The 55464-nt window shown below is 69.9% G+C and carries 54 protein-coding genes and 4 pseudogenes (2 of these 58 only partly in view); 27 read left to right on the top strand and 31 right to left on the bottom strand.

Annotated elements, in window-relative coordinates; translation table 11 throughout:
• From ACFYYJ_RS16520 to ACFYYJ_RS16530, 3 genes are all read left to right on the top strand, one after another.
• Positions 1-409, top strand: the 3' portion of a protein-coding gene (locus ACFYYJ_RS16520; protein ID WP_389132927.1) for a hypothetical protein. It extends 50 nt beyond the left edge of the window; the window shows 409 of its 459 coding nt (coding positions 51-459); its start codon lies off the left edge, out of view; it ends in the stop codon at positions 407-409.
• A complete protein-coding gene (locus tag ACFYYJ_RS16525; RefSeq protein WP_389132930.1) occupies positions 403-1158 on the top strand; it encodes a hypothetical protein in 756 nt (251 codons plus the stop codon). Before ACFYYJ_RS16520 ends, ACFYYJ_RS16525 begins: the two co-directional genes overlap by 7 nt.
• A gap of 133 nt (positions 1159-1291) precedes the next feature.
• A complete protein-coding gene (locus tag ACFYYJ_RS16530) occupies positions 1292-1909 on the top strand; it encodes a HEAT repeat domain-containing protein (protein WP_389132933.1) in 618 nt (205 codons plus the stop codon).
• Between the two features lie 230 nt (positions 1910-2139).
• Here the strand turns inward: ACFYYJ_RS16530 and ACFYYJ_RS16535 are convergent, their stop codons facing one another.
• On the bottom strand, positions 2140-3594 hold the full coding sequence (locus tag ACFYYJ_RS16535; RefSeq protein ID WP_389132936.1) for a protein kinase: 1455 nt from the start codon (positions 3592-3594) through the stop codon (positions 2140-2142).
• Between the two features lie 1831 nt (positions 3595-5425).
• On the opposite strand from ACFYYJ_RS16535, the gene ACFYYJ_RS16540 reads away from it, so the two are divergent.
• Positions 5426-6022, top strand: a complete 597-nt coding sequence (locus tag ACFYYJ_RS16540; RefSeq protein ID WP_389132939.1) for a hypothetical protein — start codon at positions 5426-5428, stop codon at positions 6020-6022.
• Positions 6023-6941: 919 nt separating this feature from the next.
• Entirely contained in the window at positions 6942-7943 is a 1002-nt protein-coding gene (locus tag ACFYYJ_RS16545) for an alpha/beta hydrolase (RefSeq protein WP_389132942.1), read from the top strand.
• 240 nt (positions 7944-8183) lie between these two features.
• On the opposite strand, the gene ACFYYJ_RS16550 is transcribed toward ACFYYJ_RS16545, so the two are convergent.
• A complete protein-coding gene (locus tag ACFYYJ_RS16550; RefSeq protein WP_389132945.1) occupies positions 8184-8495 on the bottom strand; it encodes a hypothetical protein in 312 nt (103 codons plus the stop codon).
• Between the two features lie 504 nt (positions 8496-8999).
• Here ACFYYJ_RS16550 and ACFYYJ_RS16555 point away from each other — a divergent pair.
• The 3 genes and pseudogenes from ACFYYJ_RS16555 (at position 9000) to ACFYYJ_RS16565 (ending at position 11435) form a co-directional block, all read left to right on the top strand.
• On the top strand, positions 9000-9917 hold the full coding sequence (locus tag ACFYYJ_RS16555; RefSeq protein WP_389132948.1) for a glycoside hydrolase family 25 protein: 918 nt from the start codon (positions 9000-9002) through the stop codon (positions 9915-9917).
• Positions 9918-10103: 186 nt separating this feature from the next.
• A complete protein-coding gene (locus ACFYYJ_RS16560) occupies positions 10104-10367 on the top strand; it encodes a hypothetical protein (protein WP_389132951.1) in 264 nt (87 codons plus the stop codon).
• A 300-nt stretch (positions 10368-10667) separates the two neighbouring features.
• Positions 10668-11435, top strand: a pseudogene (locus ACFYYJ_RS16565) (IS5 family transposase).
• A gap of 224 nt (positions 11436-11659) precedes the next feature.
• Here the strand turns inward: ACFYYJ_RS16565 and ACFYYJ_RS16570 are convergent.
• A complete protein-coding gene (locus ACFYYJ_RS16570; protein WP_389132953.1) occupies positions 11660-12106 on the bottom strand; it encodes a hypothetical protein in 447 nt (148 codons plus the stop codon).
• Positions 12107-12638: 532 nt separating this feature from the next.
• Between ACFYYJ_RS16570 and ACFYYJ_RS16575 the strand changes: the two are divergent.
• Positions 12639-12871 (top strand): annotated as a pseudogene (locus tag ACFYYJ_RS16575) (hypothetical protein); the annotation flags it as partial.
• A gap of 1294 nt (positions 12872-14165) precedes the next feature.
• Here the strand turns inward: ACFYYJ_RS16575 and ACFYYJ_RS16580 are convergent.
• The 4 genes from ACFYYJ_RS16580 to ACFYYJ_RS16595 all read right to left on the bottom strand — a co-directional run bounded on the left by ACFYYJ_RS16580 (position 14166) and on the right by ACFYYJ_RS16595 (position 17185).
• Positions 14166-14393: a hypothetical protein gene (locus tag ACFYYJ_RS16580; RefSeq protein WP_389132956.1), complete on the bottom strand. Its 228-nt coding sequence runs from the start codon at positions 14391-14393 to the stop codon at positions 14166-14168.
• 208 nt (positions 14394-14601) lie between these two features.
• Positions 14602-15516, bottom strand: a complete 915-nt coding sequence (locus ACFYYJ_RS16585; protein WP_389132959.1) for a serine hydrolase — start codon at positions 15514-15516, stop codon at positions 14602-14604.
• 257 nt (positions 15517-15773) lie between these two features.
• Positions 15774-16667 (bottom strand): hypothetical protein, encoded by an 894-nt coding sequence (locus tag ACFYYJ_RS16590; protein ID WP_389132962.1) that lies wholly within the window; start codon positions 16665-16667, stop codon positions 15774-15776.
• Entirely contained in the window at positions 16664-17185 is a 522-nt protein-coding gene (locus ACFYYJ_RS16595; RefSeq protein ID WP_385120554.1) for a SigE family RNA polymerase sigma factor, read from the bottom strand. The genes ACFYYJ_RS16590 and ACFYYJ_RS16595 overlap by 4 nt, the downstream gene beginning before the upstream one ends.
• Positions 17186-17452: 267 nt before the next feature.
• On the opposite strand from ACFYYJ_RS16595, the gene ACFYYJ_RS16600 reads away from it, so the two are divergent.
• Complete coding sequence (locus tag ACFYYJ_RS16600; protein WP_389132965.1) at positions 17453-17665, top strand: hypothetical protein; 213 nt, start codon at positions 17453-17455, stop codon at positions 17663-17665.
• 450 nt (positions 17666-18115) lie between these two features.
• Here the strand turns inward: ACFYYJ_RS16600 and ACFYYJ_RS16605 are convergent, their stop codons facing one another.
• Positions 18116-19531, bottom strand: coding sequence for a hypothetical protein (locus tag ACFYYJ_RS16605; protein WP_389132967.1), 1416 nt, complete (start codon positions 19529-19531; stop codon positions 18116-18118).
• Positions 19532-20253: 722 nt separating this feature from the next.
• Between ACFYYJ_RS16605 and ACFYYJ_RS16610 the strand changes: the two genes are divergently transcribed.
• Both ACFYYJ_RS16610 and ACFYYJ_RS16615 read left to right on the top strand, forming a co-directional pair.
• Complete coding sequence (locus ACFYYJ_RS16610) at positions 20254-20529, top strand: STAS domain-containing protein (RefSeq protein WP_389132970.1); 276 nt, start codon at positions 20254-20256, stop codon at positions 20527-20529.
• Positions 20530-20930: 401 nt separating this feature from the next.
• Positions 20931-21359 carry a protein-tyrosine phosphatase family protein gene (locus tag ACFYYJ_RS16615; RefSeq protein WP_389132973.1) on the top strand — a complete coding sequence of 143 codons (429 nt, stop codon included), beginning with the start codon at positions 20931-20933 and terminating at the stop codon, positions 21357-21359.
• A 1127-nt stretch (positions 21360-22486) separates the two neighbouring features.
• Here the strand turns inward: ACFYYJ_RS16615 and ACFYYJ_RS16620 are convergent.
• Entirely contained in the window at positions 22487-22621 is a 135-nt protein-coding gene (locus ACFYYJ_RS16620) for a hypothetical protein (RefSeq protein WP_389132976.1), read from the bottom strand.
• 316 nt (positions 22622-22937) lie between these two features.
• Positions 22938-24551: a phospholipase gene (locus ACFYYJ_RS16625; RefSeq protein ID WP_389132979.1), complete on the bottom strand. Its 1614-nt coding sequence runs from the start codon at positions 24549-24551 to the stop codon at positions 22938-22940.
• A gap of 500 nt (positions 24552-25051) precedes the next feature.
• Here ACFYYJ_RS16625 and ACFYYJ_RS16630 point away from each other — a divergent pair, with 500 nt between their 5' ends.
• The 3 genes from ACFYYJ_RS16630 (at position 25052) to ACFYYJ_RS16640 (ending at position 27915) form a co-directional block, all read left to right on the top strand.
• Positions 25052-25558, top strand: a complete 507-nt coding sequence (locus ACFYYJ_RS16630) for a CAP domain-containing protein (protein WP_385120522.1) — start codon at positions 25052-25054, stop codon at positions 25556-25558.
• Between the two features lie 282 nt (positions 25559-25840).
• The gene (locus tag ACFYYJ_RS16635) at positions 25841-26053 is read left to right on the top strand and encodes a hypothetical protein (protein ID WP_389132983.1); all 213 of its coding nucleotides are present in this window, start codon (positions 25841-25843) and stop codon (positions 26051-26053) included.
• 608 nt (positions 26054-26661) lie between these two features.
• The gene (locus ACFYYJ_RS16640) at positions 26662-27915 is read left to right on the top strand and encodes an NAD(P)/FAD-dependent oxidoreductase (RefSeq protein ID WP_389132986.1); all 1254 of its coding nucleotides are present in this window, start codon (positions 26662-26664) and stop codon (positions 27913-27915) included.
• Between the two features lie 162 nt (positions 27916-28077).
• Here ACFYYJ_RS16640 and ACFYYJ_RS16645 read toward each other — a convergent pair whose 3' ends face one another.
• Entirely contained in the window at positions 28078-28413 is a 336-nt protein-coding gene (locus ACFYYJ_RS16645; protein WP_389132989.1) for a hypothetical protein, read from the bottom strand.
• A gap of 275 nt (positions 28414-28688) precedes the next feature.
• Here ACFYYJ_RS16645 and ACFYYJ_RS16650 point away from each other — a divergent pair, with 275 nt between their 5' ends.
• Positions 28689-28982, top strand: a complete 294-nt coding sequence (locus ACFYYJ_RS16650; RefSeq protein ID WP_389132992.1) for a hypothetical protein — start codon at positions 28689-28691, stop codon at positions 28980-28982.
• A gap of 41 nt (positions 28983-29023) precedes the next feature.
• Here the strand turns inward: ACFYYJ_RS16650 and ACFYYJ_RS16655 are convergent, their stop codons facing one another.
• The 5 genes from ACFYYJ_RS16655 to ACFYYJ_RS16675 form a co-directional block, all read right to left on the bottom strand.
• A complete protein-coding gene (locus ACFYYJ_RS16655; protein WP_389132993.1) occupies positions 29024-29329 on the bottom strand; it encodes a hypothetical protein in 306 nt (101 codons plus the stop codon).
• A 519-nt stretch (positions 29330-29848) separates the two neighbouring features.
• The gene (locus ACFYYJ_RS16660; protein WP_389132996.1) at positions 29849-30289 is read right to left on the bottom strand and encodes a hypothetical protein; all 441 of its coding nucleotides are present in this window, start codon (positions 30287-30289) and stop codon (positions 29849-29851) included.
• A gap of 695 nt (positions 30290-30984) precedes the next feature.
• Complete coding sequence (locus ACFYYJ_RS16665) at positions 30985-32013, bottom strand: NAD(P)/FAD-dependent oxidoreductase (RefSeq protein ID WP_389132998.1); 1029 nt, start codon at positions 32011-32013, stop codon at positions 30985-30987.
• A complete protein-coding gene (locus tag ACFYYJ_RS16670) occupies positions 32010-32546 on the bottom strand; it encodes an isoprenylcysteine carboxyl methyltransferase family protein (protein WP_385365808.1) in 537 nt (178 codons plus the stop codon). Before ACFYYJ_RS16670 ends, ACFYYJ_RS16665 begins: the two co-directional genes overlap by 4 nt.
• Before the next feature lie 7 nt (positions 32547-32553).
• Positions 32554-33621: a type III polyketide synthase gene (locus ACFYYJ_RS16675; RefSeq protein WP_389133001.1), complete on the bottom strand. Its 1068-nt coding sequence runs from the start codon at positions 33619-33621 to the stop codon at positions 32554-32556.
• 206 nt (positions 33622-33827) lie between these two features.
• Here ACFYYJ_RS16675 and ACFYYJ_RS16680 point away from each other — a divergent pair, with 206 nt between their 5' ends.
• The 3 genes from ACFYYJ_RS16680 (at position 33828) to ACFYYJ_RS16690 (ending at position 36154) form a co-directional block, all read left to right on the top strand.
• A complete protein-coding gene (locus ACFYYJ_RS16680; protein WP_389133511.1) occupies positions 33828-34658 on the top strand; it encodes a UbiA family prenyltransferase in 831 nt (276 codons plus the stop codon).
• A 365-nt stretch (positions 34659-35023) separates the two neighbouring features.
• Complete coding sequence (locus ACFYYJ_RS16685; RefSeq protein ID WP_389133004.1) at positions 35024-35437, top strand: STAS domain-containing protein; 414 nt, start codon at positions 35024-35026, stop codon at positions 35435-35437.
• A 60-nt stretch (positions 35438-35497) separates the two neighbouring features.
• Positions 35498-36154: an ATP-binding protein gene (locus ACFYYJ_RS16690; protein ID WP_389133006.1), complete on the top strand. Its 657-nt coding sequence runs from the start codon at positions 35498-35500 to the stop codon at positions 36152-36154.
• A gap of 59 nt (positions 36155-36213) precedes the next feature.
• Here the strand turns inward: ACFYYJ_RS16690 and ACFYYJ_RS16695 are convergent, their stop codons facing one another.
• Together ACFYYJ_RS16695 and ACFYYJ_RS16700 are read right to left on the bottom strand one after the other, a co-directional pair.
• Positions 36214-37668 (bottom strand): purine-cytosine permease family protein, encoded by a 1455-nt coding sequence (locus ACFYYJ_RS16695; RefSeq protein WP_389133008.1) that lies wholly within the window; start codon positions 37666-37668, stop codon positions 36214-36216.
• A gap of 121 nt (positions 37669-37789) precedes the next feature.
• Positions 37790-38104, bottom strand: coding sequence for a hypothetical protein (locus ACFYYJ_RS16700; RefSeq protein ID WP_389133011.1), 315 nt, complete (start codon positions 38102-38104; stop codon positions 37790-37792).
• A 163-nt stretch (positions 38105-38267) separates the two neighbouring features.
• Between ACFYYJ_RS16700 and ACFYYJ_RS16705 the strand changes: the two genes are divergently transcribed.
• Positions 38268-40250 carry an amino acid transporter gene (locus tag ACFYYJ_RS16705; protein ID WP_389133013.1) on the top strand — a complete coding sequence of 661 codons (1983 nt, stop codon included), beginning with the start codon at positions 38268-38270 and terminating at the stop codon, positions 40248-40250.
• 320 nt (positions 40251-40570) lie between these two features.
• On the opposite strand, the gene ACFYYJ_RS16710 is transcribed toward ACFYYJ_RS16705, so the two are convergent.
• The 3 genes from ACFYYJ_RS16710 to ACFYYJ_RS16720 all read right to left on the bottom strand — a co-directional run bounded on the left by ACFYYJ_RS16710 (position 40571) and on the right by ACFYYJ_RS16720 (position 42364).
• Entirely contained in the window at positions 40571-41353 is a 783-nt protein-coding gene (locus ACFYYJ_RS16710) for an oxidoreductase (protein WP_389133016.1), read from the bottom strand.
• Positions 41354-41473: 120 nt separating this feature from the next.
• Entirely contained in the window at positions 41474-41917 is a 444-nt protein-coding gene (locus tag ACFYYJ_RS16715) for an SRPBCC family protein (RefSeq protein ID WP_385366874.1), read from the bottom strand.
• Between the two features lie 138 nt (positions 41918-42055).
• Positions 42056-42364, bottom strand: coding sequence for a hypothetical protein (locus ACFYYJ_RS16720; protein WP_389133020.1), 309 nt, complete (start codon positions 42362-42364; stop codon positions 42056-42058).
• A gap of 130 nt (positions 42365-42494) precedes the next feature.
• Between ACFYYJ_RS16720 and ACFYYJ_RS16725 the strand changes: the two genes are divergently transcribed.
• A complete protein-coding gene (locus ACFYYJ_RS16725; protein WP_389133022.1) occupies positions 42495-42848 on the top strand; it encodes a hypothetical protein in 354 nt (117 codons plus the stop codon).
• A gap of 75 nt (positions 42849-42923) precedes the next feature.
• Here the strand turns inward: ACFYYJ_RS16725 and ACFYYJ_RS16730 are convergent, their stop codons facing one another.
• From ACFYYJ_RS16730 to ACFYYJ_RS16740, 3 genes are read right to left on the bottom strand one after another with little or no spacing between them, the layout of a single operon-like run.
• Positions 42924-43631 (bottom strand): B3/4 domain-containing protein, encoded by a 708-nt coding sequence (locus tag ACFYYJ_RS16730; RefSeq protein WP_389133024.1) that lies wholly within the window; start codon positions 43629-43631, stop codon positions 42924-42926.
• Between the two features lie 44 nt (positions 43632-43675).
• Entirely contained in the window at positions 43676-43903 is a 228-nt protein-coding gene (locus ACFYYJ_RS16735; RefSeq protein WP_389133026.1) for a hypothetical protein, read from the bottom strand.
• A gap of 26 nt (positions 43904-43929) precedes the next feature.
• Positions 43930-44766, bottom strand: a complete 837-nt coding sequence (locus tag ACFYYJ_RS16740) for an EamA family transporter (RefSeq protein ID WP_389133029.1) — start codon at positions 44764-44766, stop codon at positions 43930-43932.
• A gap of 119 nt (positions 44767-44885) precedes the next feature.
• On the opposite strand from ACFYYJ_RS16740, the gene ACFYYJ_RS16745 reads away from it, so the two are divergent.
• Positions 44886-45461, top strand: coding sequence for a helix-turn-helix domain-containing protein (locus ACFYYJ_RS16745; RefSeq protein WP_385120489.1), 576 nt, complete (start codon positions 44886-44888; stop codon positions 45459-45461).
• 132 nt (positions 45462-45593) lie between these two features.
• On the opposite strand, the pseudogene ACFYYJ_RS16750 reads toward ACFYYJ_RS16745, so the two are convergent.
• Positions 45594-45797: pseudogene (locus ACFYYJ_RS16750) on the bottom strand (transposase); the annotation flags it as partial.
• Between the two features lie 126 nt (positions 45798-45923).
• Here ACFYYJ_RS16750 and ACFYYJ_RS16755 point away from each other — a divergent pair.
• Together ACFYYJ_RS16755 and ACFYYJ_RS16760 are read left to right on the top strand one after the other, a co-directional pair.
• Positions 45924-46907, top strand: coding sequence for a GNAT family N-acetyltransferase (locus tag ACFYYJ_RS16755; protein ID WP_389133033.1), 984 nt, complete (start codon positions 45924-45926; stop codon positions 46905-46907).
• A gap of 416 nt (positions 46908-47323) precedes the next feature.
• The gene (locus tag ACFYYJ_RS16760) at positions 47324-47596 is read left to right on the top strand and encodes a hypothetical protein (protein ID WP_389133036.1); all 273 of its coding nucleotides are present in this window, start codon (positions 47324-47326) and stop codon (positions 47594-47596) included.
• Between the two features lie 263 nt (positions 47597-47859).
• Here the strand turns inward: ACFYYJ_RS16760 and ACFYYJ_RS16765 are convergent, their stop codons facing one another.
• The 5 genes from ACFYYJ_RS16765 to ACFYYJ_RS16785 all read right to left on the bottom strand — a co-directional run bounded on the left by ACFYYJ_RS16765 (position 47860) and on the right by ACFYYJ_RS16785 (position 53012).
• Complete coding sequence (locus tag ACFYYJ_RS16765) at positions 47860-48363, bottom strand: hypothetical protein (protein ID WP_389133039.1); 504 nt, start codon at positions 48361-48363, stop codon at positions 47860-47862.
• Positions 48364-48440: 77 nt separating this feature from the next.
• Entirely contained in the window at positions 48441-48659 is a 219-nt protein-coding gene (locus tag ACFYYJ_RS16770; protein ID WP_389133042.1) for a hypothetical protein, read from the bottom strand.
• Positions 48660-48803: 144 nt separating this feature from the next.
• On the bottom strand, positions 48804-50471 hold the full coding sequence (locus tag ACFYYJ_RS16775; RefSeq protein WP_389133045.1) for a protein kinase: 1668 nt from the start codon (positions 50469-50471) through the stop codon (positions 48804-48806).
• 1226 nt (positions 50472-51697) lie between these two features.
• A complete protein-coding gene (locus ACFYYJ_RS16780; protein ID WP_389133048.1) occupies positions 51698-51886 on the bottom strand; it encodes a hypothetical protein in 189 nt (62 codons plus the stop codon).
• 28 nt (positions 51887-51914) lie between these two features.
• Positions 51915-53012 carry an alpha/beta hydrolase gene (locus ACFYYJ_RS16785; protein WP_389133051.1) on the bottom strand — a complete coding sequence of 366 codons (1098 nt, stop codon included), beginning with the start codon at positions 53010-53012 and terminating at the stop codon, positions 51915-51917.
• 238 nt (positions 53013-53250) lie between these two features.
• Here ACFYYJ_RS16785 and ACFYYJ_RS16790 point away from each other — a divergent pair, with 238 nt between their 5' ends.
• The gene (locus ACFYYJ_RS16790; RefSeq protein WP_389133053.1) at positions 53251-53442 is read left to right on the top strand and encodes a hypothetical protein; all 192 of its coding nucleotides are present in this window, start codon (positions 53251-53253) and stop codon (positions 53440-53442) included.
• Positions 53443-53510: 68 nt separating this feature from the next.
• A pseudogene (locus ACFYYJ_RS16795) lies at positions 53511-54145 on the top strand (transposase).
• 308 nt (positions 54146-54453) lie between these two features.
• Here the strand turns inward: ACFYYJ_RS16795 and ACFYYJ_RS16800 are convergent.
• Positions 54454-54915: a hypothetical protein gene (locus ACFYYJ_RS16800; protein WP_385120476.1), complete on the bottom strand. Its 462-nt coding sequence runs from the start codon at positions 54913-54915 to the stop codon at positions 54454-54456.
• Positions 54916-55091: 176 nt separating this feature from the next.
• On the opposite strand from ACFYYJ_RS16800, the gene ACFYYJ_RS16805 reads away from it, so the two are divergent.
• Positions 55092-55464 carry the 5' portion of a hypothetical protein gene (locus ACFYYJ_RS16805; protein ID WP_389133056.1) on the top strand. It continues 53 nt past the right edge of the window, so 373 of the gene's 426 nt are visible here — the first part of the coding sequence; its start codon is at positions 55092-55094; the stop codon falls past the right edge of the window.

Below are 55464 nucleotides of genomic sequence, written 5' to 3' on the forward strand. Positions count from 1 at the left end.
CTCCCTGCATACGCAGGAGATCGAGCACGCGTGGGCCGACCGACAGCGCGAAGCCTGCCGCCACCTGCCCTTCCCGATGACGGAGTACGTCGCGGGGTGGGCCGGACTGTGCCTCGGCCTGGCGGCGGTGGCGGTGTGCGTGCTGCTCGCACGGCGGCTCCGCGGACGGTACGGCCGCCGGCTCGGGGAGACCTGGCCGGGCCTCGTCGCCGGTACCACGGTCTGGCTCCACGTCCTGGCGATCCCGATGGAGCTCATCCAGCTGTGCGTCGTGTACTCCGCCGCGGCCTCGGGATCAACCTCGGGGACGGGTGCTGACGAGCTCGCGCACGGTGGGCGGTCGGGAAGGCAGGAAGGCGCGGGTGGTGCAGAGCCTGTCAGAGCCGGGTGGCACTCTGACGCGTGCTGATCGATGGATACGAGAACGACCCCCTCGTCGCCGGAGAGGCGCTGCCGGCCCTGCCTGGGTTCTGGGCCGCCTACCTGCTGTGGACGTGCGAGACCGAGGAGAACGAACCGGATCCGCTGTGGTTCGGCGCCGACGAGGCGGACACGGATGCGGCGTACGAAGCCCTGACCGACGAGGAGCGCTGGCCGGTCTTCCGTATCCCCTTCGCCGACGGCCAGAGCGTGGTCATCGTGGGCCGCAACTTCCCGGATGACCCGGGGACCGAGTACTTCGTCTCCCACCCCGAGTGGGACCGGCACGGCTACCTGGCCACCGTCGACGGGCACCAGGCCGGCCCCGGACTGGCCTGGCGGGAGCTCACGCACATCGCCGGCACACCCGACCCCCACGCCTCCGGGGTCCAGGCGCCACACGTCCGCCTGCTGCTCCTGCTCCCGGCCCTCGGCGACAGGAACCTGCCCAGCGACGCAGCCGCACTGATCGGCGACGCCCTCATCCAGGTGGGCATCGCCGAAGACAGCGCGCCCGTACTGGCAGATGCGCTCCTGCGTGACCACCCTCTCTGGGAGCCGGCTGAGTGGGCCCTGGCCTCCTTCTCCCCTCTTTCCGGTACCCAGCAGCACTTTCCCGGCATCCTGCACTGCGACGAACCGGGCAGCCCGCGGTGCGGAGCCCGCCTGGCTCAAGGGATCACCCAGGAGCAGAGCGACCGGCTGGCCCGAGCACTCGGCACCTGGCCCACGACATGACCACGGGCTCCGAGCCGACCAACACACGACAGCCCTCATGGCTGTCTGGGGCCCGCGGTCATTGCCCGCCGGTCAGTGTCAGTCGAAGCACGTAGCGTTGCGCTCGAGTAGATCTCATGGGGAGGGGTACGCGGTGTTGACGTTGGACGAGGCGGTCGTTCAGCTTGACGACAGGTCCTCGGCGAAGCGTCGTGCGGCTGCGAAACGACTGCGCAAACTCGCTGTCGCGGCCGCCGGACCGGCGCTGTTGCGAGCTCTTCAGCGCGAGGTTCTCGACCTGCGGACGTGGGAGACCCAGTACCAGATGGTCATGGCCCTCGGAGCGTGCGATCACCGGCCGGCGGTCCCGTTCCTGAGTGAGCTGGCGCATCGGCCCCTGGAAGCCACGAGTGTGTATGGCGCTCTTGGCGACTCGATCGTGCGGCTGCGCGGTGCGGACGAGGGAGTCTCAGCCCCTTTGCGATGGTGCCTGGACAGCGGAACGCCCACGCTTGCCGACGGAGCCCTCTGCGCTGTCGCCATGCTCCGCGCGGTGCCGGATCCGGAGACCGTCGACTACGTCCTCGACTTTCTGGCACCGCTGCACTCTCACGATGGACTGCGCTTCTGGGCGGCCGCGGCAGCAGCCGGATGGCCAGGTGAGCGGGTCCGAGCATTCTTGGAGGAGTGTGTGGCAGGTCCGCGGACAGACGTGGCTGATGCGGCGGCCACGTCGCTGGAAGGCAAGTACCAGACCTATCGCCCGCTCTAGCGTGGTCCGACGCCGTCACCATCTGCTCCCGCAACGGCCCCTGGTGGCACTACGAGGGCGGAATGGTCCGGCCGCCTAGTCCATGTCGGCGAGGTCTTCGGCCACGGCTGCGCCGGCCTCGTAGCCCGGGCTGCCGTCGAGAGCTCCCCGGCGCCGGCTCGGGGCCTGCGGCGGGGTGTCAGACGCCCAGGTCGCTCCCGCTCTGTTGGTCGTCTCGAGGGGAGTTCGGGTCAGGCACGTCTGACGGTGGGCATGAGTACGGCGGTCAGCGCGGCGGTCGCGAGCCAGGTTCCCACTCCCATAGCCGAGGCTACGAGAACCCTCTCTTGGGAAACAAGCAGGGCGGCCAGCGTCCCGTTCGCCAAGCCCACCCCGGTTGCCATGTCCGCCTGCTGGGCGGTGCTGGCCAGCCGCGTCAGCAGCCGGGCGACGCCGGATGCGCAAGCCATCAGAAGGGGACAGCCTCCCATCGCGGTCAGCAGGGCAACCCACCAGGGCGCCGGGCTCCAGAAGAGCAGTACCGCCGTCAGGATGACGGTAGCGGCCAGCGACAGCAGGATGGTCCCGCCCGATTCCCGCATCTGCTCCGGGCTCCTGCTCGCCAGGGACGCTCCATCGTCGTAGAGCAGACTGACCAGCCCTGTGGCGACCAGCCCAAGTAAGGCCGCCCAGAGCGGCGCCATGCCGGCGAGGACGAGGAGGTCCGTGGCGAATAGCGCACCCAGTAGGAGCGAGGCACGGCCGCGGCCCCACTTCAGTGCACGTTTGTCGACCTCGGGGCGAACTCGGATCGCGGTCCGAGTGTCGGCGAGAGGGTCGGCTGCTTCGTCGCGCGTGGCGGGTGGAGGGATCCTGGTAGCCACCCTGCCGCGTCCGGCATCAAGCAGGGCGTCGCCCACGACGGCCGCACTGACCGGACGCTGCCCCGGGTCTTTCGCGAGGAGTTGCCCTACCAGCCGGTCCAACGCGACCGGAACTTCGGGACGGCGCTCGCGCACCGAAATCGGGGTCCGCTCCAGATGTCTGGACAGGACCGACAACGCCTCTCCGGTGAACGGTGGCAAGCCGGTGAGCAGCTCATACAGCAGGCAGCCCAACGCATAGAGGTCGGTCGCCGGGCCTACCGTGTCGCCACGGATCTGCTCCGGTGCCATGTAACCAGGAGTGCCGATGGCCGCGCCCGTCGCGGTCAGCCCTTGCGTGGCGACGGCGCGGCGGGCGATCCCGAAGTCGCAGAGCTTCATCCGGCCGGTACCCGTGATGAGGACGTTGGAGGGCTTGACGTCGCGGTGGACCACGCCGGCGCGGTGCGCCGCTTCCAGGGCTTGGCAGATCTGCTCGCCCCACCGCACCACATCATCGACCGGGAGCGGCCCTTCGTGCAGCACCTCGCTCAGGGGACGTCCGTCGACCAGCTCCATCACCAAGAACACCGAAGGAAGACCGCCAAGTTGGCCTTCTCCGACGTCGTGAACCGCTACGACGTGCGGGTCGGAAAGGGCTGCGGCAGCGCGTGCTTCGGCGAGGAGCCGGGTTGTCAGCACCCGATCCCCTGGGCGCGCGAGCACTTTGACGGCCACCTGCCGGTGAAGGCGCTGGTCTGTTCCTCGCCACACCTGGCCCATGCCCCCGGCACCCAGCAGCTCCTCCAGCCGGTACCGGCCGGCCAGGACGCTCCCCTGCATCGCCGTCTCCTCCCCGGCCGCGCGGCGGCCTCCAGTTCTGTGGATCAGGGTGCCCGCTGGGCACCGCTTTACGAAATCGGATCCTGGTCCTCCTCACGCAGGTACGCCCACGATTGCCGATCTGGCCTACTCGCTTGAGATCGCCACACGAGGTGTGCGGCCTGTGCGACAGGAACACCCAGCCTTGTCGCACAGGCCGCCCGCCCGCTCAATCCTGGGCCATCCAGGCCCCCGGATCTCCAGGCCTACGATCGGGGTGCCGGGCTCGATCTGTCGGCGTCGACGAGCCACTTCTGCACGGCGGCCGCAACGACACCACCGTCCACGTCGACCAGGGCCTTGAACTCGGCGCCGTCGAAGCCTTCCTCGCCCGAGCCTGGGCCGCCGCGATTGTCGGCGTAGGCCCGCTCCTCGGTCCCATCGCGGCGTTGGACAACGTTGCGGCGGAGGCCAGGGGAGTCCGCCCGGCGCCGGCATCGTGCAGCGCAAGGACAAGGATGGTGAGGTGTTCGACGCCAAAGACGGCTTCGAGCAGCGCGGCTGGCGACTGGTCGCCGAATACCGGGACGGCGTGAAGGGCGCGAGCGGCGCGTCGATCCGTCTGATGGGCATGGATGACGCCTGCATGAAGGCGAACGGATACCAGGCACCAACCACTTCACACAGCAGGGGGAGCGTATTCCCAGGCAGCCGCCCGTTCCAAGGCCGGCACCCCCGCAGCCGCATCTGCGAGCAGTGTCACGGGACGTTCGACCTCAGAGGCAAGGAGGCCGCCATGCGACCCGCACGGTGCTGCTCCTGGACCCGCGCGCCCTCCAGGGAACGCCCACAGCGCACCTGCGACCAGTGCGGCGCGGAGTTCCCTCCCAAGAGTCCCGCTACGGCGGGTGAGGGCTCCGGGAGCGGTCGGTTCTGCTCGAAGGCCTGCTCCGGCCTCGCGCGCCGCAACCGGGTTACATGGACGTGCTTCCACTGCCGGACCGAGTCCGAAGTCAAGGCCTCCCGGCTGACAGCAACCGCGGCCGGTACTGCTCGCAGCCGTGCTACACCGCCGCGTTCACCGTGCCGCGGGTCTGCCAGGATTCCGGACAGGCAGTCCACGACCTCCACGTCGTCCACGAGGAGGAGCCGGGGGCATCGACCCGGACGGCGCGGGTGCGGCTGCGGGCGGTCGATGTGTTCCTCGTCGCAGGCCCACAGAATCCGTCCAGCGCAGCGGGTCTGAAGCCACAGCGGCTGCCGGAAGAAAGGGTCCTCGGTTCCGCCGGGCACCGCGCCGACCAGACCGTTGCCCCTTCGCGCGGCCGTCCAGTCGGCGGCTTTCCCGCAGTTGGTGCAGCTGAGGCGGCGGGGCTGGAAGAGCATGGAACTGAAGTACTTCGGCGCCGCGAGGCCGGGCAGAGGGGCGACGAGCGCACGGCCACCGCACCTCGGGCAGACCACGAGTATTCGGCCGGTGAACTGAACAAGCCACGTGCCGTGATCCTGGTGACGGACCGGTGCGGGGCGTGTGGGCTCAGAGCTCATGGCGGACAGCCTGTCAGGCCCGACAGGCTCAAGGCGATCCTTGGCTGGTTCGGCAATGGAGCGTCTGGGGCTGGCATATCGGTGGCAGGCTCCGACTCAACCGGGCTCCACCCGAGCATGACCTGCGCCGGATCATGAACGCGGTCCTCTACGTCGATCGCACCGGCGACCGCTGGGGTCGGCCCGCACGATCCGGACAGACCACACGACAGACGGAGTGGCAATGAGAAGTGAGCAAGAGCAGCCATCACGCTTCCGGCGGGCCAGGACCGCCTTCGAGCGGTTCGCTCCCATGGCTTGGATCATGTCCATCAGCGAAACAAAAACCACCACTGGACTCGTCCAACTTCCCTTGCTGGGCTGGCGTTTCAGCGAACCGCACCCTGAGCTGCAGGAGATGTTCCACTCCGTGGTGCGGGAGGCACCACGGAACACCGAGTGGTCCTTTACGGAAAGGAGGAACTCGCTGATCTTTCCATCGCGGCTGATCACCGAAGGCGGGCCGGACGGAGATTGGAGGGATCTCCGAAGCGACATCGAACAGAATGATCAGGAGTTCTGTGCTGCCGCGTCGAAAGACGTCGAACGGATCATTGATGCTATTGCCGCCCAGCCCGCATTGCCGACAGCCGCGCGGATCTCGGTGTTCCAGATCGCGAAGAGCTCCACGGACGAGCTGGTGTGCGTAGCACAGGGCTTCACCGGTGAGCCGCAGGTGGGCATGGTGTTCCAGGCCGTCGGCGTGCCCGGTGTCAAGGTGCGGCTGACCGCATTGCGCTGGTACCCACCCCGGCCGGAGACCAAGCGCCACGGCCCCCTCGCCAAGGTGACCCTGGTGGGCACGGGAGCCGGACTGATCGGCCGCAAAGAACTACTGGTCTGCCTCCCGGGCGGCAGCTGACAGACGAGTCCACGCAGCACTGTGATGGCTCAGACCGCCCGCCGCACGGAGCGCGCCCACCGAAAGAGCTGTTCTTGGCGACGGGGAGAACCACGCACCTCCGCCCCACAATCGATGCCGCGCCAGCCAGGTGTCGGCGTACCTCTCTGTGTGATCGCCAAGTACAGAGAGGTGTGCACCAAGGTAGCTCCCGTTCTGTGACCGGGTGCAGTCCCGTAGCGTGTGCTCTCTCAGGTATCTGAGAGGAGGGCGATCTTTTGGAGGAGAGCGAAGCACGGAGACGTGCGGAAGGGTTCGGCCGGACCCTGACCGACCGTTGGGATGAGTGGGCCTTCGAGCTTGGCCTGGTGGCGACCCCGACCAGCAGGGGCGTCTATGGCTTTACTTGGTATCCCACAGCGAAGGACGAGCAGGGGCGCCAGATCCGGGGCGGGGGAAACTGGCCCATCATCGTCGACCCGGACACCGGGGCATGCCGACTCGTGCACGGGACCAAAGAGATGGCCGCGCTCAGGGGTATGTCAGGACTCGGCGTGATCCGCTTCCACGACGCCAGCACTCGTCGTCGGCGCCGCAACAGCCGCTAGCTCATACGAAGGAGCCCCCGGAGGAACCGGCCAGGGACGAGGGCAGAGGGATCGCGGTGCGGTCTAGGGTCAGGAAGGTATCCTCGCCGGCGGCGGTCACCGCTTGGGTGGTCAGGGCGGTGATCCGGGTCAGGTGCCAGCCGAACAGCAGGTGTGCTCAGGGCGCACTACTGCGTTCCGGTATCAAGATCCGGACTTACTCGGTGAGACTGGTCGAGATCGAGCAGGCCCACGCCTGACCCGCGCCGCTGATCCGCCCGGCCCTGCTGCGCGATCGGCAAGGTGCTGAAAACCGGATGATGCGAAAGAAGCAGGGGCGCTAGCGTGCGCGCATGGATCTTGAACCTGGAATGACCGTGCCCGCCGTTCCCGTTCCTCTCGATGCCGAACTTCAGGTCGCTTATGACGCCTACCTGGCGGAACAACCGGACTTGGCGCCGATGAGCCTCGAGAAGCTGTCGGTGATCCGCGCGGAGGTCGACGCCGCAGTGGCGGCGCTCGAGGACCTCAGCCATGGCGGGCGCTTCACCGTCTTCCAGCCTTCGGCGCCCGGCCTGGACGGTGCCCCCGAGATCCCGCTGCTGGTGTGCACACCCTCCGGCGCGCCCGCGTCGCGGCCGGCGCTCTACTTCATACACGGCGGCGGCTTCTACGGTAGCGATCACCGCACCGGGCTCGACCAGATACTCGAGACGGCCGAGCAGTTCGGGGCCACGCTGATCTCGGTCGGCTACCGGCTCGCGCCCGAGCACCCCTACCCCGCCCAAATCAACGACGCATACGCCGGCCTGCTGTGGGTCGCCGACCACGCGGCCGAGCTCGGCATCGACTCGGAACACATCGTCGTCACGGGCTTCAGCGCCGGCGGCACCCTCAGCGCCGCGCTCGCTTTGACCGTGCGCGACAAGGGCGGTCCCCGCCTGCTCGGCCAGCTGCTGATTGCCCCGCTGCTCGACGACCGCAACGACAGCGCCTCGGCCCTGCAGATGGACGACGTCGAACTCTTCGACCGCGACCGCAACAGGTTCGCCTGGAGCTCGCTGCTCGGCGACGCCCAGGGCGGAGCTGACGTGCCGCAGTACGCTGCGCCCGCCCGCGCCACCGACCTGGCCGGTCTGCCGCCCACATTCCTCGACGTCGGCTCCGCCGAGTGCCTGCGCGATGAGGTCCTCGCCTACGCCGATCGGATCTGGCAGGCCGGCGGCGAAGCCGAACTGCACGTGTGGCCCGGCGGAATCCACGGTTTCGACCGGAAAGCCCCCGAGGCGCGGATCAGCAAGGCCGCTGTCGCGGCACGCCGCAACTGGCTCGAGCACCTTCTCGCCACCAACTGACGGTCTCCTCCGGCAGTAGTCGGTCGCGGGATGGACAACGTGCCAAGCGTGCGTCCCTTGGCAACGAGGTCTGGGAACCTTGCGACGGAACTCAGCCGGATAGAACCAGACGGGTCGGGTGCCGCCGTCGGCGCCGGTCGCCGGGCAGCGCGACCGAGTACCCGACAAGGCGCCGTCATCCGCACGGCGTACAGCCAGCGCCCGGCCTCGACATTGCCGGGCATCCGGGCGCCCCCACTCTTAACAGCGGTAGCCATGGGGAACCTGGAGAAGCGCCACGAAGATCCAGATCATGACCGTGGTGCCGACCGCGCCGCAGGCGAGGGCGACGGCGAGGTTCCAACGTCCTACGTACCCGACGCGCAGACCCCACCACACTGCCGCAACGCCGACGAGCACGGCTCCGTAGAAGATCAGCGCAAGTCCATTGGCCGCGCCGTTCACCCCCACGTCGCACGCCCGCCACGCAGCCGCCAGAAGCACCGATCCGAGAACACCCGTGGCCGGCCCGGCCACGGAGGCGACCGCGCAGCCCCATTGGCCGCGCGTCACTTCCGGTTCCTGACCTGCGGAACGCTCTCGCCGCTCCGCTGTGCCCGCTCCATTTGATCCATCGCGTCGTTGATTCATTGCCGGAGCTGTTCCTCGGTCAGGGGCGTGCCGGGCATGCCCAGCACGCCTACTACCGGGCGCTCTCAGGCTCGCACGAACGCGCGACGGAGTTAAGAACGATCAGCGGACCATCCGCCTACCGACAGGGAGCCGAGTGGGCGGCCACCGGCGCCCCGGCCCGTGCACGTCGGCGTTCATGTGACGTGCGGGTCGGTTCATCGAGCTGAATCGATTCGGCAGCTCAGGCACGTATCGACCGACGAGCAGCCGGGGATCATCTTGGGGCATCGACGGCTCCGGATACCTCACCGACGCCGATCCGTCCCGGCACCTCCTCCGGGCTGGTGACGTCACCATCTCCACGTGGAATGCCCGGCCTGCGGCATGGAGCCGCCTGCCGGGCCAGGGCCGAGGTGCCATCCGTGGCAAGAAGGGCAACGCCTGATGGGCATCTACGGACAGGACTGGGCGTCCTACCAGAGCGACGAACCGAGTGTCGCCGGACTCGACTTCGTCTTCACGAAGATCACGGAAGGCCTCGGATACACGAATCCGAAGTGGGTCCGCCAGCGCGACCACGCCAAGCGTCACGGTCTGGTCTGGGGCGCCTACCACTACCCCCACATGGGCAACGACCACGAAAACGAAGCCGACTTCTTCCTCGACCAGGTGGCCTGGCAGCCCGGCGACATCCTGGTCCTCGACTGGGAGGGCTACGACGACGCCAACGCCGGCGTCTCCAAGGCTCGCCAGCGGGCATACAAGGAAGACTGGCTCCGCTACGTCAAAGCCCGAATGCCGGGTCACCGGGTCGGCATGTACTGCAACGCCGACTACTGGAAGAACATCGACACGACCGGCTACTGCGGCGACTTCCTGTGGATCGCCACCGCGGGCCGCAACGCGGGTGACCCCGGGATCAAGGCGAGTTGGCTGTTCCACCAGTACGACGACAATCCCGTCGACCAGGACTACTGTCCCCTGCCCGGCCGCGAGGAGCTTCGCGCCTGGGCTCACGGACCTCTCCGATCCCCGGAGGACGACATGCCCCTGTCCCAGGAAGACCTCGACGCCGTCGCGACCGCAGTCTGGCGTCACACGGAGACCAACGCCGCCACCGGACGCCCCGTCGGCATGGGCGCCGTCATGGCGTGGATGGACAAGATGCACAACGACCAGACCGACGCCGTCGCACAAAAGCTCGCCGCGACACAGGCAGCAGTGACCGCGCTTGCCGCACAACTCGGCCAGCAGCACGGCGTCGACACCGAAACCGTGGTGTCTGCGGTCCGGCAGGCCATCGCCGACGCCGTGATCAACGTGGACGTCCACGTCACCGGTACCCCCGCCCCGACCACCTGAGAGACATCGCTCCCAGTCAGCGCTCCTGGCCGACGGTGTCGGCGGACGCCCGGCGTCCACGGCCGCGACGCGGGCCAAGCCGCTGGCCCCGGTCCACCACCTGAGAGACCCGGCGCCGGCCGTGGCCGCGGTGACGCTGGGCATGCTCGCCGACGGATTGACGCCCCGGCAGGCCGAGCACGTTCTGTGGCTGATGGTGCAACTGCGGCCGGAGAGGGCGGGGACGAAGCCCCTGACTCCTCCAGCCTGTATGCCCGCACCTTCCGGGTGCTGCGGGGCGGGCTCACCCTGATCTACCGGGAGTTCCTCAACAATCCATGGGGCCGGCTGGAGGCGCGTGACCTCTTGGACATCCTGGAGGCCGAGCAGGGAAAGCCCGCCTTCTACGAGGAACTCCTCCAATCGGCCTGCCAACCGGAGGACAGCGAGACACGGAACCTGCAGCGATGAGCGGACACGGCACCTGACAGGGCGACGCAGGCCCGCTCTGAACAGATCGATCGCCGACGGGGAGACAAACACGCGAACTCCCGGCAGCTGGCAGAACCTGGTCGTGGACCCGTCTACCGGAAGCTTCGTCGTTCCCCTCGCTCACGATGCCCCAACCACCCGGCCTCGCCGCCAGGTTGAAAAAGGCTCAGTGAGCTCTTTCCAACCTGTCAGGTTGGAGGGGTAGTTGGGGCGACAGACAGGTGAAGCCCCTGGTAGATGGGTTTCCGACCAAGAAATCCGTCTCCACCAGAGGCTCGTGTGCTTGTCTACCCGTCGGGCGTCGACGTGTCCAGTTCTGCCCTGCGCTTCTTGTCCGCCAAGCTCCGTCAGCGCCGCCAAGAGCTCGGTACCCGCTGGCGGCGCCTGAGTGTCGGCCGTCAGGGCCTGCTCACTCTTGCCCATCTCCGCAACGGCCACCCGTATGCCCAGCTCGCGGCCGGGTTCGGCATCGGGACCACGACCGCGTACCGGTACATCACCGAGGCCGTCGAGGTCCTGGCCGCTCTCGCGCCGACCCTTACGGAAGCGGTCCGGACAGCATCGTCGAAGGCGTTCGTGCTGCTGGACGGGACCCTGCTGCCGATCGACCGGATCGCCGCGGACCGGCCCTACTACTCGGGGAAGCATAAGAGACACGGGATGAACGTGCAGGTCCTCGCCGATCCCTTCGGCCAGCTGCTGTGGGCCTCACCGGCCTAGCCCGGCGCTGTCCACGACGTCCGCGCGGCTCGCGAACACGGCATCGTCGATGCTCTCGCCGAGGCCAACATCACGTGCTGGGCCGACAAGGGGTACCGAGGTGCCAGCGGCACGGTCCGCACCCCGTGCTGGGGGCGGTGGGAGACCCTGTCCACCGGTCAGCAGGCGGTGAACCGGTCCCATGCGAAGATCCGCGCCCTCGTCGAGCAAGCCATGGCCACCCTCAAGTCCTGGCGGCTCCTCCGTAAGCTCCGGTGCTCGACCACCCGGGTCACCAGCCTCGTCCAGGCCATCCTCACCCTTCATCTGACCAGCTCAGACCGATGATGGAAAAGCCTCATTGGCTAGGCGCGCAGGGCCGGCGCCGCGGCCGGCCCCGGCCCCGGGGAGGCTACCTTCCTCCGGTCACCTTCAGCGGCCATGAGACTGCTGCCGCAACGTCGTAGACCGTGAACCTGTCGGGTACGGAGTTGACGTCATCGCAGACGTCGGGGTCGCACTCCCGTTCCACCCTCCGGAAGGGCATGACACGAGGCTGGTGACCTGGACCGTCAATGCTTCTTGCCGTTCCCCAGGTCGGCGATGAGGAGCTCGACGCATTCCGAGGACGTATTGGTGCCGGCGAACACCACGGCCTTGATTCCCTTGCCCAGGTCGGCTGCCCCCCGCACCTCCCAGTCACCCTTGGTCACGACTCTCACGTCCACGTCGCCCTTCCGGTCACTCTTCCCCTCGGTCCAGCCGGCCTCGACCAAGCCGGCGAACGTGTCCGCGAACGACTTCTTCGGATCGGCGGACCTACCGGGGTCGTCCACCACCCAGTCGACCTTGCACTCCTTGAGCTTGGGCCCCACCGCGTCGATCGACGAGTCCTTGGTAAACCCGGCCGCGATCGCGGCCGCGTCGATCTCCTTCGCAACCGTGGCCGCTTCCACCTTCACACCGCCCCCACCGGCGCACCCCGTCACAAGCAGCACAACACCGGCAGCCGCGGCCACCAACCCAACCCCGCGCACAATCTCCCCAAACGACACGACACCCAAAGGGACAGCACACGCCACAGTGGTTGCGCTGGTGTTGAGGCGCTGCCTCCGATGGAACTGAAATCCAGGGCCCAAGCAGTCGGCAAGTGTGTGCGTCGAGTGCCCAGTTCCTGCGCTCTGCGTGCACATACCGAACCTGCAGGCGCGGCTGGAGGGTGTCGCAGAGCGTGCGTATCGGGCAGGTCGGCGTAGTGCTTGACGTTCTGTTTCACCCGGCGGAGATGATGCTGTACACGATGGCGACGGCCTCGACGGAGTGATGGAGGCTGAGATCTCACAGTTTCGTGGCAGTGCACCACCTGCACGAATACCACCCCACGACAGTGGAATCGCCCCGATCTCCCACACCCATGACAACGAGCCCCACCCAGGAAACCAGCGCTGACCTGCCCCAACCCACAGACCTCACTGTCCCTCACTCCACCGTCACGGAACCGAGAGATCGCACCCGGCTCCCGAGGAGGCCGTGAAGCCGTCCACGACGCCGCTGAGCGCCTTCGAGAAGGGCGTGGCGGCCCCTGGAGCAGTACAAGGGGGCTCGGGAAAGGCTGTGTGAAGGTCCCAAGGGCTCACGTAGAGCGCTTGGAGGACGGGTCCGAGGTGAAGCTCGGGGTGTTCCTCAGCAACGGCAAAGGCCGCCGGGCCAAGCCAACCGCCGACAGGCTCGCCGTGCTGGCCCGCCTCGGACTGGAGTGGGCAGCCGAGGAAGGCGCGGCGTGATGACCGCACGCGGCCAGGACGCGGGGCAGCAGCCGGTCAGCGCTGCCCCGCGTCAGCGGATCGCCGACCGACGGCGCAGGCATTGCCCGCGCCCATCTCATTCCTTGTCACGACTCTTGTCATGGCTCTTGAGGTTGCGGCCTGCGCCGCTGGGTGACTTCAGGTAAGCGTTCTCCGCCTCTGCACTCTGCCACTTGGCGTACAGGTACGTGCACGCAGCTCCCAGGACGGCAAGGGTCACGCCCTGAGTTGCTACCAGGCGCTTAGTGAGCTTGCCTCCAACTGGTGGCGACGCGCTCTTGCCGATGCCGACGTGGCCGGTCTCCAGTGAGTGCCGCTGTAGTTCTTCGAGACCGTCAGACTGAAAGGGGCATGCGGTGCATGCGTATTCGGTAATCAGTTGATCCCCCTAACAGAAAGTAGGTTGCCACAGACTGAGTGCGTCCGCGCACCACTTGGTCATCCTCCAGCCCGGAGCCACCCGAAGGACAAGCAATTCCCGCGGACAGACCCCGGGAGTGCTGGGCAATCCGGGGGTGCAGGCGGCGGAGACGGAGCTCGGGCTGGAACTGCGCGCCCGTCTCCGACCCTTCCAGGACCGCCACGACCAGGCCATACGGAAGGCGACGCGGCCCGGCTCACCGAGGTCTGCATGGGCAGCACGGCCGCCGGGGGGGCAGATCTACGCCCTGCCCGACGGGCACGAGACCTCCATGGAGGCAGCGCATTGTGGCCGCAACAGCGAGGGCCGAGGCAGCGCACCTGCCACCTGGTGAGCGGCGACGGTGAGACCGGCGAAAGGACCCCTGGGCGCGCGAGCGGCCCGGGGGGCCTTCTCTGTCCGAGGCCAGCAACACCGCTCCCAGGCCCTGCACGCACTGAGGTGCGTGCAGGGCCTGGGGTTCTGAGCTGCGGTATCGCACTGGCGCGTGTAGGTCCTGGGATCGTCGGGGCGCTCCCCTTTCCGGACTGGGGCCCGCAGCGTGCTGCGGGGTTGATGGGGTCAGTCGAGCAGTCCCGCGAGGAATCGGCCTCACCGGTCAGCCTCACGAGCCACACCCCGTTCGCCTCGGGGGCGCACCACGGCCTGCAGCAGATCGTGTTCTACAGTCAATTCGCCCCCAGGTCCCATCCGCCCGCAGCGGCGCGAAACAGGACCCCTCTCAGACCACGGCCACCGGACCATCCCCCCGATCCGGTAGCCGTCCCTGGGGGCCGGCGCCCCATCCCCCGAGCGCGCCGGCCCCCACCCCTCCCCGGGAACCCTCAGCCCCGACGGCCCCGTGCTGCTACGTCACCGGCCGAACCGCTCGTGGGCGGACCACTTCGACGCGCCGAGGGCGCCCGCGATCTCCTCCCACGAGTAGTCGGTCCTGGCCGCCTGTACGGCCTCGGCCTGCCGGGCGTCCGCCATCGAACGCAGCAGGGTGGCCGAGTAGACGGCGGCCAGCGGGCGGACGCCATCGTCCTCGGCCTGCGCCGGCCCCATCAGGCCCGTGACGGCGTCGTGGAGAGTCACCATCAGGCGCCGGACGTCCTCGGGCAGCTCCTGGGCCAAGGCCGCTTCGGCATGGTGGCGCCACTGCGTCCGCAGCTGGTCGTCGACCCGCTGCGGAGCGTCCCACGTAGGGCGCTTGCGGCCGCCCCTCCAACCGCACTTGCAGACGACCGGGCACCTTCGGCGCGCGGGTAGCCTGCCATCCTGAGGACAGCGCCCGCCGGGGGCGGGTTCAGGGGGTGTGCGGGGTCAAGGCTCCGGCCGCGGTCGACGCGGTGCGCTCGATGAGGGCGGTGCCGGCCTCCCGGGTGGGCTGGCCGTCGGTGAGGACGACGACCAGGAGCGTGTGCCCCGCGCGCTCGACGAGGCCCATGCTGTTGACGGCCCACAGCGCGGGCGTTCCGACCGGGAGCCAGCCGTTCTTGAGCACGGGCCGGACGCCGGGGGCTCCCGCTGCGCCGACGCCCCAGTTCTGGTCGGCGGCGACGTCGCCCATGAGGGTGCGTACGTACGACCGCGATGCGGCGGTCAACGGGGAGTCCTCGGTGAACACGGCCTTGAGGAGGGCCATTTGGTCACCGACCGTGGTCCGGGTGAGTCCCCAGGGGCCCCGCTGGCCGGCGCGGGCCGGAGTGAGGCCGAGTCGGGCGTTGGCCGCGTCCAGACCCTGGCGTCGGCCGATGCCGGTCCAGAGTTCCTGGGCCGCGTCGTTGTCGCTGAAGCGGATCATGTCGGAGGCCAGCCGTCGCTGGGCCGCCGTGAGGGGGACCCCACGGTCCTGGGCCTGCAGCAGCAGGGCGGCCAGGATGTCGACCTTGATGATGCTCGCGGAGGCGAAGGTCTCGGTGGACGCGCCGTAGGCGGCCGCGCGGCCCGAGGTGAGGTCCTCGACGGCGATCGCGTACCGGCCGTGGTGCGCCCCGAGCCCGTCGAGCGCGCGTCGCACGGCCTGCTCCGGAGTCGCCGTGTCCGCGGGGGCGGGTCCCGGCCGGGACGGCGGCGCGCCGGGCACCGTCGGGGCTGCCGCCGTCGACAGGGGGCGGGGAGGCGTGCCCTCGGCGAGACCCGGGGTGGGGATCAGGAGGTGGGCCGCCAGGGTGGCGCCCACGAGCAGGGGGACGAGGAGGAAGGGCGTCCGGCGCTTCATACGGGCACTCGCTTTCGGATGTCCGGGCACGCGGACATCGCCCCTCGGCGCGTCAGGGCGTGCCGGGGCGAGCCGGGGCGTGTGTCAGGGCGCGGTCGGGGTGCGGCGAGGCGTACCGGGGTAAGGCAGGCCCTGCCGGGGTACGGCAAGGGCTGGTCGGGGGGGGCCGGACGCGCCACCGTGCGGGCGCGGTCCGGGGTCGTCCGCTGCGGGCGGCGGCTGCCGGTGACCGGTTCAGCGGCTGCCGGCGGTACGACTCATCCGCCGCAGGATTTGGCGATCTTCGCGTTCTCGTCGATGTCGATCGGGAAGGAGGAGGCGCCGCCGAGGTTCACGGTCCATCCGTGGGTGAGGGTTCCGGAGGAGGGGTTGTCGGCGAGCCAGAAGGGGGGTGTGGTGAAAGAGCAGGTGCCGGCGGTCGGCCCCTGGGCCCCGGCGGATCGCAGATGCCCGGTCACGAACTGTTTCCCGAGCGTCTCCAGTGCCGTGGAGTCACCGGACTTGGTGGCCGCCACCAGTCCGCCGTAGAAGCCGGACACCGTGGGGTCACCGCCCTTGCCGCCCCCGGCGTTCGCCGCGCAGGTCAGGTCGGTCACCTTCCCCGTGACGCCGTCGAAGGCGAGGGAAGGGCTCCGGTCGAGCGGTTCGGTCCCGTGGTACAGCAGGACCCCGCCCGCCACCAGCACGCCGTCGACCGCGGCGCCGCAGGTCACGCCCCGGGAGTCGGCGCCCCAGATCCGCTCGTACGTGGACCGGTCGGCGAACAGCGCCGCCACTTCGGCCGGATCCACCTGGGAGCGGGTGGCCGGGTTCTGGTGGCGCAGAGCGGAGAGGAACAGGGCTTTCGTCGTCCGGGCCGGGTCGGCCCGGGGCGCTTGGGCGGGCACGGAGGGGGAAGGAGGCAGTTCAGCGCTCGGGGCGGTGGCCGCCGGTGCGGGCCCCGTTGTGCGGTCCGGCCCCTCGCGGGAGACGAAGCCGGCGCCCAGGGCCACGATCACCACGGCCGCCGCCGCACCCGTCTGCAAGCGCCGCATGCGGCGCTGTCGTACAGACCCGATGAGGCCGTCCACGTCGTAGCTGGGTGGCGGTTCCCGCCGCGCACGGTCGAGCATGGCAGCGGCCAGCTCCTCCTCCAGGTCGAAGTCCTTCATGCCACTCCTTCCGAACCCGCGCGCAGTGCCTGTGTACCGACGGTCGACCGGAGCTTTCCCAGGCCCCGGGCGATCTGGGACCGGACCGAGCCGGCCGAGATGTTCATCAAGCCGCTGATCTCCGCGTCGTCGAGGTCTTCGAAGTACCGCAGCACCAGGACGGTGCGCATGCCGACCGGCAGCGACTGCAGTTCGCGCATCAGCTCGTCGCGGACCACGAGCCCTTTGTACGGATCGACGTGCCCGCCCCCGATGCCATCGTCCAGGGGGACTTCCGCACGCCATCGCAGCTTGCGCCAGCGGTCGTTCGCGAGGTTCACCAGGATCCGGCGCGCGTAGGCCTCCGGCGCGTCGGCGGAGCGGACCTTGCGCCAGTGCCGGCACACCTGCTCCAGCGTGGACTGCACCAGGTCGTCGGCCACGTGCCGTTCGCCGGTGATCAGCAGGGCAGTCCTGAACAGTGCCGAGGACCGTGCCTGCACGAAGGCCGTGAAGCCGGGAACGTCAGCGGTTCGCATGGCCACCCGGCCCGTGCCCGTTGGGCATCTTCACCCCTCCCGAAGCCGCCTTGGCTCCCCCGACGTACCTGACGGAGCCCGCTCCCCGACTGCTGCACGCCGTCTCCGACCGTGACCCAAGCGTTACCTTCCGGGCCCTCTCCGGCGCCGTGAGCACGCCCCGACACCCCGCCCCCTGCACTCAACGGCACCCACGGGACGACCCTGACGCGGGAGTACGTGGCCCGGTGGGAGCGTGGGAAGTGCGCGCCGCGCGGGTTCTGCCTCGTGGCGCTGTCCCGGGTGCTCGACGTACCGCTGTCCGTCCTGGAGGACCCCACGCTGCGACGAGAGTTCCTGACCGACGTGGCCGGCAGCGCCATAGCGCCCGTGGTCGCCTCCGACCACCTCGCGCGGGTTCGCCGCCCGCCTGACGGGCGGGCCGTCCGTGAAGGCGTGGGAGGCCAAGTGCGGACGGTCACTCATTTCCCCCAGGACTAAACTCACGTGATTCCCCAGGTGCTGCCGAGCGGCGAAGTCGTCGAGGATGAGGACGTCGGGCGGAACGGCTCCCGCATCCGCTTCTCCCCTGTCCGGTCCGCATGGCCGCCGGCCGGCTCGGCCAGGATCCGGCTGGTCTGCGCGAAGCGGACGTGGGCGGGTCTTCCCCACCCCGACCGGCCCCCGGCGGCCGGGCCGCGACCGTCCACGCCTTCGGGTGCCGGCTCGCCGGCAGCCACGCGTACCCGCTGCACACCATGCAAGGCCCTCGACGCACTCGCGCGACCCGGCACGATCGCGTGATCGAGTGCACCGGGCGCAACGCCGCCGAAGCACTGCTCCCGCCCCGGTTATGGATCGGCATCTCCCCGCGGCTCCCGGGGGGGCGGGCGCCGTAATCAGGATCCCCCTCCCCGACTCAGGCCCACGGGCCGGAAGCGGGCGGACGGCTCAGGCTGTCGGCACCCAACGCTCCGGCACCGTGTCGGTCTCCCGCACCGCCCCCTGGCGTCGGGCGGCTGCCAGGCGGGCACCCTGCTCCGCGACCGGCAGCAGGTCGGTGGGAGTAACGCCCGACTCCGGTGGAACGGCACGCCGCCCCATCAGTTCCACCCGACGGGCCTGCTCTGCCGGGAACACGTCGGCGGGCAGGAACCACGAGGCGGCGCCGGTGACGTCCACCTGGTGCAACAGGCCCTCGGCGGCGAAGTGCAGCCGGTAGCCGAGGTATTGCAGGTCGGTGTCGAAGAGCAGGGTGCCGGTGACCAGTCCGCGGGCCTGTCGTGCCCAGCGCGCCAGCCTGCCCACGGCGAGCGGCAGTACGCGGGCCCGGCCGATCGACGCCGCGTATCCGTCGGCCTCTACCCCGCCCTCGGTGAAGCGGCCCGTGCCGGTGAGGGTGATCGGACCGGGCTCGGCACCCGTACGGAACTCCAGCCGTCCGTCACCACCTCCGTCCGCGGTATGGCGGCTCCGCAGATCGGAGTACCGCGCCGTGTTGACCGCTGCCGTTTCGATGGCTGCGGCGACCACGGTGACCCGGGCGGCCGGGTTCCCGGTGAGGAGGGCCTCGGCCGTGGCCAGCGCGTGGTCTCCACCGCCGGCCACGATCCAGCTGTCAGCGGCCGTCACCGCGAGCTGCCCGTACACCAACGCGTCCCCGAAGCACAGCCGTCCGGCGGCGTCCTTGGTGGCCCGCAGGAATGCGGCGAACGCTCGGATGGCCTCGATCGGCGCCGTGACCGGGGCCAGTAGCACCGGATCGGCGCGGTCCAACAACGCCAGCACTTCCGCTGGGCTGCTGCCCCTCTGGTTGAGCACATCGGCGACTGCTGCCGTCAGCTCGCTCGCCGCCGGACGCATCCTGATCAGATCGGTCAGCAGCACACTGGCGGCCCAATTGAAGGAGTGCAGCGCGGGGCCGGTGCCGGGCACGAACTGCGGGGGCAGGCCCGGGGCGAGCGTCGGTATGCCCTCGACGTCGACCATGACCGGGTCGGGGGCCCCCGCGGGGTGGATGACCGCGACCAGACGGCGTTCCTCGTCCACGGCCAGCTCAGCGGTGCCGTTGAGCAGCGGGCCGGAGGTAGCCAGCTGGTCCAGCCACATCCGGACGGCCGTCGTCGGCACGCGCCCCATGGGGGCGGCGTACGCGTAGGGGTCGAAGCCGCACCTGTTCAGGTCTCGTAGTTGATCGGGAGAGTGACCGAGGTAGCCGAGTACACCTCGGTGGAACAGGCCGCCGCAGTCGTCGACCAGCAAGGCTCCCACCGGGCGGGCCAGAGCCGCAGGCCCGCCCCCGATCATGATCGACACAGGCCTACCAGTGCTTTCGGGCATAGCCGCGTCCCCCGCTTCGGTGATCATGTGAGTCAGAGTAACCGTGCGCACCGATCGACGGTCGAGGCACGTCACCCCACCCTCCGCCACCGTGTGGGGAGTTGCCCAGAGCCAGCCGCTGCAGGCTGGCGTTGCACGACACGCGCAGGGCCCTGTTCCTGGTTCTCGCCGACATCTTCCACGGCAGCCGTCCGCGGTTGCTCCCAAACCCGGAAACGACCTCTACTGCGTGTGGCCTACGTAACCAGGTGGGTGACCAAGCACCTCGCCGCCCACGTCCGCATGCACCTGAGCCAGTGACCTGAGTCGGAGATTCACTGTTGGTTGGACATGAGTCGTCCTGGTCCGAAGATTCCGCCGTTGTCGGTTACTGACGCCAAGAGGGTGGTGCTGGAGGGCTGGTTACGCCGCCGCACGACGGCTCAGGCTTTGTGCCAGCGGTCGCGGATCGTGCTGGAGTGCGCCGAAGGCCAGTCGATCATGGAGGTGTCCCGCCGGCTGCGGATCGCTCCGCTCGCCACACGCCCGAGCCGTGGTGTACAGCGGGTACCCGAGGACATCCCGACCGTGAACCGAACATCCACACGGCCTGCGCCGGCATCGGCTCAACCGCGGGACATAACACCACTCCAACGCCTCCGACCCTCACCTGCCCCCTCAAAGCCAGCCTGCCGCGTCATGGGCGCCATGGGAGATGCAAGAAGACGACGGTACGAGGGTGAGGTGAGCGGCCACGGTAAGCGGCTGTCGTGCACGTCTGCGGAGAGATGGACGTCGACCGGGCCCCGTTTCTGCGCAACGCCCTGCACACCGGGATCACCCGTCCTGGCGGCCCCGGACAGATCGTCGTGGATCTGGCCGACCTGTCGTTCTGCGACTCCTCTGGCCTCAATGCCCTCATCCAAGCCCGGCACACTGCGCAGGAACACGGCAAGTTGCTCAGCCCGCCCGCCCCGCGACCCCAGTTCCTGCGCCTGCTGGACATCACCGGCGCCGACACCCTCTTCAGGATCACCGACACATGACAGCCGGGAAGCACGGCACCGTGTGTCGCCAATGGGGCGCTCTGAACCGGCATGAGATCGAAGCGGAGATAAACGACGCACGGATCAGAAGGTACTCGGCCCGTGTCCGAGGGCTCCGGGGTCGGCTGGTGCGGCATCTGCATGCGCGGACCATGGCCCCCGGCTTCTGCCCGCGGACGGAGGTCGGGGAGCAACCGCAGCGCGACTCTGCCGAGGTGTGGGCTGCGGCGGCGTCATCGTCCGGGCGCCGGAAGCCGGGTGGTACGACCACATTCTCCGCATCGCCCCGGTGATGCGGAAGTGGGTAGCTGTCGGGTGCCGCACAGGGAAGCCCCGCCGCCGAGACGGCCGACAGGTGGGAACTGCCTGACCGTCAACCGGACCGCGGCTACGCTCGCATCGTGACTGCCCCCTGGGAACCCGCGATGGCCGGCGTGCTGCGACTTCCCTCCGGCCGGCTCGTCCGCGGCCGGGCGCTGAGGCGGCCGCTCCCGCAGGGCCCGCAACCCACCTTCGCGCTCTACCTGCTGGGCCACCGGCCCCCTCCGGTCGCCTGGGAGAACCGCTGGCTCCGCTGGCCCGACTTCTGGCTGCCGTCCGACAGCGCCGCGACCGCCGACGGGCTGCGCGAGGCATGGGCACGGGCCGAGACCGAACGCGTCGAGGTCGCCTGCGCCGGTGGTCACGGACGGACCGGAACCGCACTGGCATGCCTCGCCGTGCTCGACGGGGTACCCAGCCGTGAGGCCGTCGCGTACGTCCGGGAGAACTACGCTCCGCGCGCCGTCGAGACACCCTGGCAACGCCGTTTCGTCTCCCGCTTCCCGTAGCAGCAGCGCTCAACGGACCGGCTCTTCGGCTACTGCAACCGTCAGGACCCGCCGTCAAGCTCCACCGATACCCTTTCTCCCGCAGCGACTTCGGGAGAGCACTGCCGGTGCGACAGAAGGACCTGGCCGCCGAGTACGGGGGGACCCCGCAGCCGGTCAGCGGGCTGATGGCGCCGCTGTGCGAGCTGGGCAACTCGGTGTCCTCAGTACATTCGCCGGGGCGCAGGCATGCGCGCCGGGATCCGGCACACACCGCGACCGTGTCCGCTGCCCCGACTCCACCTCGACCGGCTTCCGGCCCCGCACCACACCGCACCCAACCGTGCCACAGGCCTGCCCGGGAGAGGAGTTGGTCAACGGCTGCCCACGGCCTTCACTCAGTCGGAGTCGAGTAGATCGATTCTTCTTACGACGTTCGCGTGAAGTAGTGCATCTGTGACATTCCAGCGGAAATGACGGACACCGTCCATCGCTTCTACGGAAGGTCGTCATGAAACACACCCGTCTCCTTTGTCTGGCCGTCGTTGCGGTCCTCTGCGCCGGCGCGGGAGGTGCTGCTGCGCGTCCAATGGCGTCCGACTCGGCAAGCTCTCGCAAGGCCGTCACGCATGTGGTCGCGGGCTCGGCACACTTGGCGCCCGGGCAGACCGGGGTCGCCAGCACCCGTGACTGTCCATTCGGAGAGTTGATCACCGGGGGCGGCAGTTTCGTTACCTCGAGCACGGGCAACGCGGACAGCACCTTCGTCCTGAGCCGCAGCAGCCCCCGCTTCCCCTACGACAGCCGGCCCCTCCAGTGGTCGGTCGCGGGCAGGAACACGGGTAGCTTCCCGATCGACATCACTGTCTTCGGCCTGTGCTCGGAAGGCACGATCGGCGATGCTGCCGTGGACTCCAGTGCGGGCTTGCCGGCGGTCCCGCCCGGCCTCCTGCCCGGGCAACCATCGAGCGCGCACTGATCGCCGGGGTCAGCGTGCACCCCGGCCCGATCTGCGGGGCTTCCACGGCCTCCTGAATCAACACCTCGGACCTGGACCGGCAGGGACGACACCGCGACGCCCATCGGCAGGACCTGGGGCACGGTGCGCGCAATGGTGTGCGCGGTCGCAGTGCCGGTGGCGGGCGGGGTCAGGGCAAGGGCGGCGGCAGCCACCGCAGCGGCCCGCTGCTCAGGCGGGCCTGTGCACGGAACTGCCGCAGGGCTGTGGCCAGTTCGCCGCGTTCGGGAGCGATGTGGTCCACCGGGAGTTCAGAGCGTCCCATGATCCCCTCCTCAGCGGCCTGCGTGCACGGCATCGCGGACCATCGCGGACAGCAGGCCGCGGCCGCCCGGGGTCACGGGGCGAGCACCAGGCCCGCACCGATCCCGCCGGCTGCGTACGGTTCCGGCGCCGCGACTGCATCCCCCACGCCCCGGTACCCGACACTGCCCCCGGAAGCTGCTCGGCGAACGTCCGCTTCGGGCACGAGGTATCGGAGCAGAAGAACCGCCGGACCCGCTAGGCCAGTACAACGCGCGTCGCCCTCCACTCGGCAGGCCAGCCGGAAGCCGCAGGTAAGAGCTGTGGAGGTGGGTCCGTCAGGCCTGGCAGAGGCCGCGGGCGTAGTCGTACGTCGCGGTGGTCTGCGAGTAGCGCCATTGCGGGTCCAGCAGGTCGCGCTTGAGCTGTTCGGCCGCGTCCGGGCTTTCGACCACGTACCCGAAGTCCTGCAGCCAGGACGGATAGAGGTTCTTCGATCCGATGTAGAAGGCGGAGCCGTCGACCGAGACCAGCTTGTGGTGCTGGGCGTACGGCTTGCCGTCGGCCCAGGTCGCCCTGTCCGAGGCTCGGAAGGTGGCCAGCTGGAGGTTCTCGCACAGTGCCGTACGCGCCCGCGTGCCGTCACCGGTCAGGGACGTGACCCGGCCGCGCAGGGCATCGCTCACCTCGGAGAGGGATTTGATCTGCGAGTAGCCGCCGCTGCCGATCGTGCCGCGGTTCGCCGGGTCGCTCACGACGATGCGGACCTTCACGCCGGAAACGAGTTTCGCGGCGAGGGCGTCGTACAAGCGCACGTCGTAGCGGGGCAGCGGCGGGCAGGTGGCGTGGACGTCCTGCTGGGAGATCTCGATGTGCGAGGTCGCGCTGGAGACCAGGGCACGCAGGGCGCTCTCCTCCGGGTTGACGGTGTCGTAGTCGCGGTCGGCGTTGGTGTTGTCGTGCAGCCCGATCCCGCATTTGGTGTCGTCGGCCGTGGGGAGGACCGGGCGGAAGGAGGACGTGGGGTCGTTCTGGCGGATGCCCACGCCGAGACCGCCGACGGCGAGTGCGGGCACGTTCCCCCCACCCTCCGGGGCGGCGGGCCGGGGCAGGGTGGGCATGCACTCCGCGCCGGACGAGGCGGCGAACCAGACGGAGTTCCAGTTGTTCTTGTTGCGGCAGGTCCAGTCCCACAGGGAGTCCAGGTAGCGGCCCGCGGAGCCCGCCGCCGGCCCGGAGAGCGCGAGGTCCACGTCGCTCACCGGGTGGGTGGTCTCCAGGTAGTCGTCCTTCCAGCTGTTGATGCCGCCGGTGATCACCGAACTGCCGTCCACCACGAGCAGTTTGGAGTGGTTCCAGGAGAAGGCGGTCTTCGAGGTGGTCATCGACGCCACGTTGAGGGTGATGCTGTCGGCAGCGGCCGGACCCAGCTTCGCGAGCAGCTCGTCCCGGTAGGACGAGGGGATCACCGTGGAGTGGTAGACGGGCGCGGCGCCCACCATGATGCGCACCTTCAGTCGGTTGCCCTTCCGAATGGATTCCCGGAGGCCCGCGACGATCGCCTCCTGGTAGCCGCCGTTGGGGAACGGCGCCAGCGTCGATATGTCCACCGTCTGCCTGGCGTCGGCGATGTCCTGGCGCATCTTCTCCAGGAGACGGCGCGAGCCGGGCCGGTCGGAGCAGGCGGCGTCGCCCCAGCAACCGGGTGTCTGGAGCAGCCAGTCGGCGCCCTCGGGCGTGGAGGAGCCGAGGCGATTGCCCGAGGTCCGTTCCCAGACGGACCCCTGGAGGCCGGGCGAGACTTGACGCAGGGTCTGCTCGACCGAGTCGAGGTGCGGTGTGGGTGCACCGGCCGCGGGGGTGGCGGCGGCCGTGGCGGTGGCGAGCAGGGAGAAGCCGAGTGCGAGGGCCGAGGTGGAGACGAGAGCCGTCGTGCGGACGGTGCGTGCCAATGTGGTTCCTTGACTGGGGGGGGTGGCTCTGGGTCGGGAGCGTGGTCGACCACGGCTCCGACCTTGATCAACTCCAGCAAGTTACCACCTGGTAGCCTCCTGTTCGCCCGCTTTGGTCGAGTTCCGGCCACCTGGTGACAGGGTGAGGCGGCCGAGCTCCTTCAGGCGCAGCACGCCGGGGCCTGCGATGTCGAGGTCACTCCCAACAGGCTGCCCTTGAACGCTCCGTTGTCCTGGACCATCAAGATCCAGGTCTCTCCGGTGTCCACAATCCGGGGTCGCGGCCCGCACCTGTCCCTCAGTCCCGGTCGCCACCCCCCTCACGCAGACATACGCTGGATTCAGGGGAGGCGGCCACGAGCCGCCCGTACCAGAACACCGCGTCACCGATGGCTCAGTCGCCATCGTGTTTGTCGGCCGTGTTGCCCCTTCCCATGACGGTCGACGGTCGCGAACCGTGCCGACACGCTCCGCTGTTTCCGCGCGACCGGGGAGTCGCAATGACAAGACTTTCTCGTGCACGCCGTCAGGCCATGGCCCTTGCGGCAACGCTGATGGCCGGAGGAATGGTCCTGGGGGCGGGCTCAATGGCGTCCGCCACCGTCTCGGCCAGGCTTCCCGCCGAGGTCAGCCCCGCCGACCAGGCGGCCCTCCTGAATGACACGAATGCGATACGTCAGACAGAAAACGCGCCGCCCATCGCCTGGGACGCGGCTCTCGCCTCAGGCTCGCAGGCTTGGGCCGACAACCCCGCTTCCCACGCCGGTGGGCTCGCGCACGACACGAGCTTCAACAGCGGTGCCGAGAACATGTCGAGTGCCGGGCCATCCCAGGCCGTATCGCAATGGGCCGGAGAGAAGGCCGCCTACGACGCGGCCGGCCCGAACTGGAACACGGATGACCCCGGCTACAGGAACTGGGGCCACTACTGGAACATGGTTCAGAAGAACTACACGAAGATGGGGTGCGGCGCCGCGGACGGCGTGACGGTCTGCCGCTACGCCTGACCGGACCCACTCGGGCCGCCATGCCGGGCCGCCATGCCGCGCACACCGCTGCCGAGAACCAGCTTGACCTTGGTCTCCGTTGTAGCAGACCGCCACGAACGGCGGCGCCGAGCCAACCGAGGCCCACACACCGGTGCGCCGCCACCGCGGCCCCTCGTTGCGCAGGCATTCGGGTGGCGGCGCGCCCTCTCGGGCTGCCGGCACCGGTCGGGTTGAACATGCTGGGGCCGGGCTCGGCATCGCCGTCGGTGCCGCCCCTCCCCACTCGAGAAGGAGTACCGCATGCCGACGGACGCGGTAGGACGATTCCTCGCGGCCTTGGATCCGCATCACCGGGAGGCCTTCACCAGCAGACCCCGCGAGGATCAGGAGCGGCTCGTGGCCGCTTGGGAGCGGGAGCTGGCGTCGGACGACGAGCTCGACACTCTCGATGAGCTCTCTCCACCCGCCGCGGAGGCAGAAGCGGCCCGTCGTGTCATGGCCCTGGAGTCCTGACAGGTGCCGTAGCGCAGCCATGCCTGGAGCGCCCGTGTCTGGACGGACGGTGTGGTCGGGTGGTCGGGGTGGTTCGAGTCCGCGAGCCTGCATTGCCTTGGCGGTCCGAAGGACGCCTCGATGGGGTTGGCCCAGGACGTGTAGGTCGGGGTGAAGCAGCTCGACCTGGTTCCGGGCCGCCCACCTGCGGATCCTCCAGTCGAGGTGGGCGGAGGGATTGTCGAGGATCACGCAGCTCGGGGCATCGGGCGCTCCGTAGACGCTGTGGAGCGTGTCCGGGGCATCACGGCGGGGCAGATCGCTCCCTGATGCGGTCCGACGTCGAGGCGCCGGCCATCGACACGGTGGGCGTCGCCGGGGATGCGGTGTGGATCTACCGCGGGCTCGACCGAACACGTACGTGCGGCGACGGATACCGAGAGGCTCACCGAGGCCGCATCAGCCGCTGAGGGGCCGGCCATCTCGTACCTGCACGCGCACCTGGACACACCCGGATGGGCGGCCGTCGAGGCTGCCGGCGGTGTCGTGTACGTGTCGGGGGCATGCGCGGCACAGAGTGAACGAGCGGCGCGGGCTGCGTCGAAGCGACACGTGAGTGAGGTGGTCGTATGTCCTCTGGCCTCGACGCGGCGGACGTGCTGGTCGTCGGTGCCGGAGTCTCCGGGTTGGCGTGCGCCCGGGACCTGCTGTCGGCCGGCGTGCGCGTGCGGGTGCTGGAGGCCGGCGACGCGGTCGGCGGACGGATGCGTTCGGACCGGGTCGGCGGCTTCGTCGTGGACCGCGGGTTCCAGGTGTTCAACTCCGCCTACCCTCAGGTCCGGCGCAGGTTCGACCTGAGGGAACTCCGGCTCCGGCCCTTCACGCCCGGGTTCATCGTGCACGCTCCGACAGGCAGACTCGGCTTCGTCGATCCTGTCCGCCGTCCGCGCACGCTACCCGAGTTGCTCTCAGGTCGCCTCGTCGACCGTCGCGACCTGGCCGCCCTCGCCCTGCTGTCTGCTCGTGACGTGCTGCTACCACCGGCGCGGCTCAAACGGCGGCCGGACACCACCGCCCGCACCGCGTTCGCCAACGCCGGTTTCTCGGAAGCGTTCGTCGAGCGGTTCTTCCGCCCCTTCGTGGCGGGGGTCTTCTTGGAGGACGAACTGGAGACTTCCGCCCGGGTGTTCCACATGGTGTGGCGGAGCATGCTGCGCGGAACCATTTGCCTGCCTGCCGAGGGCATCGGTGCGGTGCCACGAGCCCTCGCCGCCCGCCTGCCGACAGGTGCCCTGCTGCTTGAGACCCCGGTGGCCGGGCTCACGGCCGACGGTGTGCTGACCGGCGAGGGACGAGAGATCCCGGCGCGCGCCGTCGTGATCGCCACCGGCCCCGGGGCCGTCCCGACCCTGCTCCCAGAGGTGATCCTGCCCGCCTACCGAACGGTGACGACGTACTACCACGTCGCTCCGCGGTCCCCCCTTGGCGAGCCGACACTGCTCGTGGACACCCGCCGCCGCTTCCTCAACACCTGTGTCCTGAGCGACGTCGTGCCCGGCTACGCCCCACCCGGCCACGCCCTCATCGCCACGTCGGTCACCGGCCCGGACCTGCAAGGCCGTGAGCACGAGCTGCGAACGGCGCTCGCGGAGGCGTACGGCACGGGCGCGGACGGCTGGGACCTCCTCACCGTCCGCACCATCGAGGAGGCGCTGCCAGCCATGGCTCCGCCACAGCCCCTGACCCGTACCACGCGCGTGGCACCGGGCCGTTACGTGTGCGGTGACCACCGGGCCACCGGTTCCACCCAGGGTGCGCTCGCCTCCGGTGCGCGGGCCGCCCGCGAGGTGCTGCACGACCTTCGACGCCGTGGCGTGGCGTGAACGCACCTCGTACGGGCCCCAGTCGCGGCAAGCGGCCGGCGCCGAGCCGACGGATGGCGGCTGGTGTGCGGTAACCGGTGAGGACCAGGGGCGCATGGTTCCCCGGGTCGAGGGCCCGCTCGAAAGTGCGGAAGAAATCCGTCAGGGGGCCTCGAAGGCGATTCACGGCTCGGGGGCGGTCGCAGACCTGTGGTGCTGCTGACGTTCGGTGCCGGTGTCGAAGAAGGCGTCGAGGTATGCGTTCGGCTCCAGTGCGCTGTCCCGGAACAGCGAGAACACCTCGGCACCCGAGACCGGTGTGCCACCCAGACGGTAGGACTGGGCGAAACCCAGGTAGCCGAAGCCGTTGTCGGCCGCGTACGTCTCGGCCTCCGCCTCGGCGAGGGCAATCGCCTCGTCAGCCGATGCGGCCTGCCAGAGCGTGATCCGCTCCTCGTAGCTCCTCCCGCCGTCCCAGGTCGTCCACTCGAACACGCACCGGACCCCGTACCAGTCCACGTCCCACTCCCTTCGCACCGTGCCGCTGGAGCATTCTCCGCCGCTTATGCCCAAGGCAGGCGTTGGGTGCGGGCGTATGCGGTACTTGTTCTGGCCGGCGAACGACGAGGTCCGGAGCTGACCGGCCATCACCTGCCGGCGATCACGCCAACAACCGGCACCGTCCGTTTCACAGTGCGACCGCCCCCCACGACGTGCCGCCACCACGGCGAGAAGGCCCAGGATGTTGTAGACGATGTCCTGCTTGCAGGCACGGCGTTATGGCGGGTGGTGACGTGGCCGTCGTCGTCCGCGACGCTGACGCTCTTGATCACGGCGACGACCCGGCCGGGGACGGCGGCCATGAAGTCCGCCGTGCCGAGACGGCTGTTCATGTCGCGTATGTTCCCGGGCAGGTGGTGGAGGCCGGAGACGGCCCACAGCCCGCCGACGCCGAGCAACGCCCACGGCCGGCCCCGGTCGACCGCGACGACGACCACCACACCGGCGTAGACAAGGAAGACCGCGAAGTTCGGCCGGCCGAGCCCGCGCCCGCCTTCCCCGAGCTGCCGGAGAATCGGAAGGCCTGAGGGCTCCCGGGCGGATGCCGGACGCCGATCTCCCGGCCCGTTCAGGCCGCGGTGATCCTGTCGCCCCGATCACCGCCGTTGGTCACGGTGAATTCCTCCCCGGTGGACGGGTCGCGGAAGGAAACGACCACCGGTATCCCCAAGCTCGGGGAACTTCCGTGCCGGGGCTCCCCCACCCGCTCGATCCGCCCGACCACCCGCACCGTCCGCTGGGCCCGGGTCATCCCGGCCGGCGACCGCCCGTACCCGACCAGCGCGACCACGCCGATCAGCCCGCACCACAGCGCCAGATCGCGGAAGTGCTCGTAGCGCCCGGCCCCGCCCGCTCCGCGGTGACCTGTTCCCACGGCTGCGGCGGTTCCTTCGGCGCAGCGCTGCAGCTCGGCGGCGAGCGCCTCCAGTGCTGCCGTGGTCGCGCCGCGGCGCCCGAGGTCGCGGGGGCCGTGCGGTCGCGGTGGCCGGAGACGGGGCGGTCCGGGTGCTCGGGCGTGGTGTGCCTGCCTGGGCTGTGCCGCACCCTCCCATAGCCGACCTCGCCGTGCCGGCGCGGCCCGTGTGGGCGGAGAAGTGCGATGGGCTCTACAGGAGTTCCTGGCGGGGATCGGCTGTGACGACGTGGACGCGGTCATGGTGACCATGCAGGTGGTCGGATGTGGTCTTGGCGAGGCTCAGGGGGATGTTCATGAGCGCGCCCTGCCGAGCGGCTGAGCTCGCCTTCCACAAGGCGGCCATGGAAGGCCTGGGGCGGTCTCAGCTGAACCGATGACCGCGTCGTCGCCGTCTGTCGACACAGGCCACGAACCCAACCCCAAGTCCACCGAAGACGAGCACTGCCAGCCTCATATAGCAGCCAAAGAACCAATCGCTCAGAACTCATCGAGCCCTAGGTCTGACCTCAGACTATTTCGCAACAGGCCGAGTCTGCCACTGGCACTACGTAGATAATCTTCGAGGCGTTCAGGCGGATTTTCAGGAGTACCGCGCTCGATTCCCTTGAGGAACTCATACACCCCCATGAGAGCCGCGTTCGTTGCATGGGCTTCCCGCATGACTGGGCCAGGCACGAGCATCTGCGCCTCTGAATAGATCCCCTGGTAGGCACCCCGAGCCTCCTCCAGCGCCGACTCCTGCGCCTCAGAAGGGGCTCCCTGTTCGCGCGCCTGGCTGTAGAGGAACATCACTGAATGAAATCGGCGCGCCAATTGATTGAGGGAGACATAGCAAGCTCTGCGCATTTCCTCCAGGCGTCGTTCTTCCTCTACTTGTTGCACCAGCCGACTCTCCCGCTCCGCATGCGCAAGTTCCATTGCCTTCGACCGTGTAGCGCCCCGCTGTGTCAGCAACGCAGATACGAGCGTGCCAGCAACACCCACGACGGCGATCAAGAAAGGTACTAAGTCCCTGCCCATGCCCCCACACATCCGCTACCGGCGACGCCTTCATCACCGCAAGATCGGCCCAGCCAATGCTGGGTTCAGATACATCCGCTCCCGATCACAGGGAGCGCAGCAACATCACCCAGCGTGCACTAGCTAAGAAAGTTGATCCAGACCCCCTCCCCCCTGGGCAGAGCCGCTGACAGATTGGCAGGCACCCCAGTACCCTCACCCCCGCTACGCCAGGGCGGCGGCATTGATCACCAGGTGCACCCATGATGTCGGCGATGACGCCCAGGGCGTTCGCGAGCGTGAGGCGCCACGATCACCACCAGCGAGAGCAGAGTCTGCGTGATCAGCGAGCAGGCAGTCCCTGGGTGGCAGTGCCGCAACCGCACATGCCGACAAGCCGTGTCCCCCGCGTGCCCGATCGGCCGGTGTTGGGTGGGGAGCCGCGGGGAATGCCGGGGAGGCGAGCCAGCACGTGCAGGTCAGGGGATTGGCTGGTGAGCGGGGAAGTGCGTACGCGATCTTCCGTACGGGTTCCACGTAGGCGGCCTTCGTCGCGTGTCCCCGGCGGTCCACCACCCGGGGGGATCGTCTCGGATCCGCAGCCGGATCGCGGCTCAGGCCAGCAGATTGACGGCGTGCTGGAAGAGGCCGGGGAAGCGTGCCGCGGTGGGGGTGATCAGAGGCGCCAGCCGGGGTTGGTTCCGCGCCCACAACAGGGACCTCGTCAGCGTCCGGTAGCCGCGGGACAGTCGGCACCACGCCCGTTCGTATTCCTGCGGGCGGTCGGCGCTCAAGCAGCGCACCAGTTCGGCGGCTCCGAGCAACGCGAGGCTGAGTCCCTCGCCGGTCAGGGCGTCGACGTATCCCGCGGCATCGCCCACGAAGAGGACGCGGCCGGCCACCCGGCAGCGTGCGTGCTGGCGGAGGGGTCCGGCGCCCCGGACGGGTGTCCGGCGGGCCCTCGAGAGCCGGGACTCCAGCACCGGGAAACGCGACAGCTGGGCGTCGTAGGGCAGTTGCTCGGACGTCAGGATGGCGATGCCGACCTGCCGCGGGCCCAGTGGCGTGACGTACGCCTCGCAGCCGACCGACCAGTGCACCTCCACCAGGTCGCTCCACGGCTCGACCGCGTAGTGGCGCCGCAACCCGTACCGGGGCGGCTGACGCCTGGGGTCCGGCCGAACGGCCAGGCCGAGCGCCCGGCGGGTCGGCGAATGCAGTCCGTCCGCTGCCACGAGGTAGCGGGCGGCCGTCCCGTCCGCCGTGACGTGGTCGTCGTGCCGGTCGACCCGGCGGACCCGGTGCGGGACGACCCGGACACCGAGCCGGGCGGCCCGGGCGGCCAGTGCCTCGTGCAGCAGGATGCGGCGCGCGCCGAGGCCGTGCCCGGCCTTGAACGCGGCTTCGGCGCGCTGCCCGCCGGCCGCGTCCACGTAGCGGATGCCGTGCAGGGGCCGGCCGGGCACTTCGATGTCGAGCGCTTCCAGAGCACGCACCGCGCCCGGCATGAGGCCCTCGCCGCACGCTTTGTCGATGGGCGTGGGACGTGGTTCGGCGACCACGACGTCCAGGCCCGCGTGCGCGGCGTGGATGGCCGTGGCCAGACCCGCCGGACCGCCCCCGACTACGAACAGGTCGATCACGGTGTCGCGCCGATGACGGGGAGGGCCCGCAGGGGCGCCAGCGCTGCGTCCTCACAGCGGATGCGAACGGTCAGCAGGGCCGCGTTCAGCAGCGTGAAGCCCACCGCGGTCACCCACGCGGTGTGCACCAGGGGCAGGGCCAGACCCTCGACCGCGACGGCCAGGTAGTTGGGGTGGCGGAGGTAGCGGTAGGGGCCGGAGACGACCGGCGGCAGGCCGGGGACGACCAGTACGCGGGTGTGCCAGCGGGGGCCGAGCGTGGTGATGCACCACCAGCGCAGCCCCTGCGCGGCCAGGGCCAGGGCCAGGGCGGGCCAGCCAAGCAGGGGGAGGAAGGGCCGGTCGGCCGCCCAGGGCTCCACGAGGCAGCCGAGCAGCAGTGCCGCGTGGAGGGCGACCATCACCGGGTAGTGCCCGGCCCCGTGTTCGCGGCCGCCCCGGGCCCCGCTCCAGCGGCCGTTGCGGCGTGCCACGGCGAGTTCGGCGCACCGTTCGCCCGCCACCAGCAGGACCAGCACGATGTACGGAGTCATGGTGCGCTCACCAGGCCAGCAGCACGAGTTCGGAGGAGAAGCCGGGCCCGAAGGCGATCATCAGGCCGGCCGCTCCCGGTGGCGGCGGCACGGCGCACGTGTCGCGCAGGATCTGCAGTACCGAGGCGGAGGACAGGTTGCCGGTGGCGGCCAGGGCGCGGCGGGAGGCGGCCAGGGCGGCGTCCGGCAGCCCGAGCTCCTCTGTGAGTGCGTCCAGGATCCGCGGGCCGCCGGGATGGCAGATCCATGCCGCGACGTCGCGCGGTTTGAGATCGTGGGCCGCGAGGAAGGACTCGACCTCCTCCGCCACGTGCAGTCTGACCAGGTCGGGGATCTCGCGGCCGAGCACCATGCGAAAGCCCCAGTCGCCCACGTCCCAGCCGAGCAGGTGCCCGGTCCCCGGGTACAGGCGGCTGCGCGTGGCCACGACCTTCGGTCCGCGGGCGCGGGCCGCCTGACCCGCTGCGGCCTCGTCGCCGCTGACCGCCACCAGCGCGGCGGCCCCGTCGCCGAAGAGGCTTCCGGCCACCAGGTTCGCCGGCGAGGTGTCGGTGGGCTGCAACGTGAGAGAGCAGAGTTCGGTGGACAGCAGGAGCGCGGTGCGGCCGGGCGGGCCGGCGAGGAAGTCGTGGACACGGGCCAACCCGGCTGCTCCCGCGGCACAGCCGAGGCCGAAGAGCGGGAGCCGCTTGACATCGGGCCGCAGACCGACCCGGGCGGCCAGGCGGGCATCCACCGACGGCGCCGCGATGCCGGTCACGGTCGTCGAGACGATCAGGTCGACCTCCTCGGCCCGCACCCCGGCGTCCTCGAGTGCCCGCTCGACGGCTTCGGCCCCCAGGACGACGGCGAGTTCGACGAACAGGCCGTTGGTGTGACCGAAGCTGCCGAGCTCCCGGTACTCCTCCAGGGGCAGGGCGAGGTGACGCGCATCCACCTGCGCCGCGGCGTGCAGCCGGCGCAGGAGCCTGCTGTCGGCGCCGGACGGCAGGCAGGAAGCGAGCACGTCGGTGATTTCCTGCTGCGTGTAACGATGGGGCGGGTACACCGTGCTCACCCCGAGGACGCGTGTCATTGCTCCAACATAGGGACGGCGGGCCGCGGCACGCTGCAACGCGGCCACCAGCGGGCGCGCCGTACTCCTAGGGTGGGCAAATGCCCGTCACCACCGGCGAAGGCCCCGCGCCGAACCCCGTACCCACCCGGCCCACAGGTTCCGCGGAGTACCCGCCGGCAGACCCGAAGCGTGTTCCCGCCGGGCTCCCAGGCCTCCGGGGCCTCATGGGCCTCGTGCGCCTCCTGAAGGCCAGTCACCCCGTGCCGGCTGCCGCGGTCACGCTCCTCGCGGCCCTGCTGGCCGCAGCGGTCGGGCTCAGTCCCGCCGCAGCCATTACGGCGGTGGCAGCGGTCGCCGCCGGCCAGCTGTCGATCGGCTGGTGCAACGACCGGCTGGACATGCGGCGCGACCGGGCCGCCGGCCGACGGGACAAGCCGCTCGCCACCGGGGAAGTACGGCCGGGAGCCGTGACCGGCGCCGCGTTCGCCGCCCTGCTCGCCTGCGTCCCGCTGTCGTTGGCCTGCGGGGCCGCGGGCGGCCTCGTCCACCTCGGCTGCGTCGCCGCCGCTTGGTCCTACAACCTCTGGCTCAAACACACGGTCGCCTCGTGGCTGCCGTACGCGCTCTCCTTCGGTCTGCTTCCCGCTTTCGGGACCTTGGCCGCCCTGCCAGGTGGCTGGCCTCCTGCGTGGCTGACCGCCGCGGCAGCTCTGCTCGGTGCCGCGGCACACTTCGCGAACGTCCTGCCCGACCTCGACGAGGACGTCGCGAGCGGGGTGCTGGGGCTCCCGCAGCGGCTGGGGCGGCGCGTCTCCGTCGCACTGGCCTCCGCGCTCGCCTTCGCGTCCTGCGTCCTGGTGGCGGTGGGCCCGACCGGCTCCGTCCACCCTGCGGGCGCCTTGCTCCTGGCGGTGACCCTGGCTCTCAGCGTGTCGGCCGTGGCCGCGCCACCCGCCCTCGCAAGCGGCAGGGTGCCGTTCCTGGTGATCCTGGCCCTGGCCACTGCCGACGCCGTGCTCCTCGTCCTGGCCGGCCCTGCACGGCACGTCGGATGAAACGGGCTCGACGAGCCGACGCCGCGGCAGCCCGGCTACCCGTCCGGGCGGGCGGCCCTGGTCCCCGTTCGCCGCGGGCCACAGGAGCGTACGGCGGAAGAAGCCCGGTCCGGGGCCGCCCGGCACGCCGCCCAGCGTGGCAAGTCGGCCCGCGAGTATCGATCCGACATTCGCTTGCCTGTGCTGCACCCGGATTGCCCACCCATGCCGTACCCGGATTGAAGGCGGTACGGTGAAGGCAGCCCGGTCGGGATCGGGTTTGGCGCTCGTGGGTCCCGGACCGGGCGAGGCCGACGCCGACCGCTCCCAGGACGGCCTTCGCCTTCGGCCCGGAACGCGCAGGTCGGCGGGTCGAGGAGGCGGTCATGAGCAGCAACCCGCAGGAGGACGCCGCGCTGCCGATGCAGGTACCGGAGCTGAAGACGGACACGGTACGGGTCGGCGATGCCGTGGTCTGCGTACTCTCCGGGGACCTCTACGCGGGAACCCGGGACGTCGGCGATCATGCGCTGCGCGCCGCACTGGATCTGCGCCCCGTCCTGCTCGCCGTCGACCTCAACGCCGTGGACCTCTTCACCGTCGACGGCCTGAACCTCCTCCTCGGTCTGCGCGAGGCCGCCCGGGCCCGGGGCGTGCCGCTGGCTCTCGTCTCCCCCAGCGACGCGGTCCGCCACGTGCTGGAGGTGACCGGCGCGACGGACTCGTTCGACGTGCATCCGAGCGTCACGGAAGCCGCCGCCCGGCTCACACGCCGACCCCGGCCACCGGCCGGTGCGTAGGGGGCACGAGGACAGGGGCGAGCCACAAGGCGACAGCCGCCCGCCGCTCAGGGACCGGTCATGGGCACACCCCCATCCCCTCCTCCTGCACTCCCGCACCGCGAACTGGAATTCGGTTCCGAAGCCGTGGGGGCATGCGGTGCGGGGATCGCCTGGGTACGTCGGACGCTGGACGACTGGCACCTGCCCGCAACCAGGAGCGGCGACGCCGTCCTGGTAGCCGCGGAGCTGCTTTCCAACGCCGCCCAGCACGCGGGCGGCATCCTGCGACTCTTCCTCGAACACCACGGCAACGTCCCGCGGATCACCGTCAGCGACCCGAGCCCCGAGCCGCCCCGCCCGGGCGAGCACCGGCCCGAAGCCATCGGAGGCCACGGCCTCTTCCTCGTCGACCGGCTCACCGTCGACTGGGGAACCCGTCGGGAAGACGGAGGCGAGACGGTCTGGGCCGACCTCCCGCTCCGGTCCCCTGACGGTTCCGTCGCGTCGCGCACCCGGGGCCGCTGCCCGACCCGTCACGACGGCACCGGGGAGACGAACCGGCCGCGGTATCCGGCAGCCCCGCGTATCCCATCGGAGACAGGCGCTCGCCAGGACGCGGCCGGCGCGGGCTGGATGCCGCCGAATACCGGCCCCGTCGCCGGTGCGGCCGCAGCCGCTCCGGACCGGGCGAAGAGTGCCCTGCGGTTGATGCCCTGCTCGTCGCCGTCGTACTGAGTGTTCGCGCGTCGCTCCCTTTCAGGTGGGGTTCTGTAGGCGAAGCGCGGATCGGTTGCTCAGTGGGATGGCGGTAGGAGCAGCCCCTCCTCTCGAACCATCCGGCGTTCGGTGGCCAGATCGAGGCTTCGGGCGAAGCGCCAGTACAGGGCTCCCGCCACCGGCAGGCCGATGAAGACGGAGCAGTCGACGCCTCCGAGGCTCTGCGCGACAGGTCCGGTGTAGAGGCCGGTGATGACCATGAACGGGGCCATGCAGGCCAGGCCGATCCCGTAGGCGACGTTGCCGCGCCGGCCCCATCGGCCGTAGATACCGCGCGGGTTGAAGATCTCCTTGACGACGTACTGGCCGCGCCGGACGAAGAAGTAGTCGACCAGGTTGATGGCCGTCCACGGGATGAACAGGTACGTCAGTACAACGACCACGTTGGCGAAGAACCAGTTGAAGCGGTCGATGCCGACGAGCGTGGAGATCGTACCGACGGCCACCAGCATGATCCCGATCGTGGCGCCCCGGACGGTCCGCGTCGGCTTGACCGGCCGGAACGAGTCCATGATCGAGATCATGGTGAGGCTGCCGCCGTACTGGTTGATCGCCATGATCGACAGCAGCCCCACGAGCAGAACGACGACCGCGACGGTGCCGAATCCGCCGAACAGTCCGTCGGCAGCGAGCTTGAGCGCGGTCACGGGGTCCGTGCCCTCGGGCGCCCCGGCCGAGACGACGGCACCGAGGATGAACACCCATATCCCGGAGACCGCACTGGGCAGGTAGGTCCACCAGAAGGTGCTGCGGACGGGAACGTCGGGCTTGAGGTAGCGCGAGTAGTCCGAGACGTACGGTGCCCAGCCCAGCTGGAAGCCGGCGACGAAGACGAACACGAGCATGAACGGCGCCAGGTCGAACGGGCCGGCATCCCAAACCCCGGCCGGGAGCCCTCCGCCGAACAGGGCCGCCACCGTGACGGCCGCGGTGATCACGACGAAGGGCCAGGTGAGCCACCTGTTCAGGCGGTGGATCCAGTCGTATCCGAACAGGGCGATCACAGTCGCGACGGCGGCTGCCAGCAGATAGCCGAGCTCGTTGGGCATCCCGGTGAGCGTGTTCATGGCCTGGCCGGACAGCAGGGCGTCGGAGGTGTTGAAGGCCACGTAGTTGATCATGGCGAACACCCACACGGTGAGCGCGGCGCCCAGATAGCCGAACTGCGGCCGGGACTGGACGAGTTGGGGCAGGCCCAGTTGGGGGCCCTGGGCCGAGTGGAAGGCCATGAAGAACGTGCCGAAGAGTGAACCGAGAACGGTGGCGACCACCGTCCAGACGAGCGAGGCCCCCATGGAGAGCGTCACGACGCCGGTCGCCAGACCGGTGAGGTTGAGACTGCCGACGAACCAGATGGCGCCGACGCTGGAAGGCTTGCCGTGCCGTTCCGCGAGGGGCACCCAATCGATCGAGTGCTGTTCGATGCCCGCAGGAGGTGCCGAACCCTGCACCTTCGAGGCAGTTGCCCCCATGTGACCTCCCATATCCGGGCTCCCATGGGCCCGTTCAGCCGCCCCGACCTTCAAAGCCGATCGGGTTGCGCTCAAGGTAGGTACTGACTCAATTTTCAGTCAACACCTCAGGCGAGATGCCTCATCCGGACAACGCGGCCACCACCGGGAAACGGCCGGAGTGCACGAATGCGACACGAAGCCCCGCCTCCACCACTTGCGACCTGACGCACGACCGAGGCCGCCGAGCTTCCACGGAGGGCCAGAACCTGACAAAAATTTCAGCATCAGGGCTTCCATGGCGCAGTCGGCCCGCAAGCCGGACGGCGGCCAACCCCTCGTCAGGCAGGGTCTCGCGCTGCGGGGCACCGGTGATCTGTCGGACCGCGTCGCCCAGGGACTCCAGGTGCCTGACATCGAGCGTGGTGACGACCTCGATCCCCGAGTCCAGGAGCACCTCGACGTCGGGCCCGGCCGGTCCGAACAGCCTGGTCAGGGCGCGTGGTCCCGCTCATCGGAACCCCGACGGAAGCGGCGACGGCGGCAGACCCCATACTCGGTGATCGCTGCCGGCCCATCGAGCCGGTGGGCTCGGCGGGTTGGAAGGGTTGATGGGGGATATGACAGACGTGAACGATCTGGCCGTGCCGGAAGTGGTGGAGAGTCCCGCACTCGAGCGGACGCCGACCGGCACTCTCGGGCAGTGGTTGCTGCGCCATCGGGTGCAGCCGGTCGGGCCGGCGGCCGGCGAGGGGCACGGCGAGCCGCACGCCTGGTGGAAGGTGATGTGCCTGACCGGGGTGGACTACTTCTCCAGCCTCGCGTACGTCCCCGCGATCGCCGCGCTCGCGGCCGGTGCGGTATCACCGCTGGCGACGCTGCTGATCGTGACGTTGACCCTGTTGGGGATGCTGCCGATGTACCGACGCGTCGCCCGCGAGAGTCCGCACGGAGCCGGTTCGGTGGCGATGCTCGAGGACCTGCTGCCGTTCTGGCGGGGCAAGCTGTTCGTCCTGGTCCTGCTCGGTTTCGTGGCAACTTCGTGGATCATCACCATCACCCTGTCCGCGGCGGACGCTTCCGTGCACGTGGTGGAGAACCCCTTCTTCCCTCAGGCCCTGCACGGCCACGAGGTCGCCATCACGGTGGCGCTCCTGCTGCTGCTCGGCGGTGTGTTCCTGCTCGGGTTCAGCGAAGCGGTCAGCGTCGCGATCCCTCTGGTCGCCGTCTTCCTGCTGCTCAACGCGGTGACCATCGCTGCCGGCGCCGTCGAGGTCGCCACCTCGCCGGGCGCCTGGTCGGCGTGGACCGACGCGCTCGTGGACGGAGGAAGCGGGATCGGCGACCTGGCCGGGCCCGCGCTGCTGGCCTTCCCGCTCCTGGTGCTGGGGTTGTCGGGCTTCGAGACCGGGGTGAGCATGATGCCGCTCATCGCCGCGGAGGGAGAGGACGCCGAGCAGCGGCTGCAGTCCCGCATTCGCAACTCCCGGAAGCTGCTGACCACGGCGGCGGCCGTCATGAGCATTTACCTGCTTGCGGCGAGCTTCGTCACCACGGTCCTGATTCCGCACAAGGAATTCGAAGCGGGTGGCGCGGCAAACGGCCGCGCCCTGGCCTACCTGGCCCACGAACAGGTGGGGGAAGCCTTCGGCACCGTCTATGACATCAGCACCATTCTGATCCTGTGGTTCGCGGGCGCTTCCGCGATGGCGGGGCTGGTCAACATCGTCCCGCGCTACCTGCCCGACTACGGCATGGCCCCCGAATGGGGCCGCGCCGTTCGCCCGGTCGTGCTGGTGTACACGGCCCTCTGCGTCGTCATCACCTTCGCCTTCGACGCCGATGTCAACGCCCAGGCCGGTGCCTACGCCACCGGAATCCTCGCCATGATGGTCTCCGGTGCCTTCGCCGTCACGGTCTCGGCGCTGCGCCGCCGCCAACGCGCGACCACCGTCGGCTTCTCCCTGCTCACCGCGGTGCTGCTCTACGCGCTGGTGGCCAACATCATCGACAAGCCGGACGGCATCACCATCTCCGGCCTCTTCATCGCCGGAATCATCGCGGTATCCCTGATCTCCCGGGTTTCCCGCACCACCGAACTGCGCGCCGACCGCATCGTGTTCGACCCGGCAGCCCGGCAGTTCGTCACCGACACCCTCGCCCACGACAACGCGATCAACATCATCGCCAACCGCCGCCAGGCAGGCGACGGCGCCGAGTACGCCTACAAAGAACGCGAACAGCGCCGCAACAACCCGGTACCGGGTCGGGCCGATGTGATGTTCGTGGAGATCGACGTCGTCGACCCCTCGGACTTCAGCGAAACACTCACCGTCCACGGGGTCGAGGTGGACGGATACCGGATCCTGCGCGCCGAAGCCCCCGCCGCCCCGAACGCCATCGCCGCGATCCTCCTCGCCCTGCGCGACACCACCGGCGTGCAACCTCACTGCTACTTCGCCTGGGCCGAAGGCAGCCCCCTGACCCACATGTTCCGCTACTTCCTCCTGGGGCGCGGGGACACCGCGCCCGTGACCAGAGAGATCATCCGCAAACACGAACCCGACCCGGCCCGCCGCCCCGGCATCCACGTCGGAGGCTGACCCCTGCGCCCGCCACGGGAGCCACGGCTGCAGGCCTCACCCGACGTCCGGAGGAGATGGCATCGTGGCGAGGGGCTCGGGACCGGTATGTTTCCCGGGTCGAGAGACCAGGTCGTGCAATCGGTCCCGATCGGCCGGTCGGCCCAGTGGCGGCGCCGCGGAGCCGCGAATGTGTCCCGCCCCGGTCTCCCCGCAGGCCGAGGGATCTGCGGAGCCGACGGCCGAACCCGGCGTCGTCAGGTGCGGTCTCCCCCAACACGACCGTGATCACGGGAAGGTGACGCCGCGTTTCGTCAGGGTCTTCGATGGCACGGCGGGGTTCAGAGCGTCTGGACGAGGCCGCCGTCGATGACGAAGTCGCTCCCTGTGACGTTGTCCGTCCTGTCGCTGGCGAGCAGCAGAACGAGGTCGGCGATCTCCTGCGGGAGGCTGAACCGGCCGGTCGCGGACTGCGCGGCGGCGATCCGGGCAATGTCCTCAGGGCTTCCACCGGACGCCTTCGCGACCGTCGCAGCGACACCGTCGTCACCCAGCCACAGCGACGTGGACACCGGCCCGGGGCTGACCGTGTTGACGCGCACCCCGCGCGGACCGACCTCCTTGGAAAGGGCTTTGCAGAAGTTGGTGAGCGCCGCCTTGGCTGCGCAGTAGTCGATGACCATCGGATCGGGCAGGAACGCATTGACCGAACTCACCGTGACGATCGCGGCGTTGCCGCGGGCGATCAGGTGGGGCAGGGCAGCCCGGGTCGTGCGCACGGCGGTGAGGAAGTTGATCGTCAGCGCGTGGATCCAGTCGTCGTCGGTGACGGATGCGAATCCAGCCGGACGGGGGTGTACTGCGCCGACGTTGTTGACGAGGATGTCCAGTCCGCCGAACCGGGACACCGCTTGCTCGACCGCGGCTGAGGAGCCTTCCGCCGTGGTGAGATCGACCGACAGGGGATGCACCTGCGGGGCAAGGTCCGTCAGCGGTGCTGTGATGCCGCGTGCCACCGCGACCACGTTCACGCCCTCGCCGGCGAGTGCCTGCGTCACGGCGAGGCCGATTCCCTTGCTGGCACCGGTGACGACAGCGACCTTGCCCGAGAGACGCAGGTCCATCGCAGACTCCTCAGGTGGAACGACGGTTGGCCTGTGGTGCGATCGCCCGGCCAGAGAAGGCAAGTTGGCCATCAGCTCGACATCGGCAGGACCGCGACCCTGTCTCGGGCCGCCGCCGGGTCAGGACCGCTCGACGGCGTCCTTGATCCGGCGGCCGAAGTCAGGAGCGTCCTTGCGAGCCGCGCGAAGCGCCGGGCCGAGCAGGAGCCGGCCGAGTCCGTGGCCTTCGAGCACGTTGAAGATCCGGACCCGGGTACGGCCGTCCGGCAGCCGTTCGAGGTCGTAGCCGCCCTCGGCCGTGATGAGGTTCTTGCTCTGCTCACTCCACCGGATCGTGTGAGGCGCTTCCAGGCTGGTGATGCGGAACTCGCGGGAGGTCTTCACCCCGGCGTCCTTCACGGTGCTGCGGAAGACCGTCCCGACGGTGGTCGGGCCCTCGGGGGTCTTCGTGATCTCCAGGACCCGGGGGCTGAACTCGGGGTCGTTGTGGCCGTCGGCGAGATACGCGAAAACTTCCTCCACCGGGCGGTCGACCTGGACACTGGCCTCGAACTCTCCGGACATCGGGGCTCCTCGCTGTGTGCCCGGCCTGCGCTCCACGGCCAGGATCCCAGAGAGTCCCGGCGGCTGCCTCCTGGCCGCAAGGACCTCCAGCTCGCCCCGCTCGCCGATCGCATACCCGGCGCGGGACGCTTTCACGAGTCAGGATCCGTGTCGGGCCGGCGGACGCGGTCCGGGGGGCGGGGAAGCCGTCCGGGCGGCCGAAATCCGGTTGGCCTCGGCGGGGCGCTCCTGCTGGATCCGACGTCCCCGGCCGTCGAGCAGGTGTGAGGTGACCAGACCCGCCAGGGTGCTGCCGAACGCCTTGATCGCCCCGGTCGGACACGCAAGGACGTCCAGGCCGCCGCCGGTGAACGGAGCCGGCCGGATGATCGGGGCGCCGTCGATGGCCGCCAGGTTTGGTCCCGCTGCTGCCACGGTCACCACGCCGCCGACCGGATTCAGAGGCACATGGACCGAGCGGAGCAAGGTGGACTTTCCGCCGCCGTCGGGGCCCAACCAACCCGATGACGTCCCCCTCACGGGCTTCCAGGTTCGATGCCGCGCGAGCCGGCCGCCCGTACACCCACGGCGCGTCGCCGTGGCGGACCTCGGCGGCATCGGAGTACGGGCCCTGGACGTGATCGGCTTCCTGCTCGGTAAGCCGCACGCCACGCTCACCGCCGAGGGAGCCCTGCTCGCCCTGGCGGGGGACCACGCCGTCCTCGTCGCCGTGCCGGGCGACAAGGGCACCCGGGCGCTCTCCCGTTCCGAGCTGGCCACGGCGCTGGAGGCGGGCGACGTGCCGCTCACCGTCGCCGAGGCGGGCGAGCCGGCGCGGGCCCTCGGCGGGATCCCGGGGACCGGGCCGCGAGAACGGCGTGTCCGGCGCGAGGCGGCCCGCAGGGTCGTGGTGCCCACGCGTCCCGACACCCTGCCCATCACACCCGGTTGATCTTCGCCTTGCCCGGGTGTGAGCAGGAGGGGTACGGGACGTGGCGTTCGGCCTTCGCCGTCACCGGGCGTGGTGTCAGAGGGTGGCCTGCAGGTGTGCGGGGCTGAGGTAGTGGACGGTGCTCTGGGCGGAGTGTTCGGTGAGGAGGTCCTGCAGTTCGTCGGCGGCGGTGGTCAGGAGGTGGCCGTCGCGGGTGGCGTGGACGGTTTCGAGGATGAAGGCGACGTGGGTGGAGTCCTCGGTGACGCGGGTGCGGTGGGCGTCGCGGTGGTTCCAGTGCCGGGTGAGGACGTCGGTGGTGTCGGTGTAGATGATCTCCCCGGTCTTGGGGTTCTCCACGTTGTCGGGTTCGCCGAGCGGGGTGAACGTCTCGGTGCCCTCGGCGTAGCGGATCTCGATGTCGCCGGTGACGTGGTCGAGGTCGAAGGCGCCGGCGGGCAGGCCGTGGCGGACGGAGACGGCGTTGTAGGAGTCGACGGCCGGGTTGATCCGGGGCAGCGTTCCCTTCTTCGCCAGGCGACGGCCGAGGGCGTCGACGCTGGGCCGTATGCGGCGGGGGTTGGTGCCGAAGGAGCGGTAGGCGGTGTGCCACGCGTCGATGCGCGGGTCGGTCTCGTCGGCGGGGGTCCAGGCGCCGGAGGCGAGGTCCTGTTCCAGGATCTCCACAGCGGCGGCTGTGCGGGGCCAGGGCCTGCGGCCGTGCAGGCCGGTGGCGGTGACGACGGCGATCAGGGTGTCGGGGAAGGCGGCGGCGACGGCGGGGCTGATGCGCAGGGTGGTCATCGTGAGAGCGGTTCCGTTCCGGGAGTGGGTTGGGGTGAGGGCGGTCAGGGCTTCCAGGTACCGACGCGGTCCAGGCCGTCCAGGCGGTCCAGACGGCGCGGGTGCCGGGCAGCGGTGGGCGCGTCCGGCGCGGTGCCGCGTTCGGCGAGCCGGCGGGCGGTGTCGGTGCGCTGTTCGACGGGCTTGTGGTCGTCGTACCAGTCGTGGCCGTCCGCGATCCGGGGCCGCCATTCGGCATCGTCCAGGGCGGCGTCCCGGGGCTGGATGCGCATGCCGGGCTCCTTCCGTACGGGGTGGTTCAGGTGAGTGCGAGGAGGCTGACGGCGACGGCGGCGGTGCCCAGGCCGATCAGCTGGCCGCGGTGGATGCGTTCGGCCAGGACGCTGCGGGCGAGCAGGACGGTGCCGGCCGGGTAGAGGGCGGTGATCACGGCGACGACGGCCAGGTCGCCGCTGCGGGCGGCGAGCAGGAACAGCAGGTTGGCCACCGAGTCCAGCACGCCGGCCGCGGCCGAGATCGCGTACGCGGGCTTCTCCGGGCCCAGGCGCCGGAACATCACGGCGGCGGCGGCCAGGGTGACTGCGGTGGAGACGGCGCGGCCGGTGATCAACGGGCCCACCCCGCTGTCGGAGGGCGCCTGGTGCAGGAAGACGAGCTGCAGGGCGATGGCGGCCCCGGCGCCGAAGGCCGGCAGCAGCGCGGTGCGCGAGGGGCGGGCCGACTTCGCGCCGTGCCCGGCGCTGACCAGGACCACCGCCGCCAGTGCCAGGGGCAAGCCGGTCAGCCCGGCCAGGCCCAGGTGCTCGCCCTGCACCAGCCCGACACCGACCGGCAGTATCGCCGAGATGAGCGCGGCGATCGGGGACAGCACGTTCATCGGGCCGATCGCCAGCGCGCGGTAGAGCAGGGCGAACGCGGCGGCCGACGCGACGCCGGAGGCGGCGCCCCAGGCGAGAGTGGCGGGGGCGAAGGACGCGCCGAGGACAGGCCACAGCAGCAGCTCGACGGTCAGCGAGGCCGGGGCGGCGATCATTACGGTCCGCAGGACGTGGGCTTTGCGGGCGCCGAGGCCGCCGAGGAAGTCGGCGCATCCGTAGGCCAAGGAGCTGCCCAGGGCCAGCAGCAGAGCGATCACGGTACGTACATCCCTTACCATCAATGGAACGACTACACCGTACAACGCACCGACCACTGATTGTCAACCGAACGACCGCACGGTGCAACACACCGACCTTCTGCTGGAGGGTGAATTCGATGGCCGAGACCGAGGCGGCATTGCGCACGCTCGCGCACAACGTCCGCGCAGCCCGCACCCGCGCCGGACTGTCCCTGGACGAACTCGGCCGCCGCGCCAAGGTCAGCAAGGGCGCCCTCGTCGCCCTGGAGAAGGCACAGGGCAACCCCAACTTCGCCACCCTGGTCCGCCTCGCCGACACCCTCGGCGTCTCCGTCTCCGCACTGATGGAAGGCAGCCCCGAACAGCGCGTGCGGGTGGTGGGTGCCGACACCGTCATGCCCCTGTGGAAGGGCGAGCGCGGCAGCGAGGCCCGGCTCATGTTGACCACCGGCGGCCCGGCAGCCACCGAGGTCTGGCGCTGGACGCTGCAACCCGGCGAGGAATACCCCAGCCACCCCCACCAGGCCGGCGTGACCGAGACCGTCAGCGTCACCAGGGGCGAGATGGTGCTCGTCGTCGACGGCGCCGAGTACTCCGTCGCCGCCGGACAGACCGCCGCCTTCGGCGCCGACGCCACTCACACCTACCGCGGCGCGGGCACCGAGACCTGCCACCTGATCATGACCGTCCACCTGCCCCCGGGACCCGCGTAGCGTCCCGAGGTCCCCGGCCGGCCGGACGACGCCTTTCGTTTCAAGCGACGAGCCCGTCAGGAGGCGAAGCAGCCCAGCCCAGCCCCGTCGCAGACTGCCCAGCCCGCCAACTCAAATGCACGGCACGACAAGCCCAGTGCCCATTGGGCCGAGTTCCTGGGGCAGGTGTTCCCAGGCGATGCCTGTGTGCAGCACGTACAGGATGCCCTGGAACTCCAGCCGGTCCGGATGCCGCTTGCGCCCCGGGTGCCGGGTCCGACGCTCGACCTTGGGCAGCAGCTGCTCGATCACCGCCCACAACTCGTCGTCGACCTCCCATGGCTGCGGCCGAGCCATCCCACACCCCCGGCCCTCGTCCGCGCCGGGGCCCGCTTCGAACGCGGCCGGCTCGTTGAACGACCGCAGACCACCGCGGCGTGAATAGGGTGGCGGACCTGCCTCGAAGTTCGAGAACATCCGATCATGTTGGACGTCACGGCAGGACAGGACCTTCCGGTCGGCTTCGGCTTCCGGCCGTATCGCGGCCACGAGGACCACGGCGCCATGGCGGCGGTGCGACTGGGGTGTGTTGAACGGGACCGGGTCGATGTCCATTCGGTTGTGGAAGGACTCCCGACAGCGGCCGAGATCGCCGAAGCTTCTGCCAAGTTGGAGGAGGCGTCCAAGAACCAGATCCTGGTGGTGCTCGACGGGAGCGTCGTCGGCTACTCGACGATCCGGTGGTGGCAGGAGCGGGACGATACGTGGCTGTACCTGCACCGCGGCTACCTCTTGCCCGAACATCGCGGCCAGGGCATCGGCTCAGCCATGCTGAGCTGGGCCGAAGAGCGGATCCGCCGGCTCGTCGAACAACATGGAACGGCGCGGACGGCAGTGATCGGCGCGAACGCCATGACCTCCGAGCAGGACGCCACGGAACTTTTGCGCGCAGCCGGCTACCGACGTGTCTTCAGCCTGGTCGAGCTGGAGCTGGGCGATCTGCAGCAGGTGCCCGAGCCGGGCAGCGAACTGCCGGCCGGGATACGGACGGGGCCGATCGGGACAAGCCACTACCGTGCGGCCTGGAGGACTGTCGTCGATTCGTACACGGACACAGACTTCGCTCAGAGATGGCATTTCCAGGACTTCGTCGACACCGCCGACCCGGCATGTTGGAAAGCTGCCTGGAACGGGCAGGACATGATCGGCGTCGCCCTCTGCTCCATCCGCCGTCACGACCACACCGTGGGCGAGGTCGAAGAGCTGAGTGTCCGGACGGACCAGCGACGCCTCGGAATCGGCCGGGTCCTGCTGCTGGACGGGCTGCAGAGCCTTCGCGAGCAGGGTGCGACGACCGCCCGGCTGTTCACGGGCACGGCAAACCCGCACCGGTCCTACGACCTTTACGAGAGTGTCGGGTTCCGGCGGCAGAACGAGTACGTCCGATACCGCAAGCCGCTTGCTTGATCGACCGGCCATTGGGCTGTCCGGTCATCCACAGGATTTGACAATAGCTCGCAACGCCCCCGGCACCGCTGCCTATAGACGAGCCATTACACACACAAAATCAGTGCACCTGCACACACTTGGAAAACTCGCCAACCTGAGAAAACACCAGGCCACCGCCCCCGCCCGGCAGTCACCACACCGCCCATCCGGCAGCCCCAACCACCACAACAGACACCCGGCAGCCCACACACCGGCCAACCAACCTGAACACGCCCTGGTCAACGGACCGACCCAGGCACCACATCAATGGCCCGTCATACTCCCGGTAGGTGAGTATCCATTAGATAGACAGACCGGCTCCGCCTGAACCTCTGCGCAGGGCGCTGACCTGCCAACTTACCTCCGGATGGCAGGTACTCGGGGATGATGGGCGGGTGCCGCACACCATGGTTCTTGCCGTCCACCCCGCCGCCCTCGAACGCCTCGACGCCCTCGTACGCGAGCACCAGGACGCCGAGGAGCAGTGGCTGAACGAGGAGGGCGAGCGCGAGGGGCTGGTCCTCATCCGAGGCGCACAGCGCCGCGCCGGACAGGCCCGCATCCGGCCGCCCAGCATGCGCACCGGGAAGCCGGACTGCACCGCCCCACCCGGGCACTCGCACTCGCTCCGGGACCGCGGGCCGAGCTGGAGCACCGCCGGCTGCTGAGGGAGTGGGATCCCGTTCCGGCCGATGCCCCGACGTCCGGGCAGAACCTGGGCGGGACGGGACCGCACGCCGGGACCGGGCTCACCGGCCGGCTCGTCGTCGCCCTCCACCGCGCCCTTCGAACGTAGGCGGCCATGTGAAACGAAACCTCGGGTGTCGATCAGCCTGGCCTGACGGGTGTGGAGTTCGCCGCCACCGATGTTGGTTGTACCGATGGTCCCCACGGCCGAGCTCCGGGAGGTCGGGGATGAGGGGCGCCGCTACTACGTCGACTGAGGCCTCTCCCCTTCCATCGGATTCACGCTGGACTCGTTGGCGGGAGGCAGGCCCGCTCTCGCCCGGATGATGTCGGCCCGGGCCTCCACCAGCAGGGCATACGCCTTGAGGACCGCAGCGATCCCCGCTCCGATCGCTGTCGCCAGAGCACTGATCGACGTGATGACCTGCGCCGCGTCTGAGACTTGGAACCCCTGGGCTGGGACCCTCTCGAACAGCCCTCGAGCCGCCAGATACGCGATCAGATAGGCCACCGCAGCAGCCATGACGAGCCCCAGCACGCACCACGCTTCGGATCGTCGGACCTCACGCCGAACTTCGTAGAGAGGAGCGAGGCTACGGACTCTCCGCTGGCGGCGAGCCTGATCTATGTACCTCTCCGCGTCGACACCAGCCCTCCCGGCCTGCTCTTCGAGCATCTTTATTCCGAGTTCCTCAAGAGCTTCAGCGGGCGAAATGGACGCCTTGCCGCCGTCATCGTTATTGGTCATGGCCATCATCTTGGCCGTGATGTCCCGCACAGACGCCGGTTCGGAAGGACCGGCGAGATTCGGCAAGCTGCAAGCGGTCACAGTGACCGCTCCCGGGACGCGTCTCGTGGCACCTCTCCCGGGATCGGGGCCTCCACTGCGGCGACGGGAATATGGAACAGGCAGTCATCGACCCCAACCGACGCCCCACCGTCGCGGCGGCCGTCGAGCAGCACCAGGCCGACGACCACGAGCACCAGGAGCGTCGAGCGGCACACCACCGCGGCCTGCCAGACGACGGGTACTGCGGACCGCACACCGGCCGCCCGGAGGAAGTCCTCACCGCCCCCGGCCGGACCGCGCCCCGGCCGCACACGATCCCGCAGCCATACCCGGAACCCCCGGGCCCGACGATCCTACGAATGACCGCCTCAGACCCACGCCTGGAAGGTAGGACAAGCTCAGTCGGCCGACGAGGGCGCGACCGCCCGGCGCCAGACGGTGGCGTCGAGAGTGACGTGGAAGGCGGGGTCGGTATGGGACGTCTGCCCCTGGAAGGCGATCAGGCCGATGTCACCCGCCTTTGTCAGGACACAGAACTGGGCACCCGGGGACAGCTTGTCCAGCGGGATGTAGTCGGCGAAACGCGTCTCGTCGCGGCAGGTCTCCAGCGATCCGGCCTGCCCGGGGTCGAGCAGCACGAGATGGTTGCCCGCCTGGGTGCGCACGCGGTACGGAAGCGAGTGCCCGGCGAACTCCAGGTCGCCGGCGGAGCCACCCGCCTCCTGCGGCCGCAGCTCACCGTCGCCGAACCTCAGGGTGTAGTTTTCCGGCAGGTTGATGCCCGTGCGGGTGACCGGCGCCGTTGCTTTGGCCACACCGGACGGCGGCTGCGAGGCCTTCGGTGCGGACGAGGCCACCTTCCCCTTCCCAGCGGCCCGTTCTGCCGTGCCGGAGCTGTGGCTCACGAGGTACAAGCCTCCGCCGGCGAGCAGCGCCAGCGCGAGTCCGACCGCCACGGCCACGCCCGGCCGCCGGTTCGGGCGGCCGGCCGCGGACGGCCGGGGCGGGTAGCCCGGTGGCGTTGACGGCTGGGCGTATGGGCCGTGCGGGGGTGGCGTCGGTGGTCCGTACGCGCCCCGGACAGCGTGCGGCGCGGCGGGCTCGGCGGTCACCGTCGGCCCCTGGCCGGGCGGTGCCGGGGCCGCCGTAACCTGGGTCGCCTCGGGCGGTGCGGGCGCCGCCGCGCGCAGCGTGATGTCGGCGGCGACCGCGCCGGGCAGCCAAGCCTCGGGGCGGCGCAGCGGCGCGTCGCCGTTGGCGGCCCGGCACAGCGCGAGGACCTCGTCGACCGATGGCCTGGCCGCCGGGTCCTTGGCGAGGCAGCGGGTCACCAACTCATTCAGCTGAGCCGGGAGCCGGGTGAGGTCGGGCTGCTCGTGGACGATGCGGTAGAGCACTCCGTGCGAGGTGCCCTCGCCGAACGCGGGCAGGCCTGTCGCCGCGTACGCTGCGACCTGGCCGAGCGCGAAGATGTCGGTGGCCGGGGTGACCGCAGCGCCCTCGGCCTGTTCAGGTGCCATGAAGGTCGGGGTACCGATTGTGACGCCGCTGCCGGTGAGGGCGGTCGCGTCGGCGGCCCGCGCGATGCCGAAGTCGATGACGCGGGGCCCGTCGCCCGCGAGCAGGACGTTGGACGGCTTGAGGTCGCGGTGGACGATGCCGGCCCCGTGGATGACCTGTAGGGCCTCGGCGACTCCCGCCACCAGGAGCAGCACGGTGGGTACGGGCAGCCCGCCGTGGCACTGCACGGCGTCGGCCAGGGAGGGCCCCGGGACGTAAGCCGTGGCGAGCCAGGGGTGGCGGCCCTCGGTGTCGGAGTCGATCACGGGCGCGGTGTAGAGCCCCTGCACGCGCTCGGCGGCCCGCACCTCCTGCTGGAAGCGGCGGCGGAACTCGGCGTCCTCGGCGAACTCCGGCCGGATCAACTTGATCGCGACGGGCCGCCCGCCCGGCGTGTACGAGAGGTACACCTTGCCCATGCCGCCGGCGCCCAGCCTGGCCGCGATGCGGTATCCGGCGACGGACCGCGGGTCGTCGACCTCCAGCGGATGAAAGACGGTGTCCAACTCGGTTTCCCCACACTCGGTTTCGGACCGCGCTGCGGCCCCTGGCCGGCGCACGTGGAACTTTACCGAACGCAAGTTCCTGCCAGTCAGCTTGTTCATTGGCCTTTCAATCGCCGTAGAGCGATGAGTGTCTTCTCGCAGCAGACGGTTTTGCCTACGCCACGTGTCCTGCCTGGTGTGGCCACTTCCGTCCGCGGCACGTCTGTACGGCACAACGGACCCATCGGCGTCAGAGTGGTCGGTAGTACCGCTGCGGGTGCGGCCGGCCTTGACCGGACCCGGCCGGCGACTGGGTTCGCGGGGTGCTCCGCCAGAGGGCGCGCGCCGTATTGGTCCGCAAGCTGCGGCGGTCCACCCAGGGCGGACGCGGCCCCACCCGGAGCTCGCCGCCCTGGCCCGGTGAGGCCTTCGGCAGGAAAACCGCGGCCGCCGCGGGGGGGCACAGCGGAGCGGGGATCTCTGCCTCGCGCCCCTGGACTGGCAGCGTCGCTGCCGCGTCCTGGCCGACCTGGTCGACGCCGAAGGACAGCTGCCCGACACCGGCCCCCAGCGTCCTCACGGACGGCGATGGCGTCGGACCGCGGCTCCAGCAGCAGGAGCAGCCGGCCATCTGGGCGCGGCTGCTGCCGGCAGCAGGAGCGGCTGACCGTGCTGGGGGTGGAGCCCGCTTTGAGGGAGTCGACGCCCAACAGGGCCGCGAAGTCCGTCACCACGCGGGGCGTCAGTTCCTTGCGACCAGCGCCGATCACACCGTAAGTGGCCGCCGACAGGTAAGTGGGCGTCACGACCGCCAGGGTCTTCGCCATGCCCATCCAGTCCGGATTGCGGTACCGGAGCATACGGATGAACCAATCGCCCGGACCGCCGGTGAGGGGTCCGAACCGCTTCGGGGCAAAACGGGAACTCCGCTCCTCCTGCGGCAGTGCCCGGATGAGCTGCAGGAGTTCACGCCGTCCCGCCGCCGGCAGGTGCACCGCATCCATCACGACGTACGGCACCCACCGCCCGGCCCCGGCGTCCAACGGCGCCATATCGTCCGGCACCGCCAGCCCCGCGAGACCAGGGACCATGCGAGGCCGTCGGAGTCGACGTCCCCGGGGTCGACCCGCTCAGGGAGGCAACGATGCTGTCGCCCCTGACGTCGGCCGTGTCGCCATCGTTCATACTCCGGAGGCTGCCCCAAGCCTTGGCCGCCGCGCGCCTTCACGTACGGACGCAGCCGGGGATCAGGCACTGCGGGGGCGGTGGACGCGCACCGTGCGCTCGGCGACGGCCAGGCGGCCGCCCGCCAGAATCATCGTGCGGGTGCCGCCGTGGCGGTAGCGCAGATCGGTGATGGCGACCAGGCGGCCGCCGGCCAGGACCTGGTCCCCGACGCGCAGTGGGCACGTGTCCCGTCCTCTCTGATGGCTCACATTCGAGCGGCAGAGAAGTCGGAACGGTTCACTTCGCGGCGACCGGGCCGCGCATCCGGTCGCTCATCCACTTCAGGTCACCGTTGAACAGGGTGTCCGTGTACTTGTAGCCGTCGTGGCCGCCCTCGAAGGAGGTCACCTTGGTCTCGATCGGGCCCTTGGTGATCTCCTGGCGGAGCTTGTCGAGCGCCGCGACCTCCGCCTTGGGCTCCTTCGTGCCCATCAGGAAGGAGATCGACACCTTGTAGCCGGTGGTGGGACCGGTCGCCGCCGAGGGCGAGGGGCTGTTCTTGGGCTTGGGGCCGGCCTTGGCGCTGCTGGACGGGCTGCTCGAGGGACCGCCCGTGCCGCCGCTCTTCTTGATCAGCTGCTCGGCCAGCCAGGCCGGGCTGTTCTCCTGCTTCTCCTTCGGGTGGCCGTTCCACAGTGGGGAGTCGGGGGCCGCATCGGGCCCGCCGGCGATCGCCACGCTGAACCGCTCGGGGTACTGGAGCACCATCTTCATGCCCACGTAGCCGCCGGAGGAGGAGCCGAAGAAGCCCCAGCCCTTCGGGTCGGCGTAGGTGCGGAAGTTCTCCCGCACCAGGTCCGGGACGTCGTCCGAGATCCAGGTGCCCATCTTGGGCTGCCCCGGGATGTCGCTGCCGTCGTAGTAGGTGTCCTTGTTGGCGTTCAGGACCGGCATGATCACGATGAAGGGCAGGCTCTCGCCCTTGTCGGCGGCCTCCCCTATCCGCTCCTGAAGGCGGAACTCCTTGGAGAAGAAGTAGTTCGTCGGGTAGCCCACGGCACCCGGCAGCGCCATCAGGACCGGGAAGGCGCTGTTCTTGTACTCGGGCCGGTCGTACTGTTTCGGGACCCAGGCCCACACCCGGCCGGTGAAGCCGGACTTCGCCCCCTTCAGGTCGACGTGCACCACCCGCGTCCCGTCCGCCAGCGTCCTCTGCGGGTCCCACGTACGCGGGTTGGTCGGCATCCGTACGTCACTGGCGACCTTGGTCTCCCCCGGCTTCGCCGACTCCTTCGGGGCAAAGGAGACGGGATCTCCGTCGCTGGAGCAGCCGGACAGCGCGGCGACGGCGGACAGGACGAAGGCCACGCAGAGCGTGGCGGAACGGTGTTTCACTAGGACTCCGGCGCAGACTGAAGGATCTCGAACACGGTCTCGAACGGACCTCGCAGGTAGAGATCGACACGGCCACATTTTGGTTCCATCGAAGCGCCACGAGGTTCGTCAGGGCGCGACCCGCTGCAGAACGGTGCGGGTGGCCGGGCCATAGGAGCCCGGGGGACGTTGGCGAGGGCCGCCGCGCCGGTGGACCGGCCGGGAGGAGGACCTCATACCGGCCCGTGCGGCGACGATGATGCGGCTCTCGAAATTTGGCTGCGGCGCCGTCGACGAGAACGAGCGCCAGGCGGTCGTCCGGAACGTCCTGGTCGAGCCGGTTCGGCAGGCCGTCGCCCTCGGGCTCGATGTACTCGAAGACGGCGTGGACGTCTCCGGCGACACGGACCCCAAGGCGCACGTCGCCGTTGGTGCGCATCCCCTTGACTGATGGTTTCAGAATGAGTTGAGCTGCGAGTCTCACGCTTGTCGATCTTGGTCGGCAGGGTGTCCGGGTGCGTGCTGATCTTGTTCCGTGACGTGTGGGAGCGGGTGGCTCCACTGTTGCCGCCTGCTCCCGAACGGCGCCGCCGGCATCCTGGGCGGCTTCGTGTTCCGGATCGGGCGGCACTCGCGGGCATCATGTACGTCCTGCGGACCGGCGTTGCCTGGCGCGACGTCCCGGCCGAGACCGTTGGCTGCTCAGGTGTGACGGCCTGGCGCCGGCTGCGGGACTGGACCGAGGCCGGCGTGTGGCCGCGCCCGCATGCTGCCCTATTGACCGAGCTTCGCCGCGTCGACCTGCTGGACCTGGACGACTGCTCCGTGGATGGATCACATGTCCGGGCACTCAAAGGGGGGATCATGTCGGCCCCTCACCCGTCGACCGCGCTCGCCCCGGCTCCAAACACCACCTGATCGTCGACCGGCGCGTCCTGTGGAAGCGCGGCATCAAACCCCTGATCGCGCGACGCGGCGTCGCCCACGGTTCCGGACTGGGCAAGGTGCGCTGGGTGGTCGAGCGCACCTTCGCCTGGGTGCGCCAGTTCAAACGACTCCGCATCCGCTACGAGCGACGCGCTGACCTTCGCCAGGGCCTGCTCGAACTGGCCGGCAGCCTGATGTGCCTCCGCAGCCTCCGAGCCTCATTCTGAAGCGATCAGTAAGCGCCTGGCCCCAGGTAGACGAGGGTGGTCACCACCGCCGCGAAGTTCGCCGTCAGCGCGCCGTGCGGGGGCGATCCGCCCCGTCATCGTCGACGTGACGCTCGGACTCGACGGCACCATCGACGGCATCGGCGCCCTGCTCGACCCGGGCACGACCGACAACCCCTGAAACCCGCACGGTCGAAGCCACACACGCCGACGGCCCGGCCTCCCCCGCGCAGCAGCGGGAGCCCGGGCCGTCGACATCCAGCACGCCGCAGAGCGGCAGCCCTACGACACCAGCCGACAAAGCACCACTAGAACGCCGGGCAGTTGCTGCTGATCGGTGTGGTGCCGACGTACAGGACACCGAACTTGTTGATGTCTACGGTGCTTCCGGCGCCGCCATAGGTGCCGCTGGACCATACGGCTCGGGTGCTCCAGTCCGGGTACATGACGAAGTTGCCGTCCTGCTGGTAGACGACGTGAGTCCCGCCGGCATACTGCGTGTTCGAAGCCCAGCAGACCTTCCGGGCCCCCGAGCCGTTGCTGCGGTACAGGACCAGATTGCCATCGGACTGCATGATCAGCGTGAAGTTTCCGTCTCCGCTGTAAGTCGCCCGCTGGATGTACTCGCCGGCTCCGAGGTACTCGCCCTTCACGAGTTTGTCCGAGTACGAGTGCGCCGAGGCGCTGCCTGCGGTTCCGGCCACGACGATGGTGGCCATGAACGCCGCGATGAGTGATTTGACGGTGGTACGGCGCAGCTTGGTGGACATCCTGTTCCCCCTTGGTTTTCGAGTGTGTCGCTGGTCACGGCATGGCTGGCCGCCCAGCGCCGCACTATCGCGGCGCCAGCATGCCAGGATTCGGCGATCTTGGCTTGGAAAATCCGCCAACTAGTTTGATTTCAGGGCGTGTTCTGGCGCGCGCAGCCTGCCGTGTCGTAGGCGCCTTGATCGCTCGGCGCCCTCGTCTCGACCGGGTCACGCAGGAGGCGACGACGGCGATGGACGCCGCCGAACTCGACGCGGGTCCGGCATCGGCTGCGGTACTGAGGTTGATCGACATCGGCTGGCAGACCTTCGAGCGCCACTCCGCGCTTCTCCGAGCCGCCGCCCTGACAGCCACCGAAGGCGGCGGGGCCGGAGCCGACCACGAGCCGGTCACCGACCGACTGCTGCGCCTGATCGAACGGGGGCAGCGGGCCGGCGAGTTCGACCCGAACCTGTCCCCGGCCTGGCTGGTGGCCGCGACGATCGCACTGGGACACGCCGCCGGCGAGGAGGCCGATGCGGGCCGCATTCCCCGGGACGAAGCCGCTGCCG

It is taken from the genome of Streptomyces sp. NPDC002467 (assembly GCF_042889825.1).
GTDB lineage: Bacteria > Actinomycetota > Actinomycetes > Streptomycetales > Streptomycetaceae > Streptomyces.

Coding starts and splice junctions, on each gene's coding strand:
- ACFYYJ_RS16535 (WP_389132936.1), bottom strand. CDS start 3,594: ATGCAGGGGAGCGTCCTGGCCGGCCGGTACCGGCTGGAGGAGCTGCTG.
- ACFYYJ_RS16540 (WP_389132939.1), top strand. CDS start 5,426: ATGTCCATCAGCGAAACAAAAACCACCACTGGACTCGTCCAACTTCCC.
- ACFYYJ_RS16545 (WP_389132942.1), top strand. CDS start 6,942: ATGGATCTTGAACCTGGAATGACCGTGCCCGCCGTTCCCGTTCCTCTC.
- ACFYYJ_RS16555 (WP_389132948.1), top strand. CDS start 9,000: ATGGGCATCTACGGACAGGACTGGGCGTCCTACCAGAGCGACGAACCG.
- ACFYYJ_RS16580 (WP_389132956.1), bottom strand. CDS start 14,393: ATGGTGACTCTCCACGACGCCGTCACGGGCCTGATGGGGCCGGCGCAG.
- ACFYYJ_RS16585 (WP_389132959.1), bottom strand. CDS start 15,516: ATGAAGCGCCGGACGCCCTTCCTCCTCGTCCCCCTGCTCGTGGGCGCC.
- ACFYYJ_RS16590 (WP_389132962.1), bottom strand. CDS start 16,667: ATGAAGGACTTCGACCTGGAGGAGGAGCTGGCCGCTGCCATGCTCGAC.
- ACFYYJ_RS16595 (WP_385120554.1), bottom strand. CDS start 17,185: ATGCGAACCGCTGACGTTCCCGGCTTCACGGCCTTCGTGCAGGCACGG.
- ACFYYJ_RS16605 (WP_389132967.1), bottom strand. CDS start 19,531: ATGATCACCGAAGCGGGGGACGCGGCTATGCCCGAAAGCACTGGTAGG.
- ACFYYJ_RS16620 (WP_389132976.1), bottom strand. CDS start 22,621: ATGGGACGCTCTGAACTCCCGGTGGACCACATCGCTCCCGAACGCGGC.
- ACFYYJ_RS16630 (WP_385120522.1), top strand. CDS start 25,052: ATGACAAGACTTTCTCGTGCACGCCGTCAGGCCATGGCCCTTGCGGCA.
- ACFYYJ_RS16635 (WP_389132983.1), top strand. CDS start 25,841: ATGCCGACGGACGCGGTAGGACGATTCCTCGCGGCCTTGGATCCGCAT.
- ACFYYJ_RS16640 (WP_389132986.1), top strand. CDS start 26,662: ATGTCCTCTGGCCTCGACGCGGCGGACGTGCTGGTCGTCGGTGCCGGA.
- ACFYYJ_RS16660 (WP_389132996.1), bottom strand. CDS start 30,289: ATGGAACTTGCGCATGCGGAGCGGGAGAGTCGGCTGGTGCAACAAGTA.
- ACFYYJ_RS16670 (WP_385365808.1), bottom strand. CDS start 32,546: ATGACTCCGTACATCGTGCTGGTCCTGCTGGTGGCGGGCGAACGGTGC.
- ACFYYJ_RS16675 (WP_389133001.1), bottom strand. CDS start 33,621: ATGACACGCGTCCTCGGGGTGAGCACGGTGTACCCGCCCCATCGTTAC.
- ACFYYJ_RS16680 (WP_389133511.1), top strand. CDS start 33,828: ATGGGCCTCGTGCGCCTCCTGAAGGCCAGTCACCCCGTGCCGGCTGCC.
- ACFYYJ_RS16685 (WP_389133004.1), top strand. CDS start 35,024: ATGAGCAGCAACCCGCAGGAGGACGCCGCGCTGCCGATGCAGGTACCG.
- ACFYYJ_RS16690 (WP_389133006.1), top strand. CDS start 35,498: ATGGGCACACCCCCATCCCCTCCTCCTGCACTCCCGCACCGCGAACTG.
- ACFYYJ_RS16695 (WP_389133008.1), bottom strand. CDS start 37,668: ATGGGGGCAACTGCCTCGAAGGTGCAGGGTTCGGCACCTCCTGCGGGC.
- ACFYYJ_RS16705 (WP_389133013.1), top strand. CDS start 38,268: ATGACAGACGTGAACGATCTGGCCGTGCCGGAAGTGGTGGAGAGTCCC.
- ACFYYJ_RS16710 (WP_389133016.1), bottom strand. CDS start 41,353: ATGGACCTGCGTCTCTCGGGCAAGGTCGCTGTCGTCACCGGTGCCAGC.
- ACFYYJ_RS16715 (WP_385366874.1), bottom strand. CDS start 41,917: ATGTCCGGAGAGTTCGAGGCCAGTGTCCAGGTCGACCGCCCGGTGGAG.
- ACFYYJ_RS16730 (WP_389133024.1), bottom strand. CDS start 43,631: ATGACCACCCTGCGCATCAGCCCCGCCGTCGCCGCCGCCTTCCCCGAC.
- ACFYYJ_RS16735 (WP_389133026.1), bottom strand. CDS start 43,903: ATGCGCATCCAGCCCCGGGACGCCGCCCTGGACGATGCCGAATGGCGG.
- ACFYYJ_RS16745 (WP_385120489.1), top strand. CDS start 44,886: ATGGCCGAGACCGAGGCGGCATTGCGCACGCTCGCGCACAACGTCCGC.
- ACFYYJ_RS16755 (WP_389133033.1), top strand. CDS start 45,924: ATGTTGGACGTCACGGCAGGACAGGACCTTCCGGTCGGCTTCGGCTTC.
- ACFYYJ_RS16765 (WP_389133039.1), bottom strand. CDS start 48,363: ATGACCAATAACGATGACGGCGGCAAGGCGTCCATTTCGCCCGCTGAA.
- ACFYYJ_RS16790 (WP_389133053.1), top strand. CDS start 53,251: ATGCGGCTCTCGAAATTTGGCTGCGGCGCCGTCGACGAGAACGAGCGC.
- ACFYYJ_RS16800 (WP_385120476.1), bottom strand. CDS start 54,915: ATGTCCACCAAGCTGCGCCGTACCACCGTCAAATCACTCATCGCGGCG.